Annotated in this window: 59 protein-coding genes and 1 pseudogene (1 of these 60 running past the window's edge); 39 read left to right on the forward strand and 21 right to left on the reverse strand. The window is 35.9% G+C overall.

The window, feature by feature from the left end; all coding sequences use genetic code 11:
• The 10 genes from BAU16_RS07540 to BAU16_RS07575 all read left to right on the forward strand — a co-directional run.
• Nucleotides 1-189 (forward strand): transposase (locus BAU16_RS07540; RefSeq protein WP_202621249.1); only part of this gene is annotated, 189 nt, incomplete at its 5' end.
• Between the two features lie 216 nt (nt 190-405).
• On the forward strand, nt 406-528 hold the full coding sequence (locus tag BAU16_RS13740; protein ID WP_272927844.1) for a hypothetical protein: 123 nt from the start codon (nt 406-408) through the stop codon (nt 526-528).
• A 209-nt stretch (nt 529-737) separates the two neighbouring features.
• A complete protein-coding gene (gene mazE / locus BAU16_RS07545) occupies nt 738-968 on the forward strand; it encodes a type II toxin-antitoxin system PemI/MazE family antitoxin (protein WP_048603531.1) in 231 nt (76 codons plus the stop codon).
• A complete protein-coding gene (locus BAU16_RS07550; protein WP_048603530.1) occupies nt 968-1,309 on the forward strand; it encodes a type II toxin-antitoxin system PemK/MazF family toxin in 342 nt (113 codons plus the stop codon). The genes mazE and BAU16_RS07550 overlap by 1 nt, the downstream gene beginning before the upstream one ends.
• Entirely contained in the window at nt 1,293-1,730 is a 438-nt protein-coding gene (locus BAU16_RS07555) for a hypothetical protein (RefSeq protein WP_048603529.1), read from the forward strand. The genes BAU16_RS07550 and BAU16_RS07555 overlap by 17 nt, the downstream gene beginning before the upstream one ends.
• 290 nt (nt 1,731-2,020) lie before the next feature.
• Nucleotides 2,021-2,518, forward strand: a complete 498-nt coding sequence (locus BAU16_RS07560; protein WP_137605553.1) for a DUF1456 family protein — start codon at nt 2,021-2,023, stop codon at nt 2,516-2,518.
• Nucleotides 2,519-2,957: 439 nt separating this feature from the next.
• Nucleotides 2,958-3,242, forward strand: a complete 285-nt coding sequence (locus BAU16_RS07565) for a hypothetical protein (RefSeq protein ID WP_137605554.1) — start codon at nt 2,958-2,960, stop codon at nt 3,240-3,242.
• Nucleotides 3,242-3,418 carry a DUF6019 family protein gene (locus BAU16_RS13595; RefSeq protein WP_171000825.1) on the forward strand — a complete coding sequence of 59 codons (177 nt, stop codon included), beginning with the start codon at nt 3,242-3,244 and terminating at the stop codon, nt 3,416-3,418. The genes BAU16_RS07565 and BAU16_RS13595 overlap by 1 nt, the downstream gene beginning before the upstream one ends.
• A gap of 362 nt (nt 3,419-3,780) precedes the next feature.
• Complete coding sequence (locus BAU16_RS07570) at nt 3,781-3,939, forward strand: hypothetical protein (RefSeq protein WP_161526841.1); 159 nt, start codon at nt 3,781-3,783, stop codon at nt 3,937-3,939.
• An 870-nt stretch (nt 3,940-4,809) separates the two neighbouring features.
• Complete coding sequence (locus tag BAU16_RS07575; protein WP_137605555.1) at nt 4,810-5,307, forward strand: nucleotidyltransferase domain-containing protein; 498 nt, start codon at nt 4,810-4,812, stop codon at nt 5,305-5,307.
• A gap of 220 nt (nt 5,308-5,527) precedes the next feature.
• On the opposite strand, the gene BAU16_RS07580 is transcribed toward BAU16_RS07575, so the two are convergent.
• Nucleotides 5,528-6,388 (reverse strand): helix-turn-helix transcriptional regulator, encoded by an 861-nt coding sequence (locus BAU16_RS07580; RefSeq protein WP_161526842.1) that lies wholly within the window; start codon nt 6,386-6,388, stop codon nt 5,528-5,530.
• 275 nt (nt 6,389-6,663) lie between these two features.
• A complete protein-coding gene (locus tag BAU16_RS07585; protein ID WP_137605557.1) occupies nt 6,664-6,969 on the reverse strand; it encodes a hypothetical protein in 306 nt (101 codons plus the stop codon).
• Between the two features lie 298 nt (nt 6,970-7,267).
• Between BAU16_RS07585 and BAU16_RS07590 the strand changes: the two genes are divergently transcribed.
• The 7 genes from BAU16_RS07590 (at nt 7,268) to BAU16_RS07620 (ending at nt 14,578) form a co-directional block, all read left to right on the forward strand.
• Nucleotides 7,268-8,668: a hypothetical protein gene (locus tag BAU16_RS07590; RefSeq protein ID WP_161526843.1), complete on the forward strand. Its 1,401-nt coding sequence runs from the start codon at nt 7,268-7,270 to the stop codon at nt 8,666-8,668.
• On the forward strand, nt 8,668-9,570 hold the full coding sequence (locus BAU16_RS07595; RefSeq protein WP_161526844.1) for an ATP-binding cassette domain-containing protein: 903 nt from the start codon (nt 8,668-8,670) through the stop codon (nt 9,568-9,570). Before BAU16_RS07590 ends, BAU16_RS07595 begins: the two co-directional genes overlap by 1 nt.
• Entirely contained in the window at nt 9,545-10,663 is a 1,119-nt protein-coding gene (locus BAU16_RS07600) for a hypothetical protein (RefSeq protein ID WP_137605560.1), read from the forward strand. Before BAU16_RS07595 ends, BAU16_RS07600 begins: the two co-directional genes overlap by 26 nt.
• Nucleotides 10,664-11,413: 750 nt before the next feature.
• Nucleotides 11,414-12,736, forward strand: a complete 1,323-nt coding sequence (locus BAU16_RS07605; RefSeq protein ID WP_137605561.1) for a sensor histidine kinase — start codon at nt 11,414-11,416, stop codon at nt 12,734-12,736.
• Nucleotides 12,736-13,470 carry a response regulator transcription factor gene (locus tag BAU16_RS07610; RefSeq protein WP_237579227.1) on the forward strand — a complete coding sequence of 245 codons (735 nt, stop codon included), beginning with the start codon at nt 12,736-12,738 and terminating at the stop codon, nt 13,468-13,470. The genes BAU16_RS07605 and BAU16_RS07610 overlap by 1 nt, the downstream gene beginning before the upstream one ends.
• A gap of 68 nt (nt 13,471-13,538) precedes the next feature.
• Complete coding sequence (locus BAU16_RS07615) at nt 13,539-13,925, forward strand: hypothetical protein (protein ID WP_137605563.1); 387 nt, start codon at nt 13,539-13,541, stop codon at nt 13,923-13,925.
• A gap of 104 nt (nt 13,926-14,029) precedes the next feature.
• The gene (locus tag BAU16_RS07620) at nt 14,030-14,578 is read left to right on the forward strand and encodes a CPBP family intramembrane glutamic endopeptidase (protein ID WP_161526845.1); all 549 of its coding nucleotides are present in this window, start codon (nt 14,030-14,032) and stop codon (nt 14,576-14,578) included.
• Nucleotides 14,579-14,888: 310 nt separating this feature from the next.
• Here the strand turns inward: BAU16_RS07620 and BAU16_RS07625 are convergent, their stop codons facing one another.
• From BAU16_RS07625 to BAU16_RS07645, 5 genes are all read right to left on the reverse strand, one after another.
• Nucleotides 14,889-15,215, reverse strand: coding sequence for a hypothetical protein (locus tag BAU16_RS07625; protein WP_137605565.1), 327 nt, complete (start codon nt 15,213-15,215; stop codon nt 14,889-14,891).
• Nucleotides 15,216-15,227: 12 nt separating this feature from the next.
• Nucleotides 15,228-15,635 (reverse strand): helix-turn-helix domain-containing protein, encoded by a 408-nt coding sequence (locus BAU16_RS07630; protein WP_137605566.1) that lies wholly within the window; start codon nt 15,633-15,635, stop codon nt 15,228-15,230.
• A 1,150-nt stretch (nt 15,636-16,785) separates the two neighbouring features.
• Nucleotides 16,786-17,493, reverse strand: coding sequence for an SDR family NAD(P)-dependent oxidoreductase (locus BAU16_RS07635; protein ID WP_137605567.1), 708 nt, complete (start codon nt 17,491-17,493; stop codon nt 16,786-16,788).
• A 314-nt stretch (nt 17,494-17,807) separates the two neighbouring features.
• Complete coding sequence (locus BAU16_RS07640; RefSeq protein WP_048603523.1) at nt 17,808-18,110, reverse strand: hypothetical protein; 303 nt, start codon at nt 18,108-18,110, stop codon at nt 17,808-17,810.
• Between the two features lie 29 nt (nt 18,111-18,139).
• Entirely contained in the window at nt 18,140-18,676 is a 537-nt protein-coding gene (locus BAU16_RS07645; RefSeq protein WP_048603522.1) for a TetR/AcrR family transcriptional regulator, read from the reverse strand.
• 101 nt (nt 18,677-18,777) lie between these two features.
• On the opposite strand from BAU16_RS07645, the gene BAU16_RS07650 reads away from it, so the two are divergent.
• The 13 genes from BAU16_RS07650 to BAU16_RS07710 all read left to right on the forward strand — a co-directional run bounded on the left by BAU16_RS07650 (nt 18,778) and on the right by BAU16_RS07710 (nt 34,550).
• Nucleotides 18,778-19,572 (forward strand): SDR family oxidoreductase, encoded by a 795-nt coding sequence (locus tag BAU16_RS07650; RefSeq protein ID WP_137605568.1) that lies wholly within the window; start codon nt 18,778-18,780, stop codon nt 19,570-19,572.
• Between the two features lie 162 nt (nt 19,573-19,734).
• Entirely contained in the window at nt 19,735-21,294 is a 1,560-nt protein-coding gene (locus BAU16_RS07655) for an ABC transporter substrate-binding protein (protein WP_137605569.1), read from the forward strand.
• A gap of 77 nt (nt 21,295-21,371) precedes the next feature.
• A complete protein-coding gene (locus BAU16_RS07660; RefSeq protein ID WP_137605570.1) occupies nt 21,372-22,331 on the forward strand; it encodes an ABC transporter permease in 960 nt (319 codons plus the stop codon).
• 3 nt (nt 22,332-22,334) lie between these two features.
• A complete protein-coding gene (locus BAU16_RS07665) occupies nt 22,335-23,171 on the forward strand; it encodes an ABC transporter permease (RefSeq protein ID WP_137605571.1) in 837 nt (278 codons plus the stop codon).
• Nucleotides 23,164-24,048: an ABC transporter ATP-binding protein gene (locus BAU16_RS07670; RefSeq protein ID WP_137605572.1), complete on the forward strand. Its 885-nt coding sequence runs from the start codon at nt 23,164-23,166 to the stop codon at nt 24,046-24,048. The genes BAU16_RS07665 and BAU16_RS07670 overlap by 8 nt, the downstream gene beginning before the upstream one ends.
• On the forward strand, nt 24,041-24,931 hold the full coding sequence (locus BAU16_RS07675) for an ATP-binding cassette domain-containing protein (RefSeq protein ID WP_137605573.1): 891 nt from the start codon (nt 24,041-24,043) through the stop codon (nt 24,929-24,931). The genes BAU16_RS07670 and BAU16_RS07675 overlap by 8 nt, the downstream gene beginning before the upstream one ends.
• Nucleotides 24,931-25,317: an OsmC family protein gene (locus BAU16_RS07680; protein WP_171000826.1), complete on the forward strand. Its 387-nt coding sequence runs from the start codon at nt 24,931-24,933 to the stop codon at nt 25,315-25,317. The genes BAU16_RS07675 and BAU16_RS07680 overlap by 1 nt, the downstream gene beginning before the upstream one ends.
• Nucleotides 25,318-25,477: 160 nt before the next feature.
• A complete protein-coding gene (locus tag BAU16_RS07685) occupies nt 25,478-26,149 on the forward strand; it encodes an HAD family hydrolase (protein ID WP_048603514.1) in 672 nt (223 codons plus the stop codon).
• A gap of 264 nt (nt 26,150-26,413) precedes the next feature.
• Nucleotides 26,414-27,748 (forward strand): PTS sugar transporter subunit IIC, encoded by a 1,335-nt coding sequence (locus BAU16_RS07690; RefSeq protein WP_137605574.1) that lies wholly within the window; start codon nt 26,414-26,416, stop codon nt 27,746-27,748.
• On the forward strand, nt 27,741-30,038 hold the full coding sequence (locus BAU16_RS07695) for a glycoside hydrolase family 3 N-terminal domain-containing protein (protein WP_137605575.1): 2,298 nt from the start codon (nt 27,741-27,743) through the stop codon (nt 30,036-30,038). Before BAU16_RS07690 ends, BAU16_RS07695 begins: the two co-directional genes overlap by 8 nt.
• 131 nt (nt 30,039-30,169) lie before the next feature.
• Nucleotides 30,170-31,138: a LacI family DNA-binding transcriptional regulator gene (locus BAU16_RS07700; RefSeq protein WP_137605576.1), complete on the forward strand. Its 969-nt coding sequence runs from the start codon at nt 30,170-30,172 to the stop codon at nt 31,136-31,138.
• Between the two features lie 239 nt (nt 31,139-31,377).
• Nucleotides 31,378-32,775, forward strand: a complete 1,398-nt coding sequence (locus tag BAU16_RS07705; protein WP_137605577.1) for a glycoside hydrolase family 1 protein — start codon at nt 31,378-31,380, stop codon at nt 32,773-32,775.
• A gap of 266 nt (nt 32,776-33,041) precedes the next feature.
• Entirely contained in the window at nt 33,042-34,550 is a 1,509-nt protein-coding gene (locus tag BAU16_RS07710; protein WP_048603506.1) for a flavocytochrome c, read from the forward strand.
• A gap of 219 nt (nt 34,551-34,769) precedes the next feature.
• Here the strand turns inward: BAU16_RS07710 and BAU16_RS07715 are convergent, their stop codons facing one another.
• Both BAU16_RS07715 and BAU16_RS07720 read right to left on the reverse strand, forming a co-directional pair.
• Nucleotides 34,770-35,162, reverse strand: a complete 393-nt coding sequence (locus tag BAU16_RS07715) for a VOC family protein (RefSeq protein ID WP_137605578.1) — start codon at nt 35,160-35,162, stop codon at nt 34,770-34,772.
• 156 nt (nt 35,163-35,318) lie between these two features.
• On the reverse strand, nt 35,319-36,674 hold the full coding sequence (locus BAU16_RS07720; protein WP_161526846.1) for an MFS transporter: 1,356 nt from the start codon (nt 36,672-36,674) through the stop codon (nt 35,319-35,321).
• 246 nt (nt 36,675-36,920) lie between these two features.
• On the opposite strand from BAU16_RS07720, the gene BAU16_RS07725 reads away from it, so the two are divergent.
• From BAU16_RS07725 to pcp, 3 genes are read left to right on the forward strand one after another with little or no spacing between them, the layout of a single operon-like run.
• Nucleotides 36,921-37,613 carry a DUF969 domain-containing protein gene (locus BAU16_RS07725; protein ID WP_231586061.1) on the forward strand — a complete coding sequence of 231 codons (693 nt, stop codon included), beginning with the start codon at nt 36,921-36,923 and terminating at the stop codon, nt 37,611-37,613.
• A 1-nt stretch (nt 37,614) separates the two neighbouring features.
• A complete protein-coding gene (locus BAU16_RS07730) occupies nt 37,615-38,559 on the forward strand; it encodes a DUF979 domain-containing protein (protein ID WP_161526847.1) in 945 nt (314 codons plus the stop codon).
• 16 nt (nt 38,560-38,575) lie between these two features.
• Nucleotides 38,576-39,220 (forward strand): pyroglutamyl-peptidase I, encoded by a 645-nt coding sequence (gene pcp, locus BAU16_RS07735; protein WP_137605582.1) that lies wholly within the window; start codon nt 38,576-38,578, stop codon nt 39,218-39,220.
• A 45-nt stretch (nt 39,221-39,265) separates the two neighbouring features.
• Here pcp and BAU16_RS07740 read toward each other — a convergent pair whose 3' ends face one another.
• Together BAU16_RS07740 and BAU16_RS07745 are read right to left on the reverse strand one after the other, a co-directional pair.
• The gene (locus BAU16_RS07740; protein ID WP_161526848.1) at nt 39,266-40,450 is read right to left on the reverse strand and encodes an MFS transporter; all 1,185 of its coding nucleotides are present in this window, start codon (nt 40,448-40,450) and stop codon (nt 39,266-39,268) included.
• Nucleotides 40,451-40,484: 34 nt separating this feature from the next.
• The gene (locus BAU16_RS07745; RefSeq protein ID WP_048603500.1) at nt 40,485-41,426 is read right to left on the reverse strand and encodes a LysR family transcriptional regulator; all 942 of its coding nucleotides are present in this window, start codon (nt 41,424-41,426) and stop codon (nt 40,485-40,487) included.
• Between the two features lie 234 nt (nt 41,427-41,660).
• On the opposite strand from BAU16_RS07745, the gene BAU16_RS07750 reads away from it, so the two are divergent.
• From BAU16_RS07750 to BAU16_RS07765, 4 genes are all read left to right on the forward strand, one after another.
• Nucleotides 41,661-42,257, forward strand: a complete 597-nt coding sequence (locus tag BAU16_RS07750) for an NADPH-dependent FMN reductase (RefSeq protein ID WP_048603499.1) — start codon at nt 41,661-41,663, stop codon at nt 42,255-42,257.
• 15 nt (nt 42,258-42,272) lie between these two features.
• Nucleotides 42,273-44,699: a flavocytochrome c gene (locus BAU16_RS07755; RefSeq protein ID WP_048603498.1), complete on the forward strand. Its 2,427-nt coding sequence runs from the start codon at nt 42,273-42,275 to the stop codon at nt 44,697-44,699.
• A 141-nt stretch (nt 44,700-44,840) separates the two neighbouring features.
• A complete protein-coding gene (locus BAU16_RS07760) occupies nt 44,841-46,079 on the forward strand; it encodes an L-lactate MFS transporter (protein ID WP_048603497.1) in 1,239 nt (412 codons plus the stop codon).
• A gap of 220 nt (nt 46,080-46,299) precedes the next feature.
• Nucleotides 46,300-47,406: an NADH-dependent flavin oxidoreductase gene (locus BAU16_RS07765; protein WP_137605584.1), complete on the forward strand. Its 1,107-nt coding sequence runs from the start codon at nt 46,300-46,302 to the stop codon at nt 47,404-47,406.
• A gap of 47 nt (nt 47,407-47,453) precedes the next feature.
• Here BAU16_RS07765 and BAU16_RS07770 read toward each other — a convergent pair whose 3' ends face one another.
• Complete coding sequence (locus BAU16_RS07770) at nt 47,454-47,933, reverse strand: effector binding domain-containing protein (RefSeq protein WP_137605585.1); 480 nt, start codon at nt 47,931-47,933, stop codon at nt 47,454-47,456.
• Between the two features lie 94 nt (nt 47,934-48,027).
• On the opposite strand from BAU16_RS07770, the gene BAU16_RS07775 reads away from it, so the two are divergent.
• Both BAU16_RS07775 and xerS read left to right on the forward strand, forming a co-directional pair.
• On the forward strand, nt 48,028-49,002 hold the full coding sequence (locus BAU16_RS07775; RefSeq protein WP_161526849.1) for a helix-turn-helix transcriptional regulator: 975 nt from the start codon (nt 48,028-48,030) through the stop codon (nt 49,000-49,002).
• Between the two features lie 922 nt (nt 49,003-49,924).
• Nucleotides 49,925-51,037 (forward strand): tyrosine recombinase XerS, encoded by a 1,113-nt coding sequence (gene xerS, locus BAU16_RS07780; RefSeq protein WP_048603493.1) that lies wholly within the window; start codon nt 49,925-49,927, stop codon nt 51,035-51,037.
• Between the two features lie 275 nt (nt 51,038-51,312).
• Here the strand turns inward: xerS and BAU16_RS07785 are convergent, their stop codons facing one another.
• The 9 genes and pseudogenes from BAU16_RS07785 to BAU16_RS07825 all read right to left on the reverse strand — a co-directional run.
• On the reverse strand, nt 51,313-51,546 hold the full coding sequence (locus BAU16_RS07785) for a hypothetical protein (RefSeq protein ID WP_137605587.1): 234 nt from the start codon (nt 51,544-51,546) through the stop codon (nt 51,313-51,315).
• 161 nt (nt 51,547-51,707) lie between these two features.
• A complete protein-coding gene (locus BAU16_RS07790; RefSeq protein ID WP_137605588.1) occupies nt 51,708-52,256 on the reverse strand; it encodes a bifunctional transcriptional activator/DNA repair enzyme AdaA in 549 nt (182 codons plus the stop codon).
• Between the two features lie 12 nt (nt 52,257-52,268).
• Nucleotides 52,269-52,796, reverse strand: a complete 528-nt coding sequence (locus tag BAU16_RS07795; RefSeq protein ID WP_048603490.1) for a methylated-DNA--[protein]-cysteine S-methyltransferase — start codon at nt 52,794-52,796, stop codon at nt 52,269-52,271.
• A 307-nt stretch (nt 52,797-53,103) separates the two neighbouring features.
• The gene (locus BAU16_RS07800) at nt 53,104-53,553 is read right to left on the reverse strand and encodes a pyridoxamine 5'-phosphate oxidase family protein (protein WP_048603489.1); all 450 of its coding nucleotides are present in this window, start codon (nt 53,551-53,553) and stop codon (nt 53,104-53,106) included.
• A gap of 57 nt (nt 53,554-53,610) precedes the next feature.
• Nucleotides 53,611-53,952: a hypothetical protein gene (locus tag BAU16_RS07805; protein WP_161526850.1), complete on the reverse strand. Its 342-nt coding sequence runs from the start codon at nt 53,950-53,952 to the stop codon at nt 53,611-53,613.
• A gap of 373 nt (nt 53,953-54,325) precedes the next feature.
• Nucleotides 54,326-55,414, reverse strand: coding sequence for a DUF4179 domain-containing protein (locus BAU16_RS07810; RefSeq protein ID WP_161526851.1), 1,089 nt, complete (start codon nt 55,412-55,414; stop codon nt 54,326-54,328).
• A gap of 1 nt (nt 55,415) precedes the next feature.
• The gene (locus tag BAU16_RS07815; RefSeq protein ID WP_237579228.1) at nt 55,416-55,946 is read right to left on the reverse strand and encodes an RNA polymerase sigma factor; all 531 of its coding nucleotides are present in this window, start codon (nt 55,944-55,946) and stop codon (nt 55,416-55,418) included.
• 148 nt (nt 55,947-56,094) lie between these two features.
• The gene (gene vanA / locus BAU16_RS07820; RefSeq protein WP_161526852.1) at nt 56,095-57,138 is read right to left on the reverse strand and encodes a D-alanine--(R)-lactate ligase; all 1,044 of its coding nucleotides are present in this window, start codon (nt 57,136-57,138) and stop codon (nt 56,095-56,097) included.
• Between the two features lie 28 nt (nt 57,139-57,166).
• Nucleotides 57,167-57,671: pseudogene (locus BAU16_RS07825) on the reverse strand (M15 family metallopeptidase) (its annotated part continues 74 nt past the right edge of the window); the annotation flags it as partial.

Here is a 57,671-nt window from a genome sequence, read left to right on the forward strand (position 1 = left end):
ATGAACACAATCTGTTTACCTGCGAAAGAAGCAGTTTTCCAAGTAGACACCTTACGTCTTCGCCTTTTCAAAGTGGCTGGTAAGCTAATTCGTAGCGGTCGAAAATTGTTTCTGAAAACGAGCTCTTCCCATGTTTACCAGAACCTGTTCTATTATCTATTGGAAAAAATCCAGCAACTCTGCTGGTAGAACTGGGAGCTAACTGAAATTTTAAAAACTTATTAATTCTAAGGGATATTTGCGCTCAAAAATAAGAAAAATGACTCGTCATTCCTTGAATAGATCATATTTTGAGCTAATAGCGCTAGCGACATTTGAAATGTAATAACGGAAAAAGAAAAACCGATGGTTTTTCAAAATTAATGTTAAAAATCTAGAAGTATGAATAATTCAGGTAAGAGAATCATGGAAATCAATACATTTGGAATTGTACCCAATGGGTTAATCGTTGAAACAAGTACGCAAAAATTTCAATTCGTGTTATCTCAACGTAGAAAAGTAATCAATGTATTCAATATTGCTTATTAGTTGATTACTTAGAGAGGAGAAAATCTCAGCTTTGACTATCAATTAACAGGTTTTCATATTTCTTCTTTAATTAGAGCAGTATTTCCACATAATTAAGTTTTTAACTCATAATTAAGAATGTTAAGTCTCATCTAGTGTTGCTAGAATTATGTAGCGTTATGAGATATAATTGAATGGTAATAATAGAATAATAAAGGATGTGGGCAGAAATGTTATTAACCAAATCAAGAGTACAAGGGAGCTCAATCATTATTACATTGCCGAGTGATAATGGTAAGAAGCCTGAAGCGAATCAGGAATATGTAGTAATGTATTCAGAAGATGGCGTAATTACACTTGTTCCCAAAATAGGAGACCCATTCGATCAGGGAACTGAAGCAGAATTTTATGAACAGGATGAGTGGTCTGATTTAACACCAGAAGGGAGAGAAGTTTTTTAATGCACGAGGAAAAATTATTTATTCCTAAAAAGGGAGATATCGTCTGGATTGACTTCGATCCTTCTGCTGGCCATGAAATTCAAAAAAGAAGACCGGGTCTTGTGGTGTCTCGCTATGAGTTCAATAGAAAGACGTTATTTGCAGTTATATGTCCCATCACGTCTACAATCAAAGACTATCCAACTCGACATACTTTGCCGGATGGAACAGATACCCGCGGACAGATTATTATTTCACAACTAAAATCTCTCGATTTTAAAGTAAGGAACTTAGAGTATATTGAACACCTACCACTTCAAGAAATGGCAAAAATAGATCAGATTATTGAATATATTTTTTAATTTTCAACCGGGTATTTTAGAAGCAGTAAATTACAATGAAGGGGAAATTGTCGGACGTCATCATTTAATCACAGCAGGAAATGATGTTGAAATTAAAGCAACAGTTGATCGTCCAATTATTAAAGCGAATGGATCGGATTTAGCATATATTAAAATTTCGCTTTCAGACAGTGAAGGCAATGAAAATCTAAATAGTAAAGAAAAAATCAATATTTGTATTGAAGGATCGGGAGAAATCATCGGGTTTGGAAGTGCGGATCCACAGACAGAGAACTTTTATCAGTCCAATGAATGGGAAACATATGATGGTAAATTGCTTGCAGTCGTACGTTCAAAGAAAAAAAGTGGAAACATCAACGTATCAATTAATTTCATTAATATAGAAAGAGCTGGAAAGATAATTCAAATTGTTTCTGAATAGGTTAAAGCTTACAGATGTTTGCTCAAATGTCTTAGCTGTTTTCCGTAGGTATCGGTATTTTTCTTGATTTAGGTGATGGTTGGAGAATAGTGTTTTCGACTATATTGTGTGTACTCTTAGCTTTTGAAATTGAAAGAAAAATCCTCAAAAGTGTCTAAAATGTGGCGATTTTACATTTTAGGCACTTTTTTTCTCAGAATTCAGCAACTAAAAACAGTGTTGAATTATTTCAGCGTAGTTTTGCCGAAAATGTTATACTGATGGAGTGAGAAACTTCGTAGGAGGAAATGATGAACAACAATGATATTCTAATTAGATTGCGTTATGCATTAGACTTGAAGAATCAGGAAATGATCAAAATTTTTCAATTGGGTGGAATGGAAATCGATCAGATCAAACTAGGAGAGCTTCTAACAAAACAGTCGTCCGATGAAGATCTGCCAAGAGATGCTGTTTGTGACGCAAAAACTTTGGAGACTTTTCTTAATGGATTTATTATTTTTAAGCGTGGAAAACAAACGATAAAACCGGGTGTGACACCACCAAACCCATTTCAAATCACCAATCAGTCAAGTGTAAATAACGTACTTATCAAGAAAGTCCGAATTGCTTTATCGATGACAAGTGATGATATATTGGATGTACTACGATTAGCAGAAGTTTACGCTTCTCCAAGCGAAATCAGTGCAATTTTGCGCAAAGAAGGACACAGAAATTACATGGCTTGTGGAGATCGCTATGCCCGTAACTTCCTAAAAGGGCTTACTATTCGGTACCGTGAAGCTTAGAATTTTTATTCGGAATTACAAAATTTAAAAACGTGAAAAAAGTAACCATTATTCTATTTCGACTGAAACAGTGTAGAACATGGTTGCTTTTTTAGTACCTTGGATTGCATAAAAGCTACTTGTTTTGTATGAGGAGATTGATTTTTGCTAGTAAAGGGTGTCAGATACTAATTTGAAGATGTCCTGTTAGAAGAAAAGTAGATTTGCATTCTATTCTGCTAGAAGACTCTTTCAGATAAAGTAAAAAAATACTTTATTGTGTAAACGGTTTATGCTACTATGTGAATGTATCCTAACTTCTAATCAAGGATAGTTTATCTGAATAGAAAAGGAACCTGCAGGACGATTTGATGTTTTTTATCAGATGTGGTTACTTTTCTATTTTTTACATAGTTCAGTTTTGTGTTAATCATAAACATACGCGAAAGTGGGTTTCTCTATGGAAAAATTTGTAAAGACTTCAATTATTAGTCGTTTTGGATTGTTGGGATTTTTGTTATTCAACCACTATTCCCAAAAGAATAGATGGCAAGATAAATACTTTATTTTTTCAAGATTTACAATTGGTTTTTTTCTCGTTTTTTTAGGACCGGGTTTAATTATTGGCATCAGCTTAAAGCATAGTTGGCTTGGAATTTTCTTTCTTACTATACTAAGTACAGTATATGGCTGGTGGGCAGAAACATTTTTTAATAAATTTACTCAGAAAGAGGAGAAAAACTAATGTCATATGTTGTTACTTCAGAAAAAGGGAGCGGACTTGTGTTTCTATCTTTTTTTATCAGTACTCTTTTGTTAGTAGGTTTATTTGTTGTGTTATATTTTGTGGTAAAAGCTGCTGTTCGCAACGGAATCAAAGAAGCGAAAAAAAGCGATAACGACCAAAAAAATAGTGATTAGTAACTATAGAATGGCCTTTTTTTCGCTATTTTGCACTATTGTTGTATACTGAAGAAAACGATTGTTATTTACTGGAGAATACAAGCTCTTACGAGAAATCATAAAGAGGAGAATTGGAAGGGAATCAAGTGAAAAATTGGACAAAAAATCAGAAGATTGATTTTTTATATGAAATCATTTTCTTCTTGTTTTATTTTATTGTTTTACTGATTGTTAAACTAATTGGATGGGATAATCATTTCGAGTACTTCTTATTTCTGCTCGCTATTTGAACTTCAGGTATATTAAAAATTAGACGTCAAAAGAAACGCTTCAGGAAGATTGGTCAATTACAAAAGATATTGCCTGTTTCAATAGAAGAAATGCGAGCGATTAGTGGTGCTGGCAGATATGATTTAATCGAGTGGAAAGAAGACAAGATGATGATTACTCCGAAACAAATGTATATTTTAGAAGATTATTTAGATAAAAAATATTTTTTGAAATATGGAGAAGAATTCAATAAGAAAGAAAATAGGTAGGAACTGAAGGATGGAAAGTCTTAGTCGTTTATTCTTTTAGCGTAAAATTTTACATTTGATTTTTAGATTCTACGACATACTTACTTTTTACTTTAACGAAAATTATCAAGGAAAGAATTAGCAAAAAGATTCCCATAAATATAAGAAATATACCAAGTTGATAATTTAGAGCAAATTCTTGCCCAATCGATTTACGCTGTTTTTTTGTGAGTAGCTCATAATCTTGTATTGGAATAAAATTAATGGATAAAATGATTCCTATAAATGAAGAAACCAGTCCTGATATGGAAAGAATTATTGATAACTTTTTAATATAATCACCACCGAAGAGTTGGCATTATTTCAATTTTAAATTGTACTATTTCTATTAATATGATTAGTTATTTTTGTACTAAATACGCTATAACGCAAGCGGTTTCTGAGGAGGGGTTCATATGGCGATTTTTGGTATTATCATAGCAGTTATTGGTCTCGTATCATTTGCATGGAGTTGGTCAAAGATGCCAGAGATACTAGAGCAATGGAAAAACCGAAGTAATAGAAAATAAAAAAATCGTTAATATTTAGAAAGGGCGAAAACTCTGGAACTTCGTTTTTTTCTTAAATTTTTTACAAAGAGAATAAATTTGTTGAAGAGCAAATCGATATTTATGATCTTAGCAGAGGTTCCATTCTTTAACATAGCCAATCTGATTGATTTTAAAAAATACTATAAATGACTTATAGATTTTAGAAGACTGTGGGGAAATAGTATGAAGTCAATTTTAATGGGAAAGTCTTCACTTTTTACAGCTTTTTTCAAACTTGTCTTGTCCACAAGCATCATATAGAATCAAGATAGTTACTTAAAAATTATTTGTGGGTGGTTATTTGAAAAAGAAAATCGTTTCTAAAATAGAATTATTCAAAATATTAGATTTTTTAGATGGATTAGCTATTCATTATTGGGTAGATGGTGGTTGGGGTGTCGATATTTTAACTGGAAAGCAAAATAGGGAACATCGAGATATTGACATTGATTTTGATAGTAAGGATACCGACCGATTACTAACAGCTTTGTATGAGTTGGGCTACGAAAAAATCGTGGATTGGATGCCTGCCAGAATGGAGCTGTGGCATGAAAATCTGGGATATTTAGATATTCATCCGTTAGAAATTAATCCAGATGGTAGTGCAAAACAGGCGGATTTAGAGGATGGGTTTTACTTCTTTCAAGCAGACTGGTTCACTAAGAAAAAATTTGAGAACAGGGAAATTCCCTGTCTTTCATTAGAAGCTCAATTAATTTTCCATAAAGGCTATGAGCTGCGAGAGTCAGATTATATTGATTTGAAGAACTTGGAAAAGTTGGCAGGTCATAATTATTAATAAATCAATTAAGTAGAAGTAGAGCAAAGCAAAAAATCAAACAAAGGAGAATCTAATTTGTTTGATTTTTTTGAGTATCATAAAATAAAATGTAGTCGGTTAGCGTACATAGATTACAAATCAACTTAAAGGGGAGGGTATGACTGTTTTAAGTTTTTTCTGAACTGTTAATGAGAAATGAAAATAAAGCTGACTTAATTTTCTGTGAAAATTTAACATCCTATTCATGACTTGATGATAGTAGCTTAAATTCTTCCTTAAGATCGATCTTTATTGTGTCCTTTACATGATTATTCTCATTAAAAGATGATATTTGATAAGCTCGATCATATTTTGTTAGATAGGTTGGATCGTTGAGCTCTTTTGTGTTATATGCAACTTCATATAATAAAAAGTCTAACAATACCGTAGACTGATATTGTTTATTGATTTTGATTCCCTTATTGCAAAGATCTATAGCTTTCTGGTAATTCTTTATCTCACTATAGAATTTTGCTGCGTTAAAATACACCTTGTTTAGCTCAAGCTCTTTAGATGCTCTATTATCTACATTCGTAATTGCGGCAACATAATAAGTTTCTGCAAATGAGTATGATTTCTTCTGTTCGTAGGCGATACCTAGCCCCATATTTGCTAAAATTGCAAACAGATCCTTCTCATCTGAGCTAGAGATAACCTGTGAGAAATAAAAAAAGGAAGCATCAAAATTGTTGTTAACAAGAAGCTCGGTAATTCCTTTTAAATAGTTTAACTGGTTCATTATTCCCTGATCTGATATTCTGGTAGAATCAATCGTTTGTATTTTTTTTAAAGCTTCATCATTTTTCCAAACATTACAGAGCTTTTGTACATCATTCAGTTTATTCCTAATTTGAACTTCCTCTGATTGAATTATTACATCATTAATTTGTAAATTTAAACGGCTACAAATTAATGATAGAATTTCAATGCTGTAGCAATAGTTCCGGCTTTCGATATTACTGATAGTGGCTTGCTTACAGATACCTGAGGCAAGTTCCTTTTGAGTTAACTTTTGCTGTTTTCTTCTATCTTTTATTAAATTACCTTTAACTGTAGCCAAAATTCCACATCCTTAGTTACTAATACTATGTATATTATCACCATAATAAAAAAAATACTATCAGTTGATATTACAACCAATAGTATTTAATCAATTATTTACCTACGTGTCCTGTATTTCCGTCGGGAAGTGGAAAAGGAATTGGGAAAAAAATTTTATTAGACATAGAATCACTACTTTCTGTTCTTTCTACTAGTAATATAATACATAGATTTATCTCTATTTAAAATACGAAAGATGTATATTATCGAAATGAAAACCACTGATTTACTACATTAAATATCTGATTTACTATTTACTACCATTAATGGCTGGATCGCACCTTTAATTAGTGTCCCTCTAAACTCAAAACCTTTAGAGGTAGAACGTCCAGTGTAATAAAGGTAGCCTGCATATCCATCAGCTGTTCGGTACCACTGAGGAGAACTTTCAGTTTGATAATAAACTGTAACAACTTTAGTTGCGGCAAGAGCTGATGCAGCAGCGGAATTACTGCTTGCTGCGGAAGCGGTGACCCCGGTACTCATGAGACCAACAAAAAGACCACTTGCAATAAGAGTTAACCCAATAAATTTCTTCATAAAAAAACCTCCTATATTTTAATACAAGGTTATCTTAGCCTAAATAAATAAATAAATCAATAAAAAAATAAAATATAAATACTTTGTATTTTTCTGAAGAGCAGATTCAAAAGATGAAAAATGCATTTTTTTGTGGAAGTATTTTATTTTTGGGTGAAAAAATACTATTTTTATGCTAGTCTATACATAACTTTAGTATTTTTTAAAGAAATTATATTTATGTGTTTATATTTATATATATTGATAGTGTTTGTGATTGGAAATTCTGATGAGTGGAGATAGAAGGGAGCAATTTTTAATGAAAAAGCTTTTATCCGAGTGGAAAAATTCTGGAGAGAAATATGAAGGACCTATTGAATGGTATTTGAAGCGAAAAACAGGAGACAAAGGGAAACTAGTATTTTCATTAACGCTTCTGGGAATTTTTATTTTTTTCTTAACTCACATTTTCATTGCTATCTTCATTTTAGTTTCGGTGGTTATAATCATTACCTGCTGCGTAATCATACTTGAAGTGTGGAAGAGTCCTGATCTACATCTTATTGTTTCTAAAATTTTTCCTTTTATACGTTTAGAATTTAAACGTATTTTTTTGAATAGAGTGAATTATTCTGTGATATTACTTACATTAATTATTGGCTTTGGCTCTGGTTATGCGTATCTCGTGTATCAACCACAATCTCAGGAAGCATTTGTTGCAAACCAAGCCTCAGCAGTTCGTACCGTTTTAGATCGACAAATACAAATAGGTCATCTTACTCCAGAATTACAGAAAACATTAAGTGATAAAAAACTTGATGCAAATTTTGAGAATTACTTAAAGAAGCACGAAGAGCTAACTAACAGACTTTATTCATTTCAAATCATGGAGAACTTTAATGATTATACATCTGTTCAAACTGAACAATTGTTGAATGAAGAAAAACTATTGAAGAAATTTAAGAAAGAGCGTCAGGATGGACAACTTAACTTTATTAGGAAACCATATGAGATTAATGCACAATTGGCTATTAATCCGGAATTGACAAAAGAGAAGATGGTCATAGAGACAAGGCAGACTACTGCGTTGGGAAGATTTTCTGAATGGTTTCCAATAATAATTTTAGTGGGTTTGTTCTTAACATTTGTTATTGCAGCACCAATAGTACAAATAGACAACGATCATTCATCGATTTATTCATCACTACCAATTAGAACGTATCTAAGAATCATTTGCCGAGTACTTATTTATCAGCTTATATTTTTAACCTATATAGTTAGTTCAATTATTGGGTATTTTTCTGTTTTTAAACTATTTTCTCAAATAGGAAGTTTACAGACCGTTTTTGCTTACTATTGGATAGATTCCTTTAAAGCTAGTCATGTTGGTCTCTTTATCGTCATTCATGTAAGTCTTGCACTTATCATAAATCTATTAATGCTCTTTTTACATGCAATGCTCAGCTTGAAAGTGAGAAGCTATTTCATTTCGACTACATTCATTCTCAGCACGTATTGTCTGATAGGGCTGCTTTTAGCTATCGGAAATCGTTCATTAGAGAAATTGGAATTCTTGTATCCTTATTTTGTAGTAGGTGGGATTTCTGATTATGGAATTATATTTTCTGGAGCTCTTTTAATGGGATTACTTGTTGCTTGTTCTGTTTTTCTACGAAAGCAATGCTTAAAATATGATCATCTTCAAGGGAGTGTATGGTAATGGATCAAACAGAATTGGTCATGCAATTAAAGTATTTGTCCAAAAGTTATGATAAAAGGAAAGTTATATCAAATGTCACATTAGATGTATTCTCTCATTCAATTATTGGTATAGCTAGCCCAAACGGATATGGAAAATCAACGCTATTTCATTTAATAATGAACTATACAAAACCTGATTCTGGAAATATCACTTTTTTTAATGGCTTAGACTATAAAAAAAGAAAAGATTATGAGTCTATTCGAGAAAAAGTTGTTATGCTTCCAAATCAATTTGATTTACATGAAGAATTAACGGGGTGGCAACACTTAAAAATATATCAAAAAATGTGGCATCAACAAGAAAGTCGCTGCAACGAAATAATCGAAGATTTAGTTATGGAGAAATTTATTCAAAAAAGAGTTAGTGAGTATTCTTTAGGTATGAGACAAAAATTATGTTTTGCAATGATATATATGACTAGAGGGAGAATTTTCTTATTGGATGAACTAACCAATGGGCTTGATAGACAAGCTATTAAGCATATTTCTAAAGCCATTTTTCGATTGAAAGCGGAAGGGGCTACAATTTTAATGATATCTCATGACTTAGTGCACCTTCAATCAATGGCTGATAAAGTCTATTTTTTAAAACATGCTGATTTGCATTATGCTTATCCACTACCCGAAGAAATTGATCAAAAATTTATCTCCATTCCAAATCTTGATGATGAAAAAAAGCTGGATTTAAGTTTTCAAGAATTAAAAACTGGGCGATACTATCGGCAAAATCTCAAGTTAGTACAGTTTCTAGTAGAGCATTCAATTGCTTTCAATGTGTCAAATCAAAGTTTGAGTGACGCTTTTAGCCGGTTTTATCCTGAAGATGGGGTTGAGAATGACAATGAATTACCTGAATTATGAATTTCATCTATTTTATAAAAAAAAGAAAATATTGGGGATACTTGGTTTAATTCTTGCTTTAGGCTTTTTTATGGGTACCCTATATCTCAGTAACTTTCATCCAGTAGAGCCTATAGATCAAGCACGATTACAGATAAGTGAAACTGATGTTAATCACAAGGATAAACAAAAAACCTTGGAGAATTACTTACGCCTATCTGTTGAATATTACGATGGCTCCTTAACCGCCTTACAGTTTCCAGAGAAATACTTTACTTTTCATAATTATTACGGTCAATCTGATGCGGCATATCAATTCTCTTATAACTATATTCTTTACAATGGACTGATAAAAAATAGTAATAATCTATCGACCAATGTAATTGAAGAAACGACGGCAGCACAATTTATGCTTCCATCCTTAGAATTTAGTCTCCCACTGTTACTTATTTTATTTTGTTTTGGTTGTTCAGATATAGTGTTGAAAGATCGACGTAATGCCTCAATCGCGTTTGGCCTTCCAGTTTCAAATTTAAAGAAGTTACTGACAAAAACCGTTATGGGGATAAGTTTTTCCATTTGTATTTTTCTATTGTTCTTTTTAGTTGTATATATTACTGTCGGAATTCAAAATGGATTTGGTTCACTTTCGATTGAGAATCCAATTTATAAAGGAGTACTTACCAAAAGCAACTTTGAGACCTTGATTCGAGCAAATATTACTCCCGAAGTTTTTAGTTTACTCCCGATTTGGAAAATATTGTTGGAAGTGTTTATCATGTACTTACTTCTATCAAGTGTTTTTCTAGTAATCATTTTTACCGTGACAAATTTTATCTCCTCTCAGGTAGTTGTGCTAAGTATTCTTTGTCCAATTCCAGTGTTGTCCTATCTCCCACAAGAGCGATTTTCAGGAATATATAATAAGTGGTTAGCTTACCTGCCTTGGAATTACTTGAAAATAGTACCTGTACTAACTGGTAAAATCCAACAATGGGTGGGTGGGGATAATATTACTGTTTTGAGAGGGGTTAAGCTTTATCTTATTCTCCTTTTTGTATTTGGATTAGTGAGCTTTCTTTTTAGAAATCGACTTTCTAGGTATAATAACTAGGAATTTTTTTATTTTTTATAAAAGAAGAGGATCCCAATCCCACCCTCGATGGATCCTAACTCATTTGTCTCTAAAGAATCAAATTTAGATAACGATGCATTATTTTTCATTATTTTTTCCTCCAAATATTTATTTAATAGTTGTGCAACTACTATAAACTGATCTTAATCTTTGGACTTCTCAACATCAATCGTATAATCATAAAGCGACATTAAGATTTCTTAAACGTTTTTTTTATTTTTAAATTCATTATCTTACCGTTCAAGAAATTAAAATGACCGATTACGATAATCAGTTTTCTTTTTTTGCAAATTTAGTGAATAATAGTAAAAAATAGGAAGAAATTTTTGGATGCATTCATGTAGATGTTACAAAGATTTGAGGAATTGCGGTTTTCTATCTATGATTTTAAGAGGAAAGAATCATTTGCTAGACTAAGAAAAATGATAAAAACGGGTACAACCGATTTAGAAAATTACTGAAACTGCAAAAACTTTAAATTCTAAAACGCAAAATAAGTAGAGCAGATATTCCACTATTTTTTATATTTAGATAGTGTAGTTCCATTTTTCGTTCATGTACTGAAGGAAGGTAAGTGGTCATGTTACTATGCAACATAGAAATTCTATTGTGTTAGCAGGCATGATGCTGAAGATTGTGGTCTCTACTATTTTTAGTGTTTGGTTATTATTGTGAGTTGATCTCCTAGATGATAAGATATGTAGTAATTTAGGGTGGGAGAGAAATCAAATGGTGAACTTTATTCTTATAGTACTAAGTTTAGCGATGCAGTTGATGTTAATGTGGGTGATCTACTATCAGATAACTAGGACAAAAATTAACTTCTTGTGGATTGTGTATTCTGTGATCATATCGACAGGGAGTTTGTTTATTCTTAAAAGCTATTGGATGATTATTATGCTGCCATTTTTCTGTATCTATAGTTTCATAAATGAGAAAAAAGATAATTGGTTATTGATTTCTTTTAACGATATTTATACTATTTTTATCTCAGTTTTATTGATGAATTTAACGTCAATGCTCTACTATCTTGTTGTACCGGTAACCATTTTTAATCGTACTAGGTATCTACTAATAATAAACAGTATTATTTTCCCAGTGGTATTGCACACGATACTGCTAAAAGTATTTAAATTTAATTTTGCAATTCTAAAATATAAAGATTCGTTTATAAGAAATAAAATACTGCTTCCATTAAATGTAGCGTTATATGGTGGATTTTCATTATTTTTGGTTGTTTATGGTTATGAAAACAGAGTTAGTGCTAATACTCCTGTCAATGAGTACACAAAATATGTTTTTTTTATTTATACTTTTATGTTTTTTAGTCTACTCATTTTCCTAACAATTCAAATGAAAAATTATTTACAAAAGCAAGTACAAGATATAAAAGAAGAACAATACAATCAGTTGACTTTGTATACACAAGAAATTGAGGAGCTTTACCAACAGATCAGGGGATTCAGACATGATTTTGGAAACATGCTAATTAGTATGAGTGAAAGTATTAATTCAGCAGATGTGGAACAAATTAGGAATGTATATAATAAGGTTCTCTTGCAGGCCAATATTGAATTAAATCAAACTTATTATGATGTTGCAGAATTATCAAATATAGAAAATACTGCCATAAAAAGCATTTTATCTTCAAAAATTATGATCGCTAATCAAAGTGGTCTTCATATCTCGTTGGAAATAAAAGAAAAAGTTGTTTTTTCTGATATGGATATTTTGGATTATGTTCGAATTATCTCGGTTTTAATCGACAATGCAATAGAAGCTGGAATCAATAGTGAAGAAAAAAAGGTTGGTATTGCTATTTTTTTAGCTGAGGAGCAACTAATTTTAATTGTTCACAATTCACGAGAACCAGGAGTTCTGACAATTAAGAATCTTTTTGATCCTAAGTTTTCAACAAAAGGGCATGATCGTGGAACTGGATTGTACAATATTCAAAACATCATTCAGAAATACGAAAATGTTACTTTAGAAACCCAAATTGAAGATACAAGTTTGGCACAAAGATTAATTATCAGGCAGGTGATCGACTAGTGAATATTTATATTTTAGAGGATGATTTATATCAAAGGAATAGAATCAAAGAAGTGATAAAAGAAATCCGAACTACAAGTAATTTTCGAATAAAAAAAATTTTTGATACTGGTAGACCAGAGGAATTGATTGAGAGCATCGTTGAACGTGGATGTCACATGCTATTTTTTCTGGATATTGAGATTAAAGAAAGTCAAAAGAAGGGGTTGGATATAGCAAAAAAAATCCGGGAGTTAGATCGATATGCTACGATTGTTTTTGTTACAACACATTCTGAATTTTCCTTTTTAACGTATTCGTATCAGGTCTCTGCCTTAAATTTTATCGCAAAGGATCAAAACGAGGAAAGTTTCAGGGAACAAATCTACGAGAGTATTCAATATGTCGATAGAGGAATGGATGAAGAGAAACCAACAGACGTATTTCAATTTGAAAGTGAGTTTAAAAAATTTTGGGTGCCTTTTTCCGAAATTTTATATTTTGAGACGCTACCTCAACCGCATAAAATTGTGTTAGTTACCTTGAAGCAAAGAATCGAATTCTATGGAAATCTAGCTGAAATTGAAACTATGGATTCACGTTTGTATAGATGCCATAAATCATTTGTTGTTAATTTGAAAAGTATAGTAGTAATTGACAGAGCAAAAAATTTACTTATTTTAAAAAATGATGAAAACTGCTTATTATCGAGAAGAAAATTGAAAAATATTGCGGAAAGATTACTAGATATTTAATTTTATTGGAAAAGGAATATTTTATCCACGTTGGAAAATGAGCCGTTCTGGAAGAGTTTGCTACCATTGTGGAAAAATCCTTTGAAATAAATTCTGTTCAGTCTTATAGTGAAGAAAATTCTGAAATTGAAAGAGGAGTATTAAAAATGAAGACTGCGTTTTTTTTAACTGAAATGAGAAGATATGATTATACGGGCTCAGCGTTGGCTAACACAATATTATTCGGGAATAAAACGAATAAGGAACTAGAAATGATAAAAAATAGATTTTCAAATTACAATTGGCATGCTGTCAAACTAGATGATATTTATAATTTGTTAGGCCAAGAAGATAGTCAACTCATTGTAGTTTCTACCAAAGCAAAAGCATACACTCATGCACTGAGGGATAAATATTCTAATTCAAGAATTATTACAATTGAAGAGATAACATTGAACCCCAATCTATTATTATGACAAGACCTAACAATATAATAAAACGCTCACTATTTTTTCTAAGTTTAATTATACTGAGCATATTCATACAATTTGAGGTAATTTTTGATATAAATGGTACTATATTGCATGAAAATGAAGATCAATTTATTCTATTGAAAACAGTTCTTTGGCTGGTCGTTTTTGTTTTTTTTCTGTGGGTGTACTTCAAGCAACTAAAAAAAGACAAACGAACTGTTTTTTCTTTAATAGGAAAATTAACTCACAGGAATGTATTGATTTTTGTGGGAATGTTTTTACTTATCTTGATAGTAAACTATATTGATATAAAGCTAAATCCGTTAGTCATTTCAGAAAATCAATCAATAATTAATCAATATGAAAGGATTGTACCTCATCTGACAATACTTAGTAATTCTATCTTTGCTCCAACTATTGAAGAAATTCTTTTTAGAGGAATATTTTTTAATCTTTTTTTTCAGAATAAAACAAAAGTAAATGTGATTCTATGTATTTTTTTCTCCGGAGTAATTTTTAGCTTTGCCCATCAATTTACCTTTGATTTTAATTTACTCATTTATTGTGCGATGGGCTGGATTCTTGCTTCCACCTATTGGTATACTGGAAGCTTATCGTACCCAATAGCATTACATGCATTAGTAAATATTCTTTAGAGAAAATCTCAATTACAGTAATAAGTATGCGAAAATATGTTGTATTCTAAGCTAGAAATTACCCTGTAACAATCAATTTACCCTCAGACATGATTTAATGGTTAAAGATAAAATTGAAGTTATTTTGAACTTTCCGCTTTTGAAGAACTATAAAAAGTCTTGTAGAATCGATGATCTGTTTGATTTTTTTTGAGTGGGATTCTTTGTTACTATCAGAAACCACACAGAATAATAAATGAATTTTATGTTATCTGCATTAAAGGATTGATAAATCTAGATAGGAGTATTAGACAGTACCTAGCTTGTAATATTATAAGTTTCCAGATAATGCGGCAAAAATTAACCCAATGAGTCCTGCAGCAATGAAGCCTAAAGATAATCCAGCTCTTTTTTTACGAGAATCAACAAGTAACTTTATATCCTCCGACATATCGGAAGGATACTTATTTCCACCAAGTAAATATAAAATAAGTCCGCCCCCGCTATTTGTACTTCCAATTGAAAATAATCCCCAAAGTTTTGGATGTTTTAGTCCCCGGCTTTCTGCATCAAGAACGACTAATTGAAATACTTGGTATGCAAGTGTCACACTACCAAGTAAGATCATGAATAGAAAAATTATCGCTAAGATTAACAAAGTAAATTCCCCCTACAATTTTTTAATTATTTGATAAAAAAGGATGCACGTACTGATGATTCCAATCGCAGAGCTCCCAAAGATTAGGTAGTTGTTTTGGAGTATTAATCCATTGAAAAATACGAACGAAAGTAGCAAAGCCACGTTTATAAGAAAGGCTACAATAAGCTTTTGATTGCTCTTTACAATATTGGTGCTTTTTTCTAAATGATCCATCATCTCTTGATCTCCTTTCAAAAGGTTGTCCAGGCTCACGCTATATAGGTTGCTTAATTTAATGACACTAACAATATCAGGGAAGGACTTTTCGTTTTCCCAATTTGATATTGTTTGGCGTGACACTTGAATATTTTCAGCAACCTTTTCCTGAGTTAAGCCTGCCTGTTTTCTTGCTTCTTTTAGCTTGGCTCCTATTTCCATTTTAGATATCAATCCTTTCGTCATTCAATATTTCATATTCTCACATCATCGTCTATCAAATATACCTTACAAGTACAAAATAACCTTGTCAAAATTTTTTAACATCCTTTATTTGACGGTAATTTCCTTAAAATTAAGCTTGGATGAAGAGGGGTATAAAGTTTTTTTTAAAAGTTACTTTTTCCAATTTTAACTATTTTTCTTATAACGTATTTTTTTAATCTGTAAATTGAAATTTGTGGTAATATGAATCTAACGAGTTATAGGGAAGTAGTGGGTAGTTCTAGGAGTTAATTGGAGTTATCTTATGACCATTGAAGCAGATAAAAAATATTACTTCAATGTTAAGGAAAATGTTTTTTTTCGGGGCTAATTACAGAAGATAAATCTCGATAGTGTAGAGGTAGTAATATAAATTAAATTCTTTGTCAAAAGTTAATCTGACACGGGATGTTTAGTGGAATAACAGTAAAGATTTATCGTATTTTGATGAAAGTTTAATCTTGTGGCTATCAAAGAATGTTGATTCTACTACTAGTTGAATCGTTTTTTATGTCTATAGTCATTAGTGATATTCCCTGTTTAATCTAGTCTTGGAGTTGGACAGACAAAAAGGAGGTGATTTATATTCTAGGAATTTATTTTTTTATAATCTTTCTTATGATCATAGAGTGCGTTCTCATTATTTATAGAAACAAACTCAGGTATATCACAACCAGAAGGATTATAAATGCGGCAATAACTTTGATAGGGTTCTTCATTATCTGTAGTATTCTACCGATAATCTTATATGTGATTAAAAAATGGAAGTAGAATAACTGATGAGAAAACTACTATTATGCTTGCCTGGTACAAAAGTTTTTTCAGAATAGACTGCACGTAAACATGATCTATTTTCTATTATTTTTGTGTATTAATTAAAAAGCTAATCCTATCGGCATGAACTAACCGAATGTAAAAGGATTCTCCTCAAGGTAGAGACTGACAAAACGGGTTGTTTTATGCACAAGAAACAAAAAGTGCAATAGGAAAAAAAGAGCGAGAAGCCCTTTGCTTTCACGGGTTTCTGCTCTCCTGCAATTATTCCCACTCATTTTTTTATCTAGAATAAGGTAAGAATGTATTCATTATTCAAACATACTTTCATTTGTTACCTCAAATATCCACCATTATTTAGATCGAAAGTGGCTCCGGTATAATGAGCGCTTTCCTCTGAAAGCAAGAAGTTTGCCGTATCAGCGACATCTTTTGGTAAAACGGGTTCTTTGATCAAATGATGTTGTTGGTATTCTTTTTTTCGCCAATCTGGAATAATTGCCATCATATCTGTATCAACCATTGTCGGAGCAATAGCATTTACCAAAATTTGTGGCGAAAAGCGTAAAGCCAAACTCTTTGTTAGACCCAATAGAGCTGCTTTTGATAAGCCGTACAATGCGTCAGAGCTACCTTCTTGCCCAGAAATAGAAGAAATGTTGATAATTTTTCCATGAGCCTCTTGTTGTATAAGATGTTGAATGAAAAATTTAGAAAAAACCGTGGCACCTTTAATGTTTATTTCTAAAATGCGATCGATTGCAGCTTCATCATAATCTAATAGGCTAAATGCGTTGTACACACCGGCATTATTGACCAATCCATAAAGCGGCTGATCAGCGATTCCCTCAAAAAAATGTGCTACTGCTTGATAATTTGTCACATCAATACAGGTAGTTGTTAAGTGAGGGTGGCTACTGAGGGCGGTTAATTTTTCGTGCTCTTTATCGATTGCAATCACATGATATCCTTCTTGTAGACAACGTGCTATAAGTGCTTGTCCGATTCCACCGGCAGCACCGGTAATAATTATTTTTTTCATTGTTTTTCCTCCGGAGTTTTGATTCTTAAGACTGTAATAAAACTTTTCCAATACTTCTCCCGACTCCAAATAAGTGTGGGATTATTCTCCCTTTGTGATGACTGTACCAATGCCTTCATATCCGTCGATGAAGGATTTTTTTCATCTGGATTTAGTGAGGAATAAACAAATTATAGCACTTGTTATTTTTCTTGCCACTAGAAATTTGGGAACAATCGATTAGTTTCTGTGAATCACGGACAAAAAATGCAAGGGAATAAAGCGAAAAAAAGCCAAACGTTGCCCCGCTACCAAACGTTTGGCTGGACTGCTATTTATAAAACGTCAAAAACTTCGACACTAACTTCTTCGTGCTCGATACTATCTGAAAACCAAATTGCATTCCATTCCGGTAAGCTTCTTTCAAAAGTAGTTCGTTCTTGGTAGTCTGCTAGTGAATCATAATAAATGTCTAAGACAACGATTGCATCTTCGCCTTCGAAGCGTTGGAACATTTCAATTTTTTTGTTGGTGACCGGAGAATGAAATTTTGGATTATTTCCTGATTCGACAAATTTTTCCATAAGTTTAGATAAATCTTTCTTTTTCGTTCGATAGGTGAAAACGACTTTAATCATATGATTCGCTCCTTGAGTTTGATTTAGTTTTAAAAAACATTTTTTACGATAGTCCATACAGTTTCGAATTCTGTTTGAAACTGATTATCCCAGCGGTCGGCGTAGGCAGGTGCTGAAAAGAACATAAAGGACAATAAGATACCAGTTGTCAAAGTTTCATCGAGTCCGGTAGCATCCATGAAACTGTGCCCCAGTTTTTGAATGTGTTGTGAATAAGCCGACTTATCATGATCGATGTAAGTCGTATAGATAGCAAACATTTTAGGATCATCGAATTTTGCACGATATTTTCCAGATGCAAGTGTCCAAAGCCAATCATGAGCAATCGCAGATACCTCAGCATATCCAGAGGTATCAAAGGGAAAGAGTGCTTCCAACTGTTTGTCTAACCATCTTAAGGCCAGTGCCGTCCAAAGCGCTTTTTTATTTGGAAAATATTTGTATAGGGCAGCGTGACTGACACCGAGAGCTTTTCCAACATCAATCAAGGAAATTTTATCGCTGTGAGTTGCTTCGACTAATTCGGAGGCGGTTATTAAAATGAGTTCTTTCGATAAGTTTTTCATGGATTGATTTTAACAGAAGTTACAAAAATTGACAAATGTAATCTATTGCTTTATTATTTCCTCAAGTTACAAAATCAAATAAATGTAAGTGAGGAAATAAAATGAAACAAACTGGTAATACAATTCTGATTACGGGTGGAACTTCCGGCTTGGGATTCGGACTTGCAAAAGCTTTTCTAGAACGGGGAAATACGGTAATTATAACTTCACGTCGCAAAGAAGTAATCGATACGCTGGTGTCAGAAAACCAGGGACTTTTTGGTTACGCAGCGGATGTCGCTGATTTTGAAAGTGTAAAAAAACTGCAAAAAGTAATCAGCAAACACCATCCACAACTAAATATGGTTATCAATTCGGCAGGAATCATGCAATCCATGAATTTTTTTGACAGTCACTCGCTTTTAACAAACGAAATTGAAACGAATCTTGTTGGTACTATCAATATAGCTAAGCTCTTTTTGCCACTCTTAGCTAAGAAAAAAGAGGCGATGCTGATTAATATTAGTTCTGGATTATCTTATGTCGCAAGTCCGGCACATCCGTTGTACTCGGCTAGTAAAGCAGGAGTAAATGGATTGACTGAAGCGATTCGGGGACAAGCTGATTATTTTGGTTACGATAATTTGCACATTCTTCAAGTTGCACCACCGTTGATTTCTGAAACGAATCTTGAACCAATGATGCATGAAACTGGTGATAAGAATCCAATGAACATGAAGCTTGAAGACTTTGTCCGTGTTGTTTTAAAAGGGATAGAAAAGAATAAAAAAATAATCAATCCCGGTCCTAGCAAATTTTTAAATCTGTTAGGTAAGTTGGGATCAGTAAAGATGAAAGTACGTGCGACACAAACGACAATGGCGACAATATTTGGTAGTGAAAAAACATCCAGATAAAAAATCGTTCATCCTTTTTGATTTACTCGTGATAAGTTAAAACTATCGTGATATATGTTCCCATAACTAAGGGAATTTTATTTGAAGATGGGACGTCACTTGGCTTATACTTCAAGTTGTCCGTAAATGGAACACAGGAAATGAAGAGGGAGTGCTGAAAGAATGAAAAAGATATTTACTGGGGTGTTGATTGCTATGGCAGGAGTGGTGTTGGCTGCCTGTGGAAATGGCAAAAGTTCTGAATCAAGTACTCCAAAAGAGTCGAATGATACCTTCACCTATGCGATTAATGGGGATCCTTCGTCGATGAATCCAATCAATGTCAGTGACCGCTGGGGACTGACGGCAACAAATATGATTTATTCTCCACTAGCGCGAATCGAAGGAGACGGCACACAAAAATTAGAATTAGCCGAAGCAATTGAACCTGCAGCTGATGGGAAATCAATCACCGTTAAATTGAAGAAAGACATTAAATGGTCAGACGGAGAGGCGTTTACGGCTGATGACGTGGTCTTTACTTATTCACAAAAAGTGAAGAAAGAAAATGGAAATGCTGATTCCCTTTGGGTGGATGGAAAGCCGATTAGTGTAAAAAAAATTGATGATACGACCGTTGAGTTTGACTTACCTTCTGTGAGCGCAGCTGCATTAAATAATATTGCTACGGAAACGTACATTATTCCAGAGCATATTTTTAAAGATGAAAAAGATTTTGCAGCAAGCACGTTAGCGGCTAAACCAGTTGGAACTGGTCCTTATGTACTAAAAGAATATAAAACAGGTCAGTATCTACAATTTGTTGCAAACGAAAACTATTATGGTGGTACACCAGAAATCAAAAATATTACGTTACGAATCATCACTAGTGCAGATACTACAAAGGTTGCCTTACAAAAGGGTGAGGTGGATGCTTCCTTTATTTTACCTAATGATATTGAAGATTTAGATACCGATACAACAGATGTTTACGAATACAGTGAAAATCGGGTAGGGTATTTAGGCTTTAATACAAATTCTGATAATCTAAAAGATGTAAAGGTACGTCAAGCCATTCAATATGCTTTGAATCGGGATGATTTAAACAAAGCAGCGTATCTGGATGAAAAGTATTATCAAAATGTTCAATCGATTTTACCTCCAAATAATCCTTATGCTACAACAGATGTGAACGATTATAAAACGGATGTCGATAAGTCGAAGGAATTGCTAAAAGAAGCAGGAGTTAGTGATTTAACAATCAATTTGGCATTTTCATCCTCAGATCCGGCACAAACTGTTCAGGCAACGTTGATTCAACAACAACTTGAAAAAGTTGGTATCACCGTAGAACTTGCAGGTGGGGATAGTGCGGCATATGGAGCAGAGTTGAAAAAACCAGGTTCTAAGAAATATGACTTGTTTATGAATGGTTATATCATGGGAAATGATCCTGATTTGTATTCGTATCTTTTCGCTTCTACCGGTTCTGCAAATTACTTCCAATATAAGAGCGATGCAACGGATGAACTTTTCCGACAAGGCTCTGTTGAGATGGATGACACTAAACGAAAAGAAATTTATGTGAAATTGCAACAACAGATTGCTGATGATGCAGTAATTTATCCAATTGTTGATAATAAAAAGGTCTTAGCAGTAAATAGCCGTGTTCAAAACATAAAAGAAGCCGGTTTGATTCCAATCTATACTTTGGAAGATATGAGTAAATTAACATTAAAATAAAGTGATTTTTACTGCCAGTGCTAGAAACCACAAAGGGATCTAGCCTGGTTTTATTGATTAAAGAGGAGGAGCTGTTTTTGTTACGGTACATAATTAAACGTTTATTCATTGCTATTCCGCTATTGTTTGTCATTTCATTTCTTGTTTTTTCATTGATTCATTTGGCGCCATACGATGTGATTGATTCGATTACTACCCCAAATATGTCTCAAGAAACGATTGCGATTTTAAGAGAGAGGTATGGATTGGACCAACCGTTTCTTGTCCAATACTGGCACTGGCTGACCCAAATTTTTCATGGTAATTTTGGGTATTCGTTAGTAAGTCAACAAAGTATCGGTACAGAGTTAGCTGCTCGAATCCCAAATACGATTCGTCTTGTATTACCTGCCTATTTGACTGCATTGCTTTTGGCAGTTGTTCTTGGCTTGTTAGCCGGTGCGAATAAGGGGAAATTTTTAGATCACTTTATTGATGGTGTTGCTTCTTTTGGTATTGCAATTCCAACATTTTGGTTTGCGATGATTATGATTTATCTTTTTGGTTATAAATTAAATCTTTTTCCGATTTTAGGGATGCATACCGTTGGACAGGAAGGGTCAATTTCCGACTTTTTTGCTCATTTTTGGTTGCCATATATTACCTTGACGATCGCTTTTTTCCCAGAGTTAACCCGCTACATTCGCTCTTCAACGATGCAGCAGCTCTCTCAAGATTATGTCACTGTTCAACAAGCTTTTCAGGCCAGTAAATGGGAAATTTTTACGCGACACATTAGTCGAAATATCTTGATTCCCATTGTGACTCAAATCGGGTTGGCGCTTCCTATGTTAGTGACGGGAGCGATTATTACAGAAACGATTTTCGATTGGCCAGGTGTAGGTCCTTATTTGATGACTGCCACAAAAGGGTTGGATTATCCAATCATCATGGCAGTAATGCTGTTATCTGCAACACTTGTGATCGTTGGGAATTTATTGTCAGATATTTTATATTCTGTTGTCGATCCGCGTATACGGCAGAAGGGAGGAAAATAAGGAATGATTAAGCGAATAAAAGAAACATTGGCTGTACATCCTGTTTATTATTTTCCTCTTATTTTTCTAAGTGTGTTGGTGATTTTATCACTGGCTGCCCCTTTGATTCCTATCGATCCCAAACTGACAGATGTCAGCGCTACGTCTCAAGCACCAAGTCTGCAACATATTTTTGGAACGGATGAAGTTGGGCGAGATTATTTCATTCGTGTCGTTTATGGTGGCAGAATTTCATTGTTAGTCGGAATGTTAGCGATGATCACCTCCGTTTTGATTGGTACAATTATTGGAATTGTTGCGGGTTTTGTCGGCGGATGGCTAGATAATATTTTGATGCGGATTGTAGATGTACTTTCCGCAATTCCCTGGATGGTCTTAGTGATTGTCTTGAGTGTCTTCTTGAAACCAGGACTTTCCACTTTAGTCATCGTTATTGGTGGATTTTCATGGATGAGCATCGCTCGTTTATTGCGAGCGGAAACAATGTCTGCCAAAGAAAGAGAATATGTGGAGTATGCTCAATTTATTGGTGAAAAGAGAGTTCATCTTATTTTGAAACATATCCTACCACAAATTCTACCAACTATGATTGTGGCTGCAACAATGAGTATTTCAGGAGCAATTATGACAGAATCAGCTTTGAGCTTTCTAGGTCTGGGAATCCAACAACCTAGTGCCTCATGGGGCAGCCTTTTACAAAATGCCCAAAGTTCGTTACAACGGGCGCCTTATATGGCAATTCTGCCGGGAATTTTTGTCGCATTTACGGTTTTTTCATTTAACCGGTTGGGTGACTTTTTACGCGTGATATTGTTACGGGAGGATGAAAAAAATGACTGAATCAATTCTTAAACTGAAAAATTTAACCGTTGATTATGAAAAGAAACATCATCCTAAAAAACAGTTGATTCGCCACATAGATTTAGATATTCCAAAAGGGAAAATCGTGGGAATTGTTGGAGAGTCCGGCAGTGGCAAGAGTATTTCAATGAAAGCAGCAATGAGTCTTTTACCAGACTATTTAAAAACTCATGCGGATTTATTTGAGTTTGCAGGTACTCCTGTTGAATTTGGGGACCATTTGCCGATCGCAATGATTTTCCAAGATCCTATGACGGCTTTAAATCCATTACGAACGATTGGCTACCATTTGACAGAAGTTATTGCTCGTTTTCAGAAAGTGAAGGGGGCGAAAGCGAAAGCTCTAGCGATTACGGAGCTTCAAAATGTTGGGATTCCTTTTCCAGAAAAACGGTTGAAACAGTATCCTCACGAACTCTCCGGTGGTATGCGGCAACGAGTCATGATTGCCATGGCATTTTTGGCACAACCTCAGTTTCTGATTGCAGATGAACCAACAACGGCATTAGATGTGACCATCCAAGCGCAAATTCTCTATTTGATTCGCAAATTGCAACAAGAAACAAATCTATCCGTGGTGCTCGTAACCCATGATTTTGGTGTTGTTGCTGGAATGAGTGAATTCATCAAGGTGATGTATCAAGGGAAAATCGTTGAAGAAGGAACTACAGAAGAAATTTTTTACAACCCACAGCATGAATATACGAAAAAACTTTTAAAAGCCTCAACGATTGGCCGAAAAGGTGAAAGCTTATATAGTCTGCAAGCTGAGAAGCTCATTATTGCGGATAATTTAGTGAAGCATGAGCTTTCAGAAACACATCATGTCTGGTTAGAAGGTGAAAACAATGAATGAACTTATTCGGATAGAAAAAGCAAATAAAATCTTCGTGAAAAAGAGTCTTTTAAAAAACTCTCTACCGATTCATGCAATCAATCAAGCAGATTTAACCATTTATCAAGGAGAAACGGTTGGTTTAGTAGGTGAATCAGGGAGCGGCAAGACAACCTTAGGCCGTAGTATTTTGCAACTAGAAACCCTAACTAGTGGCGATATTTACTTTAAAGGAGTAAATTTAACTCAGGCAAATAAAAATCAACGACAAAAAGCGCAAAAGGATATGCAAATTATTTATCAAGATCCTTACTCCTCGTTAAATCCAAATTTAACTGCCTTACAGTTAGTAATGGAACCGTTAGAATTGCAATTTTCTTCAGCAGAAGCGAAAAAAAGAGCGATGGAAGTGTTAGCGTTAGTCGGATTTACAGAGGAGGATGCAAATAAATTACCTTTTGCATTTAGTGGTGGGCAACGCCAACGTATCGGGATTGCCAGAGCAGTAGCGACAAACCCGGAGTTTATTTTGTGTGATGAGCCAATTTCCGCACTGGACGTGTCGATTCAAGCGCAAATTATCAATTTACTTGTTCAATTACAAAAGAAGTTTTCATTGACTTATTTATTCATCTCTCACGATTTATCAATGGTACGGTATATTTCTGATCGAATCGTAGTAATGTATCAGGGAAAAATTCTTGAAGTCGGACCGGCAGAAGAATTGTTTATCAATCCACAACATGCTTATACCAAGAAATTATTACGGGCTATTCCAGAACCTGATCCAAAAAAAGCACGGAAAAATTTTTCGGAAATGGTTGAGGACTATCGATTTGATGAGAAAAAAACCCAATGGACAGAAGTTTCAGAAGGTCATTTTTATGCAAAGGAGATTTTATGATGGAAGAGATTCATTTGATTCAGGGAGAACATGGCATGGAGCTTCCCCGAGAAGAAGAAAATTGGGTGTTGCTCCGTAAATATGGGTATTCTCCTGTGCAGAGCCTTGTTGCAGCAGCAGGGGCTTGTGGAGCATACGTGTATCAAGACGTATTGAAAAATTCTAAGGTTCCGTATGTCTTTCATGGCGTGGACATTAGTTATAGTCGTGATGAAACAAAGCAAAGTCATCCTCTTAAAGAAATCGCCATCCAGTTTAAGGTGACGGTCGATGAAGAATACAAAGGACGGGCCGAACGGGGCACTCGGCTGGTTTCTCGTTACTGCCCAGTTATTCAATCGTTGGACCCATCAATTAAAATTGTTGAGACAGTTGTTTTTGTTTAAAAATAAATAAGATTTTAGTGGAGAAAAAGCGATTGTGATTCTTGCAATGGCTTTTTCTAGTATATTCTTTTTCCTCCGTTTATAGTAAAAGTTGGGAAATACCTTTAGAAAAAGGGTATAATTAACTTGAAAATTCATAGGAAAATTTCTGAGGTGTAAAATGAAAGGAATTATTTTTGATTTTAATGGGACCATGTTTCAAGATTCTCATTTACACGAAAAGGCTTGGATCGAAATGATTCAGCAATACTCTACGAATAAAATTTCTGAGCAAGAAATATTGTTAAATATCCATGGACACACAAACGATCAAATTTTACGATACTTTATTTCAGCCGAATTGACGAATGCAGAGATTCAAAAATTATCGGATGAAAAGGAACAGTACTATCGTGAATTGTGCCTGCAAGATTCCACACAACTTGTGCTAACTAGTGGGCTAGAAGCTGTTCTTGATATGTTTAAAGAGAAGAACATTCCTAGAACGATTGCTACCGCAACTGGAAGAGAAAACCTACTTTTTTATTTTGAAACATTTGATCTAGCCAAGTGGTTTGATTTAGAGAATGTTGTTTATGATGATGGTACTTTTGAAGGAAAACCAGAACCAGATATCTTTTTAAAAGCAGCAGAAAAAATTGATCTTTTGCCAGAAACCTGTGTGGTGATTGAGGATGCAGTTTCAGGAATCCTTGCCGCAGATCGGGCAAAAATCGGAAAAATTATTGCCATCGATCCAAGCGGAAAAAATCGTCTTCTTTTTCAGAAAGAAAACTTGAGAATCGATGCGTTGATCGAGAATTTTGATGGTTTTCCAATGGGGTTGTTTTAGAATAATGGGGAATGTTAAGCCATTTATCAGTTAAAACAGGTTGTATCCAAGAAATTTCAGGTTAAAGAAAGTGCCTGGAATTTCTTGGATACATAGGTGTGAGGAAGTATAAAGTTTGTGGAAAGGTTTCTACGGGAAGTGTTAGATTGTAATAATAAAAATGAACCGGTTCATTTTTATTTGCAAAATCTATTGTATTTTTTGTAATCGTTTGCTATTATACTTTTGAACCGGTTCAAAAAAAGAAAACAAAGGAGAATTCTTATGAAATTTGTAGATAAGGTATCTGAGAAATTATTGCCAATTGTGTCAAAAATCAATGGTCAACGGCATTTGCTGGCAATTCGTGATGCATTTATTATTACTATGCCACTAGTTATGGCTGCATCATTTATGGTTTTATTAAACGCTTTGATTTTTTCAAATGTTGCAGTCCAAAAATTTGTGGACTTAAGTTTTTTATCAGAGTTGGCTGTCATTGTAAATAATGGAACGATGAGTATTTTGGCAATTATTGTTTGTTACAATATCGGAGTAAATTTGGCTAATTATTATATTAAGACAAAGGTAATCGATGATCCATCTTTTAGTGCCGTTCATGCTGGCGTTTTGAGTTTGGCAACAATGTTCATCTTAATGCCTGTCAATACAGTGGTTACTTTACTTGATGGTAACACAGCTGATGCCACTGGTGTTTTTCCTCAAGCACTTACTTCTAGTTCAGGTTTAGCTACCGCGATGATTTGTGCTCTATTGAGTACGGAATTATTTGTCCACTTAGCAAAATATAAAAAATTAAAAATTAAAATGCCGGATGGGGTACCACCAGCAGTTGCAACATCCTTTAATTCGCTAGTTCCTGAAGTTTTGGTTATTTTAGTTTTTGGTGTTTTTGTTTTTATTCTAAAAAAGCTGACAGGTTTGAATGTACCAGACTTAATTAATTTGGCAATCCAAACGCCATTAAGAGGATTTGTCCTCTCGGTACCAGGAATGCTGTTTTTACAATTCTTTTCCGATTTCTTGTGGGTATTTGGAATGCACGGATCAAGTATTTTAGCGCCAATTAAACAAGCACCGATGCTACAATCTATCGAAGAAAATATGACTGCTTTTCAAAATCATGAAGCAATTCCAAACATCATTACAGAACCATTTGCAAATGCTTTTGGACTGATTGGCGGTGGAGGTTGTATTTTACCATTAGTCATCGCAATTTTGTGGGTATCTCGTCGCCGTGATGAACGACAAATTGCCAAACTGGGATTAACTACTTGCCTTTTCAATATCACAGAGCCTGTAATGTTCGGTTTGCCTGTTGTTATGAATCCAATTTTCATGATTCCTTGCGCACTAATTCCTTCCATCAATTTGATTATTGCTTATTTTGCAACGAGCATTGGTCTGGTAGGAAAAACGGTTGCAGCAGCCCCATGGATTACACCGCCAATTATTCAATCTGTGATTGCTACTGGAGGGGATATCATGGCTGGCATCTTGACTGTGCTATTAATAGTATTAGATATATTCTTGTTTATGCCATTTGTTATGGCTTCTAACAAAGCTGCACAAATGAGAGGAGACGAGTTGATTGGTTAAATATCCTTATCAAAATCCTGATCTAGTTATCAGAGAACGGGTTGAGGATCTTATGAGTCGACTATCTTTAAAAGAAAAAGTCGGTCAAGTGAACCAACATCTGTATGGTTGGGAATGTTATGAAAAACAGGCAGACGGGTCGGTGGTGTTGACAGATAAATTCAAAAACCATGTTAAATGGGGAGGCGGAATTGGCGCACTTTATGGGTTGTTTCGGGCTGATCCTTGGTCTAAAGTTAGTTTTGATAGTGGAATTGCCCCGGAAGATAGTTGGAAACTTGTTAATCAAGTGCAAAAATATGTGATGAGTCAATCACGTTGGCAGATTCCGGCATTGATTGTAGAGGAATGCCCGCATGGACATCAAGGACTTGGCGGAGTATCCTATCCAACAAATTTGGGTAGAGGGAATACTTTTAACGCAGAGCTAGTAGAAAATTCAAGTCACTTAATGGCAAAGGAACTTGCAGCTAAAGGAGTTCATTTGGCTCTAGTTTCTACTTTAGACTTAGCTAAAGATCCTCGTTGGGGACGGTCGGAAGAATGTTTTGGAGAAGATCCTATTTTAGCAGCAAAGATGAGTGAAGCTGTTGTTTCTGGTTTTCAGGGAAACTTAATCAGTGACAGTGTCTCTTATTTAGACCAAACAATAGCTGAGATTCAAAAAAAGCCAGAACAAATTGGGGTTGTTTTGAAACATTGTATAGCGCAAGGGGAAGCGCTCGGTGGACATAACTCTGGAACAGTCACAATTGGAGGTCGTGAGTTTAATGATATCTACTTACCACTTTTGAAAAGTACACGTAATGCGGTCGGTGTTATGGCGGCATACAATGATATTGACGGAGTACCATGTCACATCAATGGGGAACTATTTCAAAAAGTGATGCGAAAAGAAATGGGATATCAAGGCTTAGTCATGGCTGACGGCGTTGCACTTGATCGATTGGAAGACGTGTTTCGTACAGCAATTGAAGGAGCGAAAGCTGCTTTAGAGGCTGGCATTGATTTAAGTTTATGGGACCAAACTTATCTGCAAATTGCAGAAGGCATAGAAAAAAATATCATAGCAGAAGCTGATTTAGATGCTGCTTGTGCCAATGTTTTAGGGATCAAATTTTTACTAGGCCTTTTTGATAATCCTGTTGTGAAAGCCCCAGGGGGAAAATTCGAAAAGTTATTGGTAGAATCTCAGAAAATGAACTTACAAGTGGCAGAAGAATCTTTGACATTGATAAAAAATGATGGGATTTTACCGCTGAAACAAAAACTTAATAAAATAGCGGTAGTTGGCCCGAGTGGGAACGGATTGTATGAGTTGCTTGGTGATTATACAGCTCCTCAAGCCGATTCTTTAGCTGATCGTTCCATCTATCATCAAGTTAAGACTCATTTTCCCCAGTCAGAAGTTGTCTATGCGGAAGGCTGTGAGGTCCGAAATTCGGAAAATCAAGAACAGAAAATTACGGCAGCAATAACAGCTTGTCAAGATGCAGATGTAATCATATTGGTACTAGGTGGATCCAGTGCACGTAATTTTAATATGGAATTTTTAAAAAATGGCGCTGTTTCTTCAAAGGGAATCAATATGGACTCCGGAGAGAATGTTGATGTGGCATCACTCACGTTGGGCGGACATCAGTTGAATTTGTTGGAACAGATTCACAGGTTAAATAAGCCAGTAGTGAGCATTTTGATTCAAGGTCGTCCATATGATATTCGTAAAGTTGAAGCGGCATCGAATGCTGTTTTAATTGGGTGGTTCCCCGGTCAACAAGGCGGAGCAGCTATCGCAAGAACATTATCCGGATTAAATAATCCGAGTGGGCGTTTGAGTATAAGCTATCCGCGTAATTCTGAGCAATTGCCAGTTTACTATTATCAACGAGCAGCTTCTAAAAAAGATGATTATTATGATGAATCTGGGGCACCGCTTCATGAGTTTGGTTATGGACTTTCCTATACAGAGTTTCTCTACGATGACTTGCAAATTAGTAAAAATTCTGACAAAATAACAGTGAATATAACTGTAAAAAATAATGGCATTTGCGCTGGGAAAGAAAGTGTACTATTTTTTGTCCGTTTGTTAGGTGGATCTGTGATTCAACGACACAAGCTGTTAAAAGATTTTGTGAAAGTAAATTTAGAACCTGGAGAGAGTCGGAGAATCAGGTTTGATTTACCAACTACTCAGTTGACCTATACAGATTTTGATCAAACTGTGAAGGTAGCCGAAGGGTGTCGTGTTTTGATTGGTAATTTAACGAAAGAAATTTTTTTCACTAAGTAGCGTCTTTTTTTGGATCAATCATCATATAAGATCTATCTTTCTACAAATATTAAGTTAATCAGGTCTTTATTAGCTACTTATGTTTCAAAAAGACTATTTTATTACTAGATTATTGGAGAGGAAGTGGAAGCATGTCATCTATCCGAGAAGTGGCGAGAATGGCTGGAGTGTCAATTGGAAGTGTGTCTCGCTATTTAAATGGTCAGCAGTTAAAAGAAGCTAATATGCAAAAAATTGCGACAGCTATTGAACAGCTGGATTATAAAGAAAATATTATTGCTAAAGGATTGAAAAATAATCGCAGTTATTCGGTCGGTCTATTGATGAACAGCATCTCCAGTCAATTTGGTGCAGAAACAGTGAGCGCAATCGAAGAAGTTATGGAAGCTAATGGATATTCTATTCTTTTAAGTGGATTTAAGGGTGATATGTCAATGGTGAATAAGAAGATTGACTATTTGATGCGTCATTCTGTGGATGGTCTGATTGTTTTTATGTCGGAGCAAGAGTGGGACGGTATGGAGCGACTAGCTGAACTTCCAATTCCAGTACTGACTATTAACAGTCCAGTTCAACTAGAGGGTGTTGATCGAGTGCAGGTTGCCGACTTTGAGAGTGTATCAACGGTTGTCGAACATTTTATAACGAATGGTCATCACCGTATTGGAATTTTAGCAGCCCCACAAAATGATTTTGTGGCTAGAGAACGCTTAGCAGGAGCTGAAAGTGCCGTAGCAAGACATCCTGAAACAAAATTAATTGTAGAATTTGGAGATTATTCCCGTTTAAGTGGCTACCATGGTGCTGCAAAATTATTGAAGCAAGATATTACCGCTCTTGTGGTAACCAACTATAATATGGCAATGGGCGTGTTGGAGTTTTTACAACATACGGATGATCCTCGAAAAGAGGGACTAATTTTAGCACATTATGATTATACTAGTGAGATGGCAGAATTTCTAAAGGATCGAATTGTAATCAAGGCACCAACAAAAATGATAGGTCAACTTTGTTCGGAAAGAATGTTGACACGCATGAATGATGCAACTTTACCTAGCACTCAAAATTTATTAGTAAAAAATGAAATATTCGGAATATAAATTCCTTTGCTAAAAGGCTGGAATTTTTTGAATAGTTTTTGAAAGTAGAAGTGGTATTTTTTTAGTTAGGTAAAAGAATACAGGCATAGTGAAAAATGGTTAAGATATGTAATAATACTGAACGCTTATTGGAGAAATGAGCGTTCAGTATTTTAAAATGCCTCTATTCATGGGGAACAACGAGAATGGAGCAGGGGCCATTCTGAAAACAATAAGGTCATTTAATAGGAGGAACACATATGTATCAATTTCCAAAGGGATTTTTATGGGGGGCTGCAACCAGTGCGCCACAATCTGAGGGGGCAGCGACAAAAGACGGAAAAAGTTCTTCTACTTGGGACAAGTGGTTTGAACTGGAACCAGAACTTTTTTATGATCAAGTAGGGCCAGAAAATACCTCTAATGTCTATGAGATGTACAAAGAAGAAGTAGCAAATATGAAGGCAATGAATTTGAACTCGTATCGAACTTCTATTGCATGGACTCGTTTGTTGCCAGATGGTAAAACATTAAATCCGAAGGCGGTCGATTTTTATCGAGCATATTTTCAAGAATTAGTAGATAACGGTGTTGAACCAATTATCAATTTGTTTCATTTTGATATGCCGTGGTGGTTGATGGAAAAAGGCGGTTGGGAGGTACGGGAATCTGTAGAATACTTTGCTCACTATGCAAGCGTTGCTTTTGACCAGTTCGGTGATATTGTGAAAAAGTGGGCGACTTTTAATGAACCTTTGGTACACATTGAGTGCGGCTATTATGGTGATGCGCATTGGCCAAGAGTTCATGATTTTAAACGGGCATTGCAAGTTGGTTATCACACCATGTTAGCTCATGCGAAGGCAGTAGAGGCTTATAGAAAATCTAAGCACGGTGATGGTCAAATTTCCATCATCTTAAATTTATCGCCGGTTTATCCAAAGAGTAATACACCGGAGGATCTAGAGGCAGCGAAGTGGGCAGATCACATCTATGTCCGTAGCTTCCTTGATTGTGCTATTAAAGGCGCTTTCTCTGATGAATTTGTCAATATGCTGAAAGAGGCGGATTTGTATCCTACAACTAGACCAGAGGATAAAGGAACCTTTTTGAAAAATACAGTCGATTTTTTGGGCTGCAACTATTATCAACCAATGCGGGTACAGGCAGTGCCCATGAATAGAAGAAATGTGCCAATTAAAGGTCCTCACGATTTGTTCCAAAACTATGATTGGCCGGAAAAACGTATTAATCCTCATCGAGGCTGGGAAATCTATCCTCGCGGTATTTACGATATTGCCATGCGTTTAAAGAATAGCTATGAGAATGTTCCCTGGTATATCTCTGAAAATGGCATGGGTGTTTCTGAAGAAGAACGATTTGAAAATTTAGATGGAATCATTGAAGATGACTACCGCATTGAGTTCATTGAGGATCACTTGGTGGAACTCCATCGTGCAATTGAGGAAGGATCCCCTTGTTTTGGTTACCATTTGTGGACATTTTCTGATTGTTGGAGCTGGTTAAATGCTTACAAAAATCGCTACGGTTTTTACCGTGTAAACTTGAAAGAAGATTTTAAACGAACACCAAAGAAATCCAGTTTTTGGTTGGCTGATACCATAACCAAGAATGGGTTTGATAGAAAGACTATTTAAAACAAAAGAGATTTCTTGAAAATTTATAACTTTACCGAATTAAGTGGACAGTACTACCTACGAGCATCGAAGCTAAGTTTTCCACCAGCTTCGATGTTTATTTATTTTCTTCCATACAATTTAAAGTTTCAAAAAATATCAATGAATTAATTCTCACAATCATTGAAAGTTGAATCTTCATGTGAGAAAATGTTCAAGGTCAATTTACATGAATGTTTCAGAAAACTAAATCTGTACATTCAAAATAGAAAAGAGGGAGTCAGAAAATGAAAAAAGCGTCAAAAATTTTTGGTTTATTAGCTAGTGCATTATTTCTAGCTGCTGGGTGTTCTGCAGATAATGGCAAAGGAGATACTTCAGCCAATAGCTCAAGCGAATCTGCGGAGGTTGCTTCAGGAGCATCAGCCCAAGCCTATACAGATCCGAAAGAAATGAAAGATGAATATGATATTATCATCGTGGGTTCCGGTGGAGCAGGGATGTCTGCAGCAATCGAAGCAAAAGATGCTGGTTTAAATCCGGTTATCTTTGAAAAAATGCCGGTTGTTGGAGGAAATACAAATAAAGCTTCTTCTGGAATGAATGCGTCAGAAACAAAATTCCAAAAAGAACAAGGAATCACTGACAGCAACGATGCGTTTTATGAAGAAACGCTAAAAGGCGGTCATGATACAAATGATAAAGAATTGTTACGTTATTTCGTGGATCATTCTGCGGATGCTATCGATTGGTTGGATTCATTAGATATCCGTTTAAATAACTTGACAATTACTGGCGGTATGAGCACAAAACGTACCCATCGTCCTGAAGATGGTTCTGCAGTCGGTGAATATTTGGTTAAAGGATTATCGGAAAATGTTCAAAAAAGAGAGATTCCGGTATTTGTTAATAGCGATGTAAAAGAATTGATCAAAGAAGACGACCAAGTTACAGGTGTGAAAGTTAGTGTGAAGGGACAAGCTGAGAAAGAAATCTCAGGAAAAGCAGTTATTGTAGCAACTGGTGGTTTTGGTGCCAGCGCTGAAATGATTGAAGAAGTTCGACCTGATTTAAAAGGAATCGTAACCACCAATCAAGAAGGAAGCACCGGAGACGGAATCAAAATGATTGAATCCGTTGGCGGCTATACTGTTGATATGGATCAAATCCAAGTCCATCCTACAGTGCAACAAGACAAAGGCGTACTGATTGGAGAAGCTGTTCGTGGAGAAGGCGCCATTCTTGTTGATGAGAACGGAAATCGCTTTGTAAATGAGTTGGATACCCGGGACAATGTTACCGCAGCAATCAATAAGTTACCTGCTAAAGCAGCTTACTTGGTTTTTGATCAAGGTGTTCGTGATCGGGCAACAGCTATCGAGTTTTATGACAAGCAAGGATACGTTGTTGAAGGAAAAACAGTTGCTGAATTAAGTGAAAAACTTAAATTTTCTGGGGACGATTTAGTAAAAACCGTTGATACATGGAACAAAGCCGTTGCGGATAAAAAAGATACCACTTTTAATCGGACAACTGCGATGGATCATGATTTGAGTACAGGACCATTTTACGCAATTAAAATAGCACCAGGAATCCATTACACAATGGGTGGCGTAAAAATCAACAGTAAAACTGAAGTATTGAAAAAAGATGGAGAAACAATCCCAGGATTGTTCGCTGCTGGTGAAGTAACGGGTGGCCTTCATGGACAAAACAGAATCGGTGGAAACTCTGTAGCTGAAATTATTATTTTTGGCCGACAAGCAGGAATCCAAGCGGCTGATTTTGTAAAATAAAAGAGTCGCTAGTCGAATAACTTGTTTATATCATAAAAATCCACAGTTGTTGTCTTAGACACGATAACAGCTGTGGATTTTTTTCATTTTGAGTTATTTTATTTTCCGTTCGATAGGTGGGAAACTTTTTGGCTGTGAGGACCAGAAAAAAACGCCATTTGATCTCCAATGAACAGGAGAGACAAATGGCATTTTCTTTTTTAGTTGATTGCAAAAGGTTTAAAAAAGCAACTGCCAAGTAAATCCAAACTTGTCGGTAACCCAACAAATCTCAGTATATTTATCAAAATTCTTTTCATGCATTATTATGGTGCCACCATCTTTTAGCGTATTGAACGCTTGATCAAATTCAGTCTGTCCGTCTACCTCAATTAAAATAGATGTTGCCCAATTGGAGATTGGTGCTGGAGAATCCTTAGTCATATCTAAAAATCCAATCACTAAATTACCTAGTTTCAGTTCCCCTTCGAGAATAAGATTTGGTTCATCTTTGCTGGCTTCCCCATACCGGTTTAACTTGGTAATTTCAGAACTTGGAAAGGCTAGATGATACCAATTAATCGCAGCTTCGGCCTGACCACTATACGTCAAAAACGGAAATGCTTGTTTCATTTTTTTTCCTCCTAACATGCCGTTGAAATCGTTACCAATGAAAGTATAGCATGAGATAAACTAAAATAGCCAAAAATAGGATTTGTCTGAAGATGGGAAAAGCATTCGCTATCGATTTTAATGGCTGCCGATTTTTCAAATTTTTAAAAGCTATTTTTAGAAATTCTCAATTTTACGAGGCAGGATCAGGAATAGGATGCCACCAATGATGAGAGCTGAAAAAAGAAATACGAGGTGATAGCCAGTCAAAGTCTGAGAATCATGGGCAAACCCAAAGCTATAAAAGATTCCTAAAAGTGTAATCATGAAACTTTGTCCTAAGGTTCGACACAAGGTAATAAATCCTGAGACAGTACTGATATTTTCCTCCGTGGCATTTGACTGGGCAGTGATCAGGCTGATTGTAAAAACTAGACCGATGCCAAGCCCAGAAAATCCTGCTAATAACAAAAGAATAAGATAAGAAGCTGAGGCAGGCAAAAAGCTCATAATCCCAAAAATACCTAAAATAAGTGTTAAAGAAAGGAGCAAAATTTTTTTCTTACCAAAATAACCAGCAAGCTGTGCAGAGAAATAAGAACCGGTAATGAACAGGATCGAGGAAGGAAGTAAAGCAAGACCGGCCAAGGTGGGGGTGAAGTGCAATTCAGTTTGGACCCATAATGGTACGTAGACTTGAAACCCGATAAGTGCCCCGTTAATCAAAAAAATCACTGCAACAAACAGTAGAAAATTTTTCTTTCTAAACGTCGTGAGGGGAAGAATCGGCATTTTTTCTTTTCGTTCTAATTTGATAAATCCCCAAAGTAATCCACACCCGAATAGAAAGAGTAGTGCCCCAAGAAGCAGATTTGTTGTCATTAGTTGGATACTTGTAAGCATAAGAAATAGCAGCACAGCAAAAATGACCTGTTGGCGAAGATAATGGCTGTTTTTTTCTTTTTTTATTGGCTGCTTTTTTTCATGATAGACGAAAAACACGATTAGGAACACCGCGATCCCAAAAGGAATATTAATGAAAAAAATCCAGTGCCAAGTAAAATTGGATACCAACATTCCTCCTAGTAAAGGAGCAATCAGAGAGGCGATTCCCCATGCAGAATTATTCAAGCCCATGATTTTGCCCCGCTGTTCTAAATCGAATAAATCACCAATCAAGGCAAAGGTAATAGGTAGAATCCCACCCGAACCGATACCTTGAATCACTCGAAAAATAATTAGGCTGAGGTAAGAAGTCGAAAGTCCGCAAAGCATCGTTCCCAAAGTAAATAGAGCTAAACCGAAAAGAAAAATTTTTTTCTTTCCTATTTGATCGGCCCAATGACTTAAAAAGGGTGTGGCAATTGCACTGGCAAAGAGATAACTCGAAAATAATAATGAAACAGAGTCATTTTGATTATTGAAACTTTTAAAGATGTCATTAGCAGCAGTGACCACAATGGTTGACTCAATGGCGGTCATAAAAGTAGCGCCATAAATCGCCAGCATCATCCAGCGTTTATTTTTTTTCATAAAAAATCCTCCAATCAAAAGGTGAGCAGTAAGCGAACGGTTAATTATGCTTGCGCAAGCAATTATATAGTTGTTTCTGCTATTTGTCAATGAAACACCGTTTTTAGTGTCGATTACTAAAGAAACACACTATTAGTTACGGTTTGTTTTTTTTCAGCAAAAAATAAGGAAATTTTCAGTCTAGTTGAAGTTTTTTCAAACTACTGTAGAATAGATTTTAGTTTAATGAAAGGTAGGAATCATTTATTGGATGCAAATATTTTAAGTTTAATTGGTGTCGTCATCGTTATCATTGGCTTTGCACTTAAGTTGGATTCGATTCTGATTGTTGTGGTTGCGCTGATCGCAACAGCGCTAGTCAGTGGATTAGGATTTACGGCAATGCTGGAGACCTTGGGAACGAGCTTCGTTGCGAATAGAGGAATGGCTATTTTTATTATTATTATGTTGGCAACCGGAACTTTGGAAAGAAATGGATTAAAAGAATCAGCTGCTCGCTTGATAAAAAAAGCAAAACGTGTAAATACCAGTACGATTTTGATGATTTACGGGGTGTTTCGTACAATCTTTGCGGCATTTAACGTTAGCTTTGGCGGTGTCGCTGGATTCGTCCGTCCGATTGTCTATCCGATGATGGAAGGCGCTGTGGAATCGAAAAAATTGCCGGAAAATGAAAATTATTCCGAAGACTTAAAAGGGATGTCTTCCGCCATGGAAAATATCACTTGGTTTTTCGGACAGAATTTATTTATCGGTGGCGCAGGAGCATTGCTAGTACAGTCTACATTAAAAAGTTTAGGCTATGAAGTCTCACTCGTCCGTTTGATGGTCGTTGAGATTCCCGTTGCTCTTGTGGCTTTAGTCGTTGCTTGTCTTTATTTTTATTTTAAAGATAAACGTTTGATGAAAAAATATTATGGCGAAAAGGAGGAGAAATAAAATGACCTTTTTTTCAAGTTCAGAGGTATTATTAAGTGAGAAGCTTTTGGAGATCACTTATCTTGTCATGGGGTTGATCTCAGCAGGTACAGGAATCTATAATTTATTGGATCACAGCAATAAAAATCGGTTTGGTACGGGTATTTTTTGGTTGATTTTAGGAATCGTAATTGGTTTTGGGCGTTGGATTCCTAGTGTTTGGGTTGGGGTATTGATTTTAGTGATGACGATTCCAGCAATCTTGCAAAAAGTGACAAAAGGAAAAAGTCATGCTGCAAGCAAAGAATACATGGAAAACATGGCAAATAAAATCGGTAATCGGATTTTTCTGCCGGCGTTGAGTATTGGTTTTGTTGCAATTATTATTGCTTTGTTCACTAAGCTTGGTGCTTTAGTTGGTGTTGGTCTTGGCGTGTTACTGGCAATTGTTTTAATGATGCTCTTTTCAAAAGATAATAAGCCGGCGACTTTTTTCAAAGATGCGGTGGAAATGTTAGGAACAGTTGGTCCGTTATCCATGCTGCCGATGCTCTTGGCTTCATTAGGAGCGGTATTTACTCAGGCTGGTGTTGGTGAAGTTATTTCCAATGGAGTGAGCGAAATCGTGCCAAAAGGGAACATGACGGTAGGAATCATTATCTATGCTCTAGGCATGGTTATTTTTACAATCATCATGGGAAATGCCTTTGCTGCAATCACCGTAATGACTGTCGGAATTGGTGCGCCCTTTGTACTAGCCTATGGGGCAGATCCGGCATTGGTTGTAATGGTGGCGTTAAGTTGCGGTTTTTGCGGAACATTGATGACGCCAATGGCAGCCAATTTTAACATTGTACCTGTTGCTATTTTGGAAATGAAGGATAAATATGGTGTTATAAAAAATCAAATTTTTGTCGCTTTGTTTATGCTGGTCTTCCAAATTGTTTATATGTTGATTTTCAAATAAGAAAGGTTGGATGAACATGAAAGTTTTAGTTACCGGCTTTGATCCGTTTGGCGGAGAAAAAGTCAATCCTGCATATGAAGCAGTTAAATTATTACCTAATGAGATTGCTGGGGCAGAAATCATTAAGCTGGAAGTACCGACTGTTTTTGGCGAAAGTGGAGAAAAAGTTCGCACAGCGATTCAAAAAGAAACGCCTGATATCGTTATTTGTGTCGGACAGGCAGGGGGTCGGGCCTCTGTCTCTTTTGAACGGGTAGCAATCAATTTAATTGAAGCTCGGATTCCTGATAATAAAGGAAATCAGCCAGCAGGGGCTAAAGTCCAGGAGGATGGCGAAACAGCATATTTTACTTCCTTACCAATCAAAGCGATGGTCAAACATGTCAATGATCATGGACTGCCCGGTTACATTTCCTATACTGCCGGAACTTTTGTCTGCAACGAAATTATGTACAATTTGTTGTACACGATTGCCAACGAATTTCCTACTGTTAAAGGAGGATTTATCCACGTACCTTTTGAAACAAGTCAAGCAGTGGGGAAACCTGCAGATACGCCATCAATGCCAATTACTACCATCGCAAAAACCATTGAATTAGCGATTGAAGCTGCAGTTACACAAAAAGAAGACATTCAGTTGAATGTTGGAACAACACATTAAGCTTTGTCTATATAACTGTATAAAACAAAAATTCCTCTGATCGTGTTAATCGGAGGAATTTTTGTTTGCATTTTTTTCATTTTTTAGAAGATAACTGGCAGCTGTCAGCAAAATGGTCAGGAGCAAAAGAAAGAAAGGAAATAAGTGCAGTGACCATTGATCTGCGAGCCAACCAAATAAAGGGGGAATCAGCATGACACCAATATAAGCAGCAGCCATTTGTGAACCAATCACTGCTTGAGAATAGTTCCTTCCAAAGGTTTTTGGCGTTAAATGCGTGAAATTTGGAAAAAGCGGGCCATTGCCCAAACCAATAAAAAATAAGGGCAAAGCGGCAAACGTTTGTGGAAGGGGAAAAATGAGTAGAAGTAAAGCCCCAAAGATAATTCCCTCACCGATAAAAATAATCTGCCAAGTAGTTAAAAAACGGGAAAGGACACCGGAGAAAAAGCGACCTATTGTCATTCCCAAGTAATAAAAGGTTAAAACACCGGCAGCGGCGGCAACCGGTATTTCCCGAACCTGAACAAAATAGCTGGCGCCCCATATGCCACTAGTAAATTCCAATCCACAAGAGCTAATAAAGACAAGCCACACCAAGCGGACTTTAGGATTTTTGCTTAGGTGAAACAAAGAAATTTGTTTTGGTTGGATTTCTTCTTGAACCTGCGCCCATTTTGCCTGAACCTTTCCCCATAAGGGTTGGCTGAAAACCATCAAAAAAGCGATCACTAATTGTACAAAAAACATTAAACGGTATCCTTGGTGCCAGCTTTGGCCGCCACCTAAAATCTGACTCATCAGCAGAGGACTCATAGTGATTCCGATACCATAAAAACAATGGAGAAAATTCATGTGAATCGCTTGATAGTGAAGAGCAACATAATTATTCAGTGCAGCATCAATTGCGCCTCCACCTAAACCCAAGGGAATGGAGCAAAAGACCAGCCAGAGAAAATTCGGAGCTAAAGAAAAGCCGAATAAACCGATTGCTGTGGCAAAGGTACTGATAACTACCGTTTTGTTGGTTCCCAATGTTCTAATCAAGCGTGCACTGTTCAAACTAGCGATAACTGTCGCTCCTTGCAGGACCAATGTTAGGATGTTAAGGGAAGCAATCGGAACTTGAAAATCTTGATAAATCGCCGGCCAAGCAGTACCTAATAGGGAGTCGGGTATGCCTAGTCCAATAAAAGCAATATAAATGAAAAATAAGAGTAATGTAGCCATAGTTACCTCGTAAGTTTTTTTAGTTGTTGGTTAGCTAGTCTTGAAATAAAGAAGAAAAATTTTGTTGTTGAATGCCTTTTAAAAAAGCAGTGACAAAATTTTCTTCGGCTTTTGAGAGCGTCTTATCCATACGATGAGCAATGAAATAGCTCAGGGATAATTCGGTAACCGGAAACAAATTATAGTTTCCGGGTTTAAGAGAATAAATTACACTTTCCGGAGCAATGGCTAACCCAAGACCGTTTTTAGCAAGTTCCACCACTGTATAGATATTATCGCTTTCTAGGGAAATTGCGGGTTCAATTTTATATTTTTGAAAGAGCTGATCCATTTGACGACGAATCGCTGATCCACTGGAAGTCAGCACAAATTTTTCTTGCAGCAAGTCCTTTATTGCAATCGATTTTAGGTCTAATAAGCGAATACCTGCTTGGTAAAAACGAGAAGAGTCGGGAATGATACCATAGTAATTTTCTTTTGAACACTCGTAAACCTTTAGATTTGGGGAAACGGTCTCGGGATTTTGACCGATGTAAAAATTCGTTTCGCCTTTCAACACCTTACTTTCATTGGTTTTTGGCAACTTCTCATCCAACAACAATTTTACTGTTGGATTATTTTGCTGGTATTCCGGCAGAAAAAGCGGCAGGAGAAAAATCCCTAAGCTAGACAAGATGCCGACTCGAATTTTTGTTTGATCGGGATCAGTATATAGCTCCAATTTCTTTTGAAGTTGAGAGGCCTCCATTTCGAGGGTTTCTAAATATTGATAGTAAACCTTGCCAGCCTCTGTCAATTGCAGGTGACCGGTATGACGATTAATAATCTCTGTTCCTAATTCTTGTTCTACTTTTTGAATCGCTTGGGTTAAATAAGGCTGCGAAATAAATAAATCTTTGGCTGCTTTGGTGTAATTTCCGTGCTTTAGAAGAATATCTAAATAATGCAGCATCACCGGTGAGTCTTTTAGAGCCATGAGTATCCCTCCAGTTTCTTTTCATTATAACAAAATACTTATAGCATGATAGTTAAATAAATATTTCACAAACAGTTGTGTAAGGATTAGACTGACCTTAAGTAAATGGAAACGATATTTACTACAAAACAGAAGAAAAATAAAAAAGTTATTTGCGCATTTTTTGAGCAACATAAATTTTTTTCTTCAATATTGTTAAATATATCACATTTAATTTTGAAAGGAAGTTTTTAAATGAAACTTATCGGAATCGTTGGAACAAACTCGGATCGTTCCACCAATCGAAAATTATTACAGTTTATCCAAAGACATTTTTCTGATCAAGCAACCATCGAACTTTGTGAGATCAAAGATATCCCAGCTTTTGATGAGCCGGAAGATAAAACACCACCAGTAGCAGTCCAAGAACTATCAAATAAGATTACCAAAGCTGATGGTGTGATTATCAGTACACCAGAATATGATCACACAATTCCTGCTGCTTTAAAAAGTGTTTTGGAATGGCTATCTTATACGACACAACCATTAATTGATAAACCTGTGATGGTAACGGGGGCTTCATTGGGTTCGTTGGGGTCTTCTCGGGCTCAAGCACATTTGCGTCAAATTTTAGATGCGCCAGAATTGAAAGCCCGTCTTATGCCAAGTGCCGAATTTTTATTAGGTCATTCGGAACAAGCCTTTGATGAAGAAGGAAACCTGAAGGATCAAGAGAAGGTTGCGGAACTGGAAGAAGATTTTAATGAGTTTTTGCATTTTGTGACCTTGACCAACCAATTGTTAAAGGATCGCAGTAAAAAACAAACCAAACCATTTTCATGGGAAGTCTAGTGAGGAGGAAGTAAAATGAAATATGCAGCACTTATCGGAACAAATGCCAATCATTCGTATAATCGAACACTTGTGCAATTCATGAAAAAACATTTCGCAGATTCTGCTGAAATTGAAATTTTAGAAATCAAAAATGTACCAATGTTTAATGAAACAGACGATCAAACAGAAAGCCCAGTCATCCAAACCCTCAACCAAAAAATCAGCGAAGCCGATGGAGTCATCATTGCGACACCTGAACACAATCATTCCGTTCCTTCTGCATTAAAGAGCGTTTTAGAATGGTTGTCCTTCAATATCCATCCTTTCGATGGTAAACCAGTTATGATTGTTGGAGCTTCTTATGATGTTCAAGGATCATCCCGCGCACAATTGCATTTACGGCAAATTTTGGACGCACCGGGAGTAAATGCTTCGGTTATGCCAGGGAGCGAATTTTTACTAGGTCGTGCGCAACAAGCCTTTGATGAAGATGGTAATTTGAAGGATGTTAGAACGATTGAATTTCTAGAAAGCTGTTTCCGAAAATTCATCCGTTTTACAGAAATTGCCAATTTATTGAATGTTCCAGAAAATATCACCTTTGAACCAGGAAAATATGAAGTGACGGCGGTGGGACATAACGGAAATCTACCAATGACTGTCACTTTAAGCGATGATCGAATCGAAGCAATCGATATCGATACATCAGGTGAATCAGAAGGAATTGCAGATATTGTCTTTACTCGAATTCCCCAAGAAATCATTGATGGGCAAACCCTGAATGTCGATGCCGTTTCTGGGGCATCAGTCACCAGTCACGGGGTAGTTGATGGCGTGGCAAAGGCGGTACAACTTGCCGGAGCAAATCCGGATGCTTTAAGAAAGCGCCCCAAAACCGGCTTCATTCCTCAAACAAAAGCGGTAGAATACACAACAGATGTTGTTGTTGTCGGTGGTGGTGGCGCAGGTTTAAGTGCGGCAGCCAGTGTTTTACAGGCTGGAAAAAAAGTAATCCTCGTCGAAAAATTCCCTGCACTTGGCGGAAATACAGTTCGAGCTGGAGGACCAATGAATGCAGCGGATCCTGCTTGGCAAAATAGCTTTGATGCTTTGCCGGGTGAAAGTGCAACATTGGAAGAAATGCTGCATCTAGATGAAAGTACGATCGATCCAGAATATTTAGCCGATTTTAAAACATTGAAACAACAAATCAATGCTTATTTGAAGGAAACTACGGACACGAAAGAATATCTTTTTGACTCCTCAATTTGGCATCGAATCCAAACGTATCTTGGAGGAAAACGGACAGACTTAAAAGGAAATGTCATTTATGGTCAATACGATCTTGTAAAAATCTTAACGGATCATGCATTGGAATCAGTCGAATGGTTGGAAGAAGTTGGCGTAGCGTTCGATAAAAATCACGTGGATATGCCTGTTGGTGCAAAATGGCGTCGGGGACACAAACCTCTTAAAAGTGAAGGCTTTGCCTTTATCTCTGCATTGAAAGAGTTCGTTGAGAAAAATGGCGGCACAATTCTGACCGATACACCAGTCAAAGAATTACTGATTGAAGATGGCAAGGTAGTAGGTCTTATTGGTCGAGGCATTAATAATCAAAAAGTCACGATTCATGCAAAAGCAGTGGTTTTGGCTTCAGGTGGTTTTGGTGCCAACACGAAAATGTTGAAACAATACAATACTTACTGGACACAAATTGATGACGACATTAAAACATCGAATTCACCTGCGATTACCGGTGACGGAATCAAACTAGGTGAAAGTGCGGGAGCGGATTTAGTAGGTATGGGCTTTTCACAAATGATGCCTGTTTCTGATCCGAATACCGGAGCACTATTCAGCGGGTTACAGGTACCGCCAGCAAACTTTGTTATGGTTAATCAAAAAGGCAAACGGTTCGTTAATGAGTATGAAAGTCGGGATGTTCTGACTCAAGCGGCCATTGATAACGGCAGTCTGTTTTACTTGATTGCCGATGATGAAATTAAAAAAACAGCTTACAATACAAATCAAGAAAAATTAGACAAACAAGTTGCTGCAGGAACCTTATTCCGATCAGAAACGATTGAAGGGTTAGCAGAGCAACTTGGAATGGACCCAGCAACTCTGAAAGACACGATTGAAAAATATAACTCTTATGTAGATGCAGGAAATGATCCTGAGTTTGGCAAAGATGTTTTCGATCTAAAAGTTACGAAAGCACCATTCTATGCAACACCAAGAAAACCAGCTGTTCACCACACTATGGGTGGATTGAAGATTGATACGCAGACACATGTTTTAGACAAAAATGGAAAACAAATTTCTGGATTATATGCTGCCGGGGAAGTTGCCGGTGGAATTCACGCAGGAAATCGTTTGGGAGGAAATTCCTTAACGGATATCTTTACCTTTGGACGAATCGCTGGGAAAACGGCAATCAAAGATTTTTTTGAATAAATGATTCATCCATAGTGTAGGAAAAAATTTGCTAAATCAGTGAGTAGAAAAATGCTCATTGATTTAGTAAATGGATTGTTCGTTTAGCGGTTTTAAAAATCCATGTGAATTTTGTAACAATAATAGCAATGGAGGAAGAAAATGGAAAATAAATCATTGAATCGCTGGCCAGTTCTAATTGCTTCAACAGCAGTCTTGCTGTGTACTGGTGCAGTGTATGCGTTTAGCGTTTTTGCAGGTCCACTAAGTCAATTAAAGGGTTGGAGCATGTCAGAAATTATGTTGGCGTTTACTATTAATGCCGCTGTTGGACCAATCACTATGATTCTTGGTGGGTTTCTAACAGATAGAGGGTTAGCCAAATGGACGATTTTCTTTGGTGGGATTCTTTTCGGCGTAGGATTTTTCTTGACTGGACTAGTAAATTCGCCAGGGATGCTTTATCTTACTTATGGTATTTTAGCTGGTTTGGGGCAAGGATTTGCTTATTCTGCTTGCCTAAGCAACACCTTACGCTTGTTTCCAGACAAACGTGGCTTAGCATCCGGACTAATCACAGCAGGAATGGGGGGGGCTGCAATTATTGCTGCACCAATTGCCAATAGTCTGATTGAATCACAGGATGCGTTGTACGCATTTCGGATGTTAGGAATCGCCTATATACTTGTCGTTGTCGTTGCCAATTTCTTTATTAAAAATGCACCGACTGACTTCAAGCCAAAGGGATGGACAGCGCCGGTTGTAAAAAGTGGCAATAGTTCAATTAATAAAAATTGGAAAAAGATGTTGCAAACACCAGAATTTTATTTAATTATTTTTATGCTGGGCGTCGGTGCATTCTCCGGATTGATGATTGCATCAAATGCTGCAGTCATTGGACAAGAAATGTTTGGTTTAACTGCGGCAGCTGCTGCGTTTTACGTAAGTCTTTATTCTCTAAGCAATTGCTTGGGTCGCGTTCTTTGGGGAACCGTCTCTGATCGTCTTGGGCGGACAAAAACGTTGCTGATTATCTATACTGTGGTGGCTTGTTCACTATTAGTATTAGCTTTGCTTTCGGGAACGGCAGCTTTTGCTATCGGTATTATCGGCTTAGGTCTATGTTTTGGTGGCGTGATGGGAGTTTTTCCATCAATGGTTATGGAAAACTACGGTCCTGTCAATCAAGGTGTCAACTACGGTATCGTTTTTATCGGGTATTCGACGGCAGCCTTTTTTGGACCAAAAGTTGCAACCGGGATGGCAGCGAACCACAATGGTGACTTTACCCAAGCCTTCTACACAGCAATTGTACTAGCTGTTGTGGGACTATTGTTGGATCTCGTTTATATCCAACGAAAGAAAAACCAACAAGCAGAACCATTGGTTAAAGGCAGATAATCAAAAATAGACAACTTGGGTCGTTTTTCCTTTTTTTAGGAGAAGCGGCTTTTAATTTCGGCATAGTAAACAAGATAAAATCTTTCTGTGACTGATAGATATTAACTAATTTTAAAATACACCTTACTTAGGTGAAATCTCTTCCAAAAACAACATTCTTTTAAAAAGTGAGGAAAGAATGTTATAACTAGAGTAATGAAAAATAAAAGGATGGATAAGAATGACAAAAATAGACGGAACGTTTACGTTTCCAAGAGGATTGTCAGTAAAAAATCGGATCGTTATGGCACCAATGACTACAAAAATGTCTTTTTATGATGGGGTAGTAACGCAAGATGAACGGGAATATTATGGCTTGCGCTCTGGTGAAGCTGGCATAGTAATTACTGGTGCAGCAAACGTTCAAGAAGATGGAAAAGGCTGGGAAGGGGAGTTAGGCGTGTATGATGACCGTTTTATTCCCGGGTTAGCAAAATTGGCTTCAACCATCAAAGAAAATGGTACGAAAGCCATTCTGCAAATTTTTCATGGAGGACGAATGACAAACTCAGCGATTTTGCGGGGAACCCAAACTATCGCACCCAGCGCGGTTGCCGCTGAACGTCCAAAGGCAGAAACACCTCGTGAAATGACTTCAGAAGAAATTTACACCTTGATTGATAATTTTGCAAAGGCTACTGAAAGAGCCATTAAAGCAGGGTTTGACGGGGTTGAGCTGCATGGAGCCAACACTTATTTAATTCAGCAATTCTTTTCTCCTCATTCCAACCGTAGGGAAGACGAATGGGGCGGTACGTTAGATAAAAGATTTCATTTTATTGATTTATTGGTAGATAAGGTCTTGGAAACAGTGGATAAAAGCGACGCGGAAGACTTTATTGTGGGGTATCGTTTTTCTCCAGAAGAATATGAAACGCCAGGGATTCGATTTGATGATACTTTGTTCCTTATCGATCAATTAGCAAATAAAAAACTGGATTACCTACATCTTTCTCTTAACGATTTTGCGAAAGTCTCTGTTAGTGAAAACTACCAAGACAAAGCAATGATGGATTATGTGGCAGAGAAAATTGATCATCGGCTACCTTTGATTGGTGTAGGGAATGTCCGAACCAAAAAGGATGCAGAAAATGTCTTAAAACAAGCAGATTTTGTTGCGATTGGACGGGCAATCTTGATTGATCCTCATTGGCCAAGTAAGGTCTTGAATAATCAAGAAGAACTATTACGCACCCGTCTTAGCCAGTATGACCGTGAGGAACTGCTTTTACATGATGGTGTCTGGGAATTTTTAATCAATATGATGCCAGAACGATTAATTGATTAACCTAAAAAGTGTATCCGGATTTTCAAGTCCAGATACACTTTTTTTGATTATTGTTTTACCACTGGAATCCAAATTTCACCCGTTACCTGATTTTCTTTTTGTTCATTCACAACGACAGTATTAGGACCACCTACATAGGCATAGTCAGAAAGATTCATCAGAACGTCTCCAAAAGCACTGCCTGTCAATTGCATAGCCAAAGATTCAATATCAGAAGAAGTTCCAGAGATAATAAGATATTCGCTTGCAGGAAATTCAATGTTCCGAGTGACTTCCGGCAATGTTTCATCCGTCTGTACTCCGAAGTAATACATCATTTTATCGTCATAAGCTTCATTTACTAGAAATAATTCTGGTGTTTTTGCTACTGATTTCAATTTATCAAAAGTTCCGTTTGTTTGAATTTTTTTATAAAAATCTGCTTTTTCTTGATTGATCCCCATAAAATCTGTGTAATGGCTTTTTAATTCTACGCCTGTTCCGGCAACGTTGAAACTTGCTTTTGATTGTAATTTATAGTCTGTCATTTTAATTCCACCTTTGTTTTTATTGCCATTCTTGCTGACAAGGTTATAATAAACCTTAATCATATCAAAAAGTGATACTGTTTAAGGAGTCGGGATGAAAAAAGTAGAACGAATCAATACAATGATGCGCTATATCAACAATCGTGGTCATTTTACAATTTCTGAATTAATGACCGAGTTTCAAGTTTCCCGCGCGACAGCTATTCGCGATGTGCGAGAAATTGAGGCCAGTGGTATGCCCTTGGTCTCAGAAGTTGGTCGAGATGGCGGCTATTCCGTTATCCAAAATTCTCTTTTACCTGCGATTCGGTTCAAAGACGATGAGGTAAAGGCGCTTTTTCTTGCTTTTATGGCTACACGCAATCAGCAGCTTCCTTATTTAAAAAGTCGCCAGTCTTTGACCGAAAAATTATTAGGACTGCTTTCTGAAAGTCAGCAGGAGGAATTGATTATTTTGAATCAGTTGATTCAGTTTGCGAGCACTAATGCTAAAAATCCGGAGCTGCTCGAACTCAGCGATCAGCCTTCACCTATGGTAGAGAAAGTCATCCGTTTAGCTTTGAAAGATGTTTATCTGAATATAGTGGTGGAAGAGGGGAACAGACAGGAAACTTCCTTCATCTATCTTCTTCACCTTTATCAAGAAAATGGAGCATGGTTAATTGATGGCTTTGATCTCGACAAAAAAGAAGAGAAAATAATTTTTGTTAAAGATATTCTGGAGATTAATTTGGCACCCTCAAAGAACACATGGACAGAAAAAAAGATTCGTATGTTATTGACGCAACAAGCACCTGTAAACAATTTCAAGTTGCAGCTTAGTGGTACTGCCATCTCACAATTTAAAAAATACCATCCAATTCATTTACTGCTGGCTTATACTTCACCGTTTCAGTCAACAGCCATTGTAAAAGGATTTATTGATTTAAATGATTCTAAAAAAATTCAAGAGGCCATCAATTGGTTGTTGTTTCTTGGTGAGGAGTGTAAGATTCTGGAAATTCCTGATATGGTTGAAAAGAAATTACAGGAACGAATTCAGGGCTATATTGGAAAATTTAGTGGATAAAATTGGAATTTTCTGCTTTATCTCTCCTATAAATTATAGGATTTCCCTGCTGTTTTTCTAAATGACTATCCGCAAAAATTTTTTCTTAGATAGTAATTTAGAAAATTGGTTCAGGAATTATAGCTAATCAATGACGTATTCCTAAATTTATTTTGTTTCATGAATATATACGAAGCAGTTAGGGGTTAGCTATAGGTATAAAGGCTCTGTCGATTAACAATCCATCTTTCAGAAAAATACAGATTTTCAGGAAAGATGGATAGAAAGACAAATACCTCCATACAAAACGAGTGCTATTCAATGAAAATGAAGCAACTTAACCTATGATAATACTTAATCTTTTAGATACAGGTTGCTAATATGGTTAATTATTGAAAAAATTATTCTTTTCCATAGCTTTCAGCGATAAAAATTGTTTTGTTTAGGCAATAAAAGAAACGAATCAACTGTATAAAAATTATGTAAACTAGGAATTAGATTTTTAATGTATAGCGGTTGTTTTTTTCATATGAACCTTTAGCAATTGGTTTGAATTTTTTAAGTCATATAAGGAATTGAAAATTCTAAAATAATATTCTAGTTCGTGAATACTGACGATTTTCTTTAAGACAATTATTGGGAAAACTTTTTCCTAGCAAAGTAAAAACCAAAGATTTATTCATTTACTTACTTGTTCTCTTTTTTATTTATAAAATAACAATCTTTCTTAAAAAACGGTTCTTTTCCGAAAATTAGATAGACTTTGATTTACTAGAATATTTTTACAATTTCATATAGACCTATTTTTGCGTACTTGCTTATTTATCGGAAAATATCATTGCGTTATCAAAGATTATGAGTTTTTTTGTTGACTTTTTGGTATATACCAATTATAATTATTATAGGCTCTTCCCTACCCTATAATTGAAAGGAATGAAAAAGAATGGATGAAGAACGTATTTATGAATGTATTCAAGATGAATTAAAAAACATGCCCGAGTTTGTTTCTGAATTTGTAAAGATAAAAACAGTCGGACAGTACTCTCCTCTTACAATTTACGAGTATCTAAAAAATTATCGTCCCTTCTTTGAATATCTGACACAACATCATTTGGTTGCTGAAACAAAGCCGGCTGATATCTCGATTGCATCGATGCAAAAGTTGACTGTTCTGGAATTAAATGATTATAAAGCATTTTTACAAACGAGAAAACCACATCGCTCCCCCGCTGCTCAAGCAAAAGTTGCGACTAGTTCACCAAAGAAAAAAGCTAGAAAAGCTAAGTTATCAACGGTGACCGTGCAACGAGCAATCACTGCCTTAAAGGTTCTCTTTAAATTTTTGACTGAAAGTTCTGCGAATAAATGGCATAAACCCTATCTCGAGCATAATCCGATGAATGAAGTAAAAAGTGTTGCCGTCAAAATGACGCTACAAGCTCGGGCAGATAAAATTTCTGACTATCTTTTTTTAGGAGAGCAAACGCAGGAATATCTGGACTTTATTGAAACAATTTATCCGACAAAAATTTCTGCTCAGGCAAAAAAATTTTATGATCGTGACAAAGAACGAGACCTCGCCATCAATGCATTGATTCTCTACTCCGGTTTGCGACTTTCAGAAGTCGTCAATATTGATTTAGAAGACTTATCCTTTGAAAAAAATCGGGTTCGAGTTGTCCGTAAAGGTGCTAAAGATGATGCCGTTTATATTGGTGCAAAAGCAATGGAATATCTCGCAGCATATATCGAAATTAGAGCAAGTCGTTATAAACCAGATGAGGATGAACCTGCATTTTTTCTTTCTAGAAGCAGTAAACAAGCCAAAAGAATGACTGGTTCTGCCATCGAAAAAATGGTTGGTAAATATTCTGAGATGTTCAAAATTCGCATTTCTCCTCACAAAATGCGGCATACCATGGCAACTCGCCTGTATCTCAATACGTTGGATCTTATGCTCACAGCAAAACAACTGGGCCATAAGGATACCTCTACCACTACTCTTTATACAAGTATTGCCAACGATGATACCAAGGATGCACTGAATAACTTGTGAAAAATGAACTTTATATTTCAACAACAAAAAAGCAGAGAAAATCCGCCATTTTCATTTTGGCGTTTATTTCTCTGCTTTTTTGTTGAAATAACATGATACTTCCATAGAAAACATTCAATTATCGTGTATTGCCCAGTTGCTTGTCAACCAGGTTAAAATTCAACTTCCTCAGTTTTTTGAAGCGACTGAAAGAATAGTTGCGTTAATAGTAACTGGTGATACAGTATTAACAGCTGATTCACCTTCAAAGGTAATGACCACGGATGTATTGATTTTTAGTCTTTAGCAAATTCCAGATAATTTTTAGTAGTAACTGCTAATTCTACTCTTTCTATTTCAGGATTAGTTGTTGCTAGCAGGATAAGTGAACACCTGTCATCCGTTTTTTCTATGTTGAGAATGGTACCATCTAGTGCTGTTTGATTGGCATTATTTACTCTAGTAAAGAAAAGAACGGCGAAGATGGTCAGTATTGCTAACAACGACAATATAACTACTCTTTTTTTCATTTATTATTCTCCTAAAGATACTATAACATCAATAGACATTTTGCTTATGTATTCGCGACCAACTCAGATTAGTGAAATAAATAGGACTGACAATACGTCTGCCGACTATATCACCATCATGCCCCATGTCCTTCAAAAGGATTTGAAATAAGAAACGAATATTAACTCTGCTCATTGTGTAACCTAAATTGTTTCGGAGATTGACCATAATATTCGCCAAATTTTCGAATGAAATAAGAAACATTAGGTAATCCTATGTCAGCAGCAATTTCTTTTATTGTCTTAGTTGAATTCAGTAATTCTCTTTTTGCATGGTCCATCCGAATAGCCATTAATCTTTGCTGCGGCGTTTGGTTGGTTACTTTCTTAAAAACATGCCGCAAATGAGATTCTGATCCGCGAGCCAAATAAGATAACTCCTCTAATGTCAGATTCAATTGATAATTTTTCTGTAAAATTGTTTCTATCTCCTTTGCCCACAGCACATCATCGATTACTTCATCTGTTGGTCGGCATCTTTTACAGGGGCGATAGCCTTGTTTTTCTGGTTCACTCAAATCGTAATATATTTCTATATTTTCTTTATTCGGGATACGTGAATGACAAGATGGTCGGCAAAAAATCTTGGTTGTTTTTACTGCGTAACGAAACAGGTCATCATAGGTTTCATCATTTTCCACAATTGCTTGCCATTCTTTGTTAGTGACCATTTTATGCCTCCTTTAAATGCGTATATTTTCCAATTTTTTTCTTTCTACTCCTTCTAAAGCCAACAATGCAATTTTGCGATTCATTCCACCGGCATAGCCCGTCAAAGAGCCATCCGTTCCCACCACTCTATGACAGGGAATTAAGATAGTTATTGGATTGTGTCCAACAGCTCCCCCAACAGCGCGGGCAGAACTTTTTTTGCCATTTTCTCGGTTAAATATCTTATCAGCAATTTCTTTATAAGTAATTGTTTGACCATAAGGTACGCCTTCTAAAATTTCCAATACTTTTTTTCGAAATTCTGTTACTTCGGGTGCAAGGAATGATTGGTCTACTTCTGGATTTTTCCCTGCAAAATACTGTTCTAACCACTTTTTTACCCATTTGGTGACCTGATTGCTTCCGCTGTTTATGACTGATAAATCATATTGTGAACCATGATACGATTGATTTTCAAACCAAATACCTTTAACTGTTTTTTCATCACACAAAATATCTAGCTTACCTAGCGGTGATAAATAGTCACTTTTATATAGCATATTTCTGATCCTCCTGTTTAAAGCTGCTAAACGACACCAAATAATTCTAATTAGGTTCCTACGTAATCTAATAGTAACAAAAATTAGGTGCAAAAAATATCACTATGTGGCTTTTTAATTCATTGTTTGGATTTCCTTTATAAATAAAAAAGCAGAGAAAATTACCCAATTTTTTGGCAATCAGTCCCTGCTATTATATATTGTTTTTATAAGGCTAAATTTTTAGAGGCTAGTCAACTTTTGAAACTAGCCCAAACGTTTGATGGTTTCGACTGGATGATCTTATCCCTAATAAATGCGGGTATGCCTATTTAATCTCTAATAAATTTTGGTAGAGTGGTTTCGTACGCAAATCGTATACGCCCAAAGAGCCCTTTGCTAGTTCAAAGACCCGTAGCACTTCTTTACTCGTTGGTGTTGGATAAATCTGATTTAGATATGCATTTTTTTCAAAAATTTCATCTAAATATTTTGTCCCAATTTCTTCCACTTTTCCTTTGACTGTGATTGAGATTGAAGACATGGTATCTTCTCCCTTTATTCCCGTAATCGCAACGTATGGGTGAGTTAATAGTTGAGTATAAAATGGTTTAGTATTTGCGGTTAAAAAGAATAACTTATTTCCCTTTATGAGCATCACATCAATAATACGAGATTCAGGCATGCCATTTTTATCTACTGTTGAAAAGACGGTATACTGAATTTCATCTTTTAAAAATTGTAAATAGTCTGCGATGGTCATTTTGTTGTGATCCATTTGTGTCACTTCTTTCTGTTCATTTTTTCACGGAAACCACACTTGGTTATCTAACAACTACATGCGTAAGGTAACTGCTACATTCAAAACAAGTCCAAAAATCAAGAAAATCCATGTCCAATATTTATTTGGTATGAAAAACAGTGAGGATCGATCTTTTACTTGAACCCGTTCGCCTGTCTGCTCATTCACATGGGTTTGGACTTCATCTGAAATATAGCGTTTCGTCAGAAAATAATTTATTCCCGCAGTTAATAGCGTAGTAAACAAACCTTCTATAAAGAAAATTATAGGATTTGAATCACCTAATGGCAGACGATTAATAAACCAGTAACCTAGAACGCTCCCGATAATAAGTGCTAACAGCACTAATCCACCTTTTTCTCGCCAAATAATCATATTACTTCCACTCTATTCTTACTAAATTTTTCTTGAGAAATTCTGAGCACTTTTTACCTATAGAGTTTTCTAAAATTTGTACTTGTAATGCGTTCTTGTCATTAGAAAATGTTCTGTAGAATTGCGCCTCATTTGTTTTATTATATAAGAATTTAAAAACAAAAACGTGTCAATCTTTAACCTCAAGTGAACAATTTATGACAAGTTATAAAAAATATCATGAAATTTGGCGAAAAATAGAGTTGTTAGAAAAAATTTATTTTTGCGTATCAATAGTCGTTACATTTACTTATTCATTCTGTAGGATATTCCTGATAATCATTCATTTATCAAGAGATTCGGGTGTAATTGATAATTCATTTAGTTGGGAAGTTTATTTTAAGGCCAATTCAATAGTTGTATCACCAATATGGACAAATACTGAATGATAGACATCATATTCAGGGTAACTGTAAGTTGCCTGATAATATTCTTGTCCGTTTAAAATAACCCGTTTTCCATTTTTTTGCTTGTATGAATTTTTTCCATTGCTGTCATTACTTAAAATAATTTCTGCAGCTTTTTCAGTGATTTTAGCATCATCACCAATTTTCAAATTAAGGACAAGTGTTGTAGGGGTTACTTTTGCAAATATATCCGACTGAAGGTCCGTGTTCTCAGCTTCCATCCTTAAAGAAGGCATGGCTTGTTTCGTCACGTTTTGAATAGGCAATTCCCAACGTCCGGTCTCTTGAACAAAATCCTCTCTGACCTTTTCAGTATGAAAATCAGAGTCAGAATTTTTAGTACTTCCCCCCACACTCGTTGATATTTTTGTAACGATTACTTTTGCTTGCTGCAGTTCTTTTCTTAAGTCAGTATTTTCCAGCGTTTGTGTCACAGTAAAATCAATAGTATGATTATTCTTATCTATCCTACTATTCTCTGTATAGTTTCCTTTGATCTTGGGCAAATAGTCCTTTTCGGTTAGACCGCTGTTGAAATCGAATAAAACATGATCTTGCTTGTCAAGAATCGCAAAGTTAATCACATATTGATTATATTTATCCTTCAGTAGCTTTGATTTTTCTGAAAGTTCGGCAGATAAGGACAATCCGATTTCGTTTTGATCGAAATATATCTCGTTTAATCGCATGATAATTCCCTGATCCTCAACAAAATAATCTTGTGATTGGACAAAATTTGACTGAACAAGTTTTTCAGAGGTAAATTGGTCAAAATTTAAAAAATTTCTCAAAGCATTACCAATGGGAGCAGAAAATACTATTACGGAAAAAATACAAATTGCTGCAGAGAACAAGAAAAAGTAGTTTATGTGCTTACTTTTAGTTTTTTTGGTTGATTTTTTCTGTATTCCATTTTCGATTTCAGAATAAACTTCATCAAGTGATTGCCGGACAACCCTTGGCATTTCTTTAGATGTATTCATGGCTTGTCTAATTTTCTCATCAAAATTATCCAAATTATTCATCCTCCTTCAAGTCTTTCAATGTTCTTTTAAGCAGTATTTTTCCTCTAGCTAGCTTCGACTTTATCGTGCCAATCGGTTCATTCAAAATCAAACCTATTTCTTTAATGCTAAACCCGCTTTGATAATATAAAATGAGTGGAATACTATAAATCGGATTCAATGTTTTGGTGATAAATTCCATCAAAAATTCTGATTCATCGATTTTATTTTGAGAATAATATTTATCTTGGTTGATTTTTTCTATGTCAATGGTGGAAAATCGTTTATTTTTTTCAAGGAGATTCTTACATTCATTAATCAAAATACGACAAAGCCAAGTTTGAAAATAAGCTTCATTTTTAAGCGTATTGATCTGTAGATATGCTTTTAACATTGTTTCCTGCAATACGTCGGCACAATCTTGGTCATTACCAAGAATTTTGTAGGCAATGTTGAAAAGGCGGTTTTCCTGCTTTCTAACAAGTAAGACAAAAGCTTCACCATCTCCCTGTTTTGCTCTCTTTACTAACAATTCATCAGTCAAAAGTATCTATCCTCCCAGCTTTACTATGTATGATTTTTTTCCTTACATCTATTAGACAATTAAAGAACAAAAAAGGTTGCATTGAAAGCAAAAAAAAGAATTATGATCCTCATTAATCATAATTCTTCATAGATAGGTAAAAAACTATTTATACTTTCAGTCTATTCCCCAAGGCCAGCTCAATACAGGACTCAATCAGTTGAGAAAGAGAGTTACCTGCTGCGGCCATCATTCTGGGGTATCGACTGTAAGAGGTGAACCCTGGTAAAGTATTGATTTCATTGATTACCAACTGCCCGTCTTCACGCAAAAATAAATCGATACGGGCAAGTCCTTCACAACCTAAACTTCGAAAAATTTCTTTAGCAGTATGTTGAATTTCTTTTCTTTTTTCAGCCGGTATATCAGCTGGGACGGTAAAAAAAGAATTTTCTGAACCATTTTCCGGTGTTTCTTCTTGATGAATACGAAAAATACCGTGGGATAAGGTAATTTGATCAACTTCACCAACGACAAGATTGTCGCGGTTTCCTAAGACAGCACAACCAACTTCCGCTCCGATAACCGCTTCTTCAATCAGGATTTTGGTGTCATATTTCCTAGCCGCTTCAATCGCAGCCCATAACTCTGCTTGTTTTTTCACTTTTGTCACGCCAAAGGAGGAGCCTGATCGTGCAGGTTTGACAAAAACAGGATAGGAAAAGTTCTTTTCTGCAATGTTTGTCTCTTCATTAATGACTGAAAAATTCGGAGTTAAAAATCCGGCGTTTCTGGCAACGGTGTAAGTCAATGCTTTATCCATACAGATAACGGAGCTTTCAATTCCGCACCCTACATAAGGAATACCGGATAATTCAGATAATCCTTGGATTGCTCCATCCTCTCCGGTTTTTCCGTGAAGCGCTGAAAAAGCTACATCAATAGGAATAAGCTGATATTCTTTTTCTTTTAAGACAATCAATCCGTGAATCGCTTTGTCCGGTGAAAGGATTGCTGGCTGACAACTCTCCTGCTCCCAGCCAATTTTTGGCCTACCGCATAATCGCCAGGCACCTTCTTTGGTGATTCCAATATAAATTGGTTGAAATTTTTCTGTATTGATATGCTCGGCAATTTCTCTTGCGGATTTTACAGAAACTTCATGTTCCTCTGAAGCTCCTCCAAATAAAATGACGATGTTTAACTTACTCATACTGATTTCCCCTTCTAAAATTAGTTTATTATTGCGCTAAATATTCTTCTAAACAGATTGCTTGATCGTAAATTTTTGTAGCAGCAGCAACCCCCACATATCGATAATGCCACGGCTCATTGATTACTCCAGTTATGGTTGTTTTATTTGCGGGATAACGATTGATGAACCCAAATTTATGGGCGTTTATTTTTAACCAGCCATACACCTCCTCAGAGGAAGAACGCAGCTGATCTTCATTGATATCTACGGCAATTCCTAATTGGTGCTCACTCGTTCCAGGAAGTGCAACCCATTGTTCCGCTTTTTCTTCTGCTTGATTTTTACCGTACCCCTCAGACTGATACTCAGCAATTTTTTCATCCAGCAATTTCTGTTGCTCTTTTGTACTTCGATATCCAGACACAACTACCGGATAAACGTTCTCTGCTCTTGCTGCATCAAACATTTTTTGCAGAAAAGGATAAATTCGCTGATCAATTAATTGCCCATTCGATAGTTCTTTTAATTCTACCGAATAGTTGTTAGGTATT

Origin of the sequence: Enterococcus sp. JM9B (genome assembly GCF_009933265.1) — a bacterium.
Lineage (GTDB): Bacteria > Bacillota > Bacilli > Lactobacillales > Enterococcaceae > Enterococcus_C > Enterococcus_C songbeiensis.

Coding starts and splice junctions, on each gene's coding strand:
- BAU16_RS07600 (WP_137605560.1), top strand. CDS start 9,545: ATGACAATGAATTACCTGAATTATGAATTTCATCTATTTTATAAAAAA.
- BAU16_RS07665 (WP_137605571.1), top strand. CDS start 22,335: ATGATTAAGCGAATAAAAGAAACATTGGCTGTACATCCTGTTTATTAT.
- BAU16_RS07640 (WP_048603523.1), bottom strand. CDS start 18,110: ATGATTAAAGTCGTTTTCACCTATCGAACGAAAAAGAAAGATTTATCT.
- BAU16_RS07675 (WP_137605573.1), top strand. CDS start 24,041: ATGAATGAACTTATTCGGATAGAAAAAGCAAATAAAATCTTCGTGAAA.
- BAU16_RS07715 (WP_137605578.1), bottom strand. CDS start 35,162: ATGAAACAAGCATTTCCGTTTTTGACGTATAGTGGTCAGGCCGAAGCT.
- BAU16_RS07590 (WP_161526843.1), top strand. CDS start 7,268: ATGAAAAAGCTTTTATCCGAGTGGAAAAATTCTGGAGAGAAATATGAA.
- BAU16_RS07595 (WP_161526844.1), top strand. CDS start 8,668: ATGGATCAAACAGAATTGGTCATGCAATTAAAGTATTTGTCCAAAAGT.
- BAU16_RS07795 (WP_048603490.1), bottom strand. CDS start 52,796: ATGCTATATAAAAGTGACTATTTATCACCGCTAGGTAAGCTAGATATT.
- BAU16_RS07670 (WP_137605572.1), top strand. CDS start 23,164: ATGACTGAATCAATTCTTAAACTGAAAAATTTAACCGTTGATTATGAA.
- BAU16_RS07710 (WP_048603506.1), top strand. CDS start 33,042: ATGAAAAAAGCGTCAAAAATTTTTGGTTTATTAGCTAGTGCATTATTT.
- BAU16_RS07785 (WP_137605587.1), bottom strand. CDS start 51,546: ATGAAAAAAAGAGTAGTTATATTGTCGTTGTTAGCAATACTGACCATC.
- BAU16_RS13595 (WP_171000825.1), top strand. CDS start 3,242: ATGTCATATGTTGTTACTTCAGAAAAAGGGAGCGGACTTGTGTTTCTA.
- BAU16_RS07650 (WP_137605568.1), top strand. CDS start 18,778: ATGAAACAAACTGGTAATACAATTCTGATTACGGGTGGAACTTCCGGC.
- BAU16_RS07705 (WP_137605577.1), top strand. CDS start 31,378: ATGTATCAATTTCCAAAGGGATTTTTATGGGGGGCTGCAACCAGTGCG.
- BAU16_RS07775 (WP_161526849.1), top strand. CDS start 48,028: ATGAAAAAAGTAGAACGAATCAATACAATGATGCGCTATATCAACAAT.
- BAU16_RS07730 (WP_161526847.1), top strand. CDS start 37,615: ATGACCTTTTTTTCAAGTTCAGAGGTATTATTAAGTGAGAAGCTTTTG.
- pcp (WP_137605582.1), top strand. CDS start 38,576: ATGAAAGTTTTAGTTACCGGCTTTGATCCGTTTGGCGGAGAAAAAGTC.
- BAU16_RS07680 (WP_171000826.1), top strand. CDS start 24,931: ATGGAAGAGATTCATTTGATTCAGGGAGAACATGGCATGGAGCTTCCC.
- BAU16_RS07745 (WP_048603500.1), bottom strand. CDS start 41,426: ATGGCTCTAAAAGACTCACCGGTGATGCTGCATTATTTAGATATTCTT.
- BAU16_RS07635 (WP_137605567.1), bottom strand. CDS start 17,493: ATGAAAAAAATAATTATTACCGGTGCTGCCGGTGGAATCGGACAAGCA.
- BAU16_RS07690 (WP_137605574.1), top strand. CDS start 26,414: ATGAAATTTGTAGATAAGGTATCTGAGAAATTATTGCCAATTGTGTCA.
- BAU16_RS07765 (WP_137605584.1), top strand. CDS start 46,300: ATGACAAAAATAGACGGAACGTTTACGTTTCCAAGAGGATTGTCAGTA.
- BAU16_RS07700 (WP_137605576.1), top strand. CDS start 30,170: ATGTCATCTATCCGAGAAGTGGCGAGAATGGCTGGAGTGTCAATTGGA.
- BAU16_RS07630 (WP_137605566.1), bottom strand. CDS start 15,635: ATGGAAATAGGAGCCAAGCTAAAAGAAGCAAGAAAACAGGCAGGCTTA.
- BAU16_RS07645 (WP_048603522.1), bottom strand. CDS start 18,676: ATGAAAAACTTATCGAAAGAACTCATTTTAATAACCGCCTCCGAATTA.
- BAU16_RS07585 (WP_137605557.1), bottom strand. CDS start 6,969: ATGAAGAAATTTATTGGGTTAACTCTTATTGCAAGTGGTCTTTTTGTT.
- BAU16_RS07550 (WP_048603530.1), top strand. CDS start 968: ATGCACGAGGAAAAATTATTTATTCCTAAAAAGGGAGATATCGTCTGG.
- mazE (WP_048603531.1), top strand. CDS start 738: ATGTTATTAACCAAATCAAGAGTACAAGGGAGCTCAATCATTATTACA.
- BAU16_RS07770 (WP_137605585.1), bottom strand. CDS start 47,933: ATGACAGACTATAAATTACAATCAAAAGCAAGTTTCAACGTTGCCGGA.
- BAU16_RS07685 (WP_048603514.1), top strand. CDS start 25,478: ATGAAAGGAATTATTTTTGATTTTAATGGGACCATGTTTCAAGATTCT.
- BAU16_RS07790 (WP_137605588.1), bottom strand. CDS start 52,256: ATGGTCACTAACAAAGAATGGCAAGCAATTGTGGAAAATGATGAAACC.
- BAU16_RS07570 (WP_161526841.1), top strand. CDS start 3,781: ATGCGAGCGATTAGTGGTGCTGGCAGATATGATTTAATCGAGTGGAAA.
- BAU16_RS07805 (WP_161526850.1), bottom strand. CDS start 53,952: ATGATTATTTGGCGAGAAAAAGGTGGATTAGTGCTGTTAGCACTTATT.
- BAU16_RS07565 (WP_137605554.1), top strand. CDS start 2,958: ATGGAAAAATTTGTAAAGACTTCAATTATTAGTCGTTTTGGATTGTTG.
- BAU16_RS07760 (WP_048603497.1), top strand. CDS start 44,841: ATGGAAAATAAATCATTGAATCGCTGGCCAGTTCTAATTGCTTCAACA.
- BAU16_RS07655 (WP_137605569.1), top strand. CDS start 19,735: ATGAAAAAGATATTTACTGGGGTGTTGATTGCTATGGCAGGAGTGGTG.
- vanA (WP_161526852.1), bottom strand. CDS start 57,138: ATGAGTAAGTTAAACATCGTCATTTTATTTGGAGGAGCTTCAGAGGAA.
- BAU16_RS13740 (WP_272927844.1), top strand. CDS start 406: ATGGAAATCAATACATTTGGAATTGTACCCAATGGGTTAATCGTTGAA.
- BAU16_RS07740 (WP_161526848.1), bottom strand. CDS start 40,450: ATGGCTACATTACTCTTATTTTTCATTTATATTGCTTTTATTGGACTA.
- BAU16_RS07755 (WP_048603498.1), top strand. CDS start 42,273: ATGAAATATGCAGCACTTATCGGAACAAATGCCAATCATTCGTATAAT.
- BAU16_RS07720 (WP_161526846.1), bottom strand. CDS start 36,674: ATGAAAAAAAATAAACGCTGGATGATGCTGGCGATTTATGGCGCTACT.
- xerS (WP_048603493.1), top strand. CDS start 49,925: ATGGATGAAGAACGTATTTATGAATGTATTCAAGATGAATTAAAAAAC.
- BAU16_RS07800 (WP_048603489.1), bottom strand. CDS start 53,553: ATGGATCACAACAAAATGACCATCGCAGACTATTTACAATTTTTAAAA.
- BAU16_RS07560 (WP_137605553.1), top strand. CDS start 2,021: ATGAACAACAATGATATTCTAATTAGATTGCGTTATGCATTAGACTTG.
- BAU16_RS07605 (WP_137605561.1), top strand. CDS start 11,414: ATGGTGAACTTTATTCTTATAGTACTAAGTTTAGCGATGCAGTTGATG.
- BAU16_RS07750 (WP_048603499.1), top strand. CDS start 41,661: ATGAAACTTATCGGAATCGTTGGAACAAACTCGGATCGTTCCACCAAT.